Here is a 45,980-nt window from a genome sequence, read left to right on the forward strand (position 1 = left end):
TCCAACCATCACCACCGCGGGGTGGAGCAGCCCGGTAGCTCGTCAGGCTCATAACCTGAAGGTCACAGGTTCAAATCCTGTCCCCGCATCCCAATGATAGCTGCCTCATTAGTAGAAGATCCGCCGCTCTCCTTTCTGCGAAAGGGAGCGGCTATTCTGCGTTCATCTTTCAACGCACCCGGCACCATGAAATAGCGCGACAACGCACCTCTCGCGGGTGCAGCATTGCATCATGGAAGCCTTTCGGGACCATCAGCTTCAGGCCATCACCGCCAGTGCGCGAGACGCCGCGCGGGGTGATCCATTCGCCAATCCAGCCCTGTCCGTAGCACTGGCGCTTAGCCGCCGGCTCGATGAGGGAAGCGTCAGCCATGCGGATCTGGCGGCCATTCTTCAATCGATGGGGGAAGCGGCCTTCCGGGATCGGGCGCAACGCCTGAGCCGTTCTGTGGGGCACACAGATCGTTCCGAGCCCGACGACGCCATGGCACTGCTGGCGGCCCGTATCGCCCGACCGGATCCTGACGATAGCCCGGTTCGATTCGCCATCTTCCAGGCGGCCTGTGAGCGGCCCAGGATGGCCGCCGTCTTCACAGCTCATCCCACCTTCAGCCTGCCTCGCGAGACAGCCGAAGCCCTCGCCAGGGCAGCCGGCGGAGCAGCCGTGCCCGACCCACTGGTGCTTCGTCCTGCGGGACCCACGTTGATGGAGGAGTTTGAGCAGGCGGCGACGGCCATCAGCCACGGCCGAGATGCTCTTGACCGTCTCTCCCTGGCGTTGCTCCGGACGGCCCGGGTGAACTGGCCGGACCGTTGGACGCAGCTCAGGCCGCGGCCCGTCGTGTTGGCCTCGTGGGTCGGCTACGACACCGATGGACGTACCGACATCGGTTGGCACGACACGCTTCGGCTCCGTTTGCAGATGAAGCGGTTGCAACTGGCCCGACTTGCGCGGCAACTGGCGGTGCTGCCGCAGGACTGCACCGCTGCTTTGCGGGGCCGTGTCAACACGGCATTGGAAGCCGTGCAGGCCCAGATTGGGGCCTGTCCATCTTTCCTGCCAGCCGGGGCCGTTCCGCGGCCCGAGGCGGCCCAGGCCTTCGCCCGTATTTTGATCGGCCGGCGAGAGGATGCGCTGGTCACGCCGGCACCGTTGCTGGAGCTGTTCTCGGAGGCAATAGCCGCCGCCCCCGATGACGAAGCCAGGCTCGGTCTTTGCGTGGCGCAGGCGGGACTGGCCGGCCATGGTCTGTCCCTGGCCCACACCCACGTGCGGCTAAACAGTGCCCAGCTGCACAATGCCGCCAGGCTGCGCTTTCCTGTGCTGGGGTCAGGACCGGAGGATCCCTCTCGCCGGCGCGCCCTGTTTTCCGCCATCAATACGGCACTCGATGAGGCACAGGCCGAACCCGTGGATATTGGCGGGCTGATGGCCGAACCCGCCTCCGCGGCACGGCTGATGATGACCGTGGCGCAGATCGCCAAGCACATCGATGCCAGCCAGCCTGTCCGTTTCCTCGTTGCGGAAACCGAGAGCGGCTACACCCTCTTGGCTGCCTTGCTGTTGGCAAGGCTGTCCGGGGTAGAGAACCATGTCGAAATCTCACCACTCTTCGAAACGGCGGAGGCGCTGGAACGTCGTGCGGAAAGGGTGGTCGAGGAGGCGCTGCGTAGTCCGCATTGGTGCGCGCATCTGCGACGCATCGGACGTCTCTGCCTGCAGTTCGGCTATTCCGATTCGGGACGCTACATCGGTCAGGTGGCAGCGACGCATTTGATCGAGCGACTGAAGCTGCGCATTGCCGATCTGCTCGCGCGACACGGGCTCGATGACCTGGAGGTGGTGCTATTCGACACCCATGGCGAGGGGCTGGGCCGTGGGGGCCACCCGGACGGGCTTGCTGCACGCTTTGACTACCTGAACCCTCCAGCCATCCGCGCGGCCTTTGCTGCGCGCAACATCCCGGTACGGGTTGAGACGTCCTTTCAAGGTGGCGACGGCTACCTCCTGTTCGGCACGCCTGCGCTGGCGCAGGCAACGGTCGCCCGCATCGCCGAGCACGCCTTCGCGCCGCTGCCCGGCGGTACGCCGGACCCGGTCTATGCCGAAGGTGGCTTTGCCACGGATCTGTTCACCGGGGCCCGAGCGTCCTTTCACCAACTGGTCGAGGATCCGGGCTACGCCGCTCTGCTCGGGGCTTTCGGTCAGTCGCTGCTGGATCGCACAGGGTCGCGCCCTGCCGCGCGACAAAGCGAAAGTGGCGGCCCCCCGACGATCCGCCACCCGCGGGAACTGCGCGCCATTCCCAATAATGCGGTGTTGCAGCAGCTGGGCTTCCTGGCCAACCTGATGCACGGTCTGGGACACGGGGCCTGGCAGGAGGCGGAAGCCTTCGCCGATCTGCTGCGGCGCAGCCCTCGTTTCGCCAATGCCATGGCCTTTGCCCGAGCTGGGCTGAGCCTGTCCGATGCCGACGTGCTGCGTGGCTATGTTGCCAGCCTCGATCCTGTCACCTGGCTGGACAGGGCCGCGCAGACCCGGCGCGCAGGACGGTCGCAGTCCCTGCTGGCAGTGGCTGGCGCACTGGGAGAACTTGGCTTGGCCGACCCGGCGCGCACCGTGTTCCGCCGCCTGAAGGCCGATGACCTTGCCCTGCGCAACGCGTGGCCTTCCGCGGGCACCATGGGCGATCCCCCCCGCATGAGTGACCGCCTCTTCTCCCTGCATGCGCTGCGTCTATGCCTGATCCATCGGATCTGGCTGCTGGCCGTAGAGGTTCCGGACTTTTCCCCCCGTCATGGCGTGACGCGGCACGGGCTGGTGCAGCGCCTGCTGCGGCTCGACGTGCCAGGAGCGGTGGACCTGCTGGAACAGGTTTTCCCCGCCGAAGATCCACCTGGCGCCATGCTCGACTTCGCTGAGCCGCCGGCGACACGGCATGGCGGCTATGGCGAGGAGCAGGCCAGGATTTTGCGCCCGCTGCGCGAGATGTTCAGTCTGATCCGCGAGATCAGCGCGATCATCTCGCTGGAATGCGGCGCTTTCGGCTAGAACACGCCGGCAGGCTTGCCGCTCCGCGTCGTCCGCTTTTCCATGGCCCTCGCTCTCACCCTCGGGCCTGGTTGCGCCAACGCCGGGAACGGCATGCCGGCATCCTCCGCCATGGGCGGCCAGATCCGTGCAGCGGCAAATCCCCTTGAGGCCCCGTCACGATTGGCTCGGTTTCCGGGGATGAGTGGAGCCTAAGGAGCGGCGGGAATTGCCGTCAATTTCCATTTCAACCATCATCTATGCCGAAATGTTATGGGGCGTGCAATGCGGCGAAGGCTGACCTGGCGCCAGATCGAGGCATTCCGCGCCGTGATGCTGCGGGGAACGGTGTCCGGCGCGGCGCAGATGATGAACATGACCCAGCCGGCGGTGAGCCGTCTGGTGCGCGACATGGAAGACTCGCTCGGCTACGCACTGTTCTCCCGCGTCGGGGGGCAGGTGACACCAACCCCGGAGGCGGCGCTGCTGCATCAGGAAGTGGCAATGAGCTTTGTCAGCCTGGCGCGGATTGAACGGACAGCACTCGACATCCGCAGGGGGCAGCGCGGCGCGTTGCGCATCTCCGCCATGGCCGGTCCGGCCCTCTCACTGTTGCCGCGGCTGGTGGCGGGCTTCATGCGGGCACATCCCGACACCTACGTCTCGATCCACAACAACACAACGCCGGTGACGCTGGAACGCGTGTCGCTGCGGCAATACGACGTCGGCCTCTGCTATGTTGCCAGCCCCTATCCAGGGCTGGAGATCGAGCCGCTGGACGGCTTGGAAGCGCTGTGCGTGCTGCCGACTGGCCATCCACTGGCGCGACGGCGTGTGGTCCGTCTGACGGATCTGCAGGGCGAGCGGCTATTGTCGCTCGGTCTGGGCAGCCAAGTAGGGCTGAGGCTGGACACATTGCTGCGCATGGAGGGGATCGGTGCCACCGTGGCGGCTGAGGCCAGCGCATCGGAGGTGTTGTGCAGCCTGGTGGCCGAGGGTGCCGGCCTGGCCTTGATTGATCCCTTCACGGCTGCAAACCTTCGCGACCCCGCCCTGCGGGTCCGCCGCTTTGAACCCGCGATTGCCTATGGCGTCGCTATGGTTTTCCCCGAGGCGGTACCGCGCTCGGTCGCGACGGCACGGCTATCGGAGATGATCCGCGAGGCCGCCACCATGCCCGCGCTGCTGCGCGGCCGGCGCGACCGCTGAGAAAAATGCAGTGAAAGCTTGCAACCGCGCAAAGGCTTGTGCAAGCTGAGTGCTCTCACCCTCCGGCGGTCATGATCCGCCGTCGCGCTTCCGCGGCCCATCCCGGCGTCGCGCGATGGAGGTGTGAGGCATGCGGAACCCGATCGGACAGCCAGGATGAGCCGGCGCAGGATGATGCGCCTCGGCATGTCGATGCGCGGCCTCGGCTATCATCCGGCAGCGTGGCGGCATCCTTCCGTGCCCGCCGACGGCACCCTGCGCTTCGAGCATTATGTGCGCAGTGCCCAGGCCGCGGAGCGTGGGCTGTTCGACATGATCTTCTTCGCTGACGGCATCGGCATCCGCGAACGCGATGAACCGAAGGGTTCGCTTGCCCGTTCGGGCTATGAGTTGGTCGAGATGGAGCCGATGACCCTGTTGCCGGCATTGGCGCCGCTGACAAAGCATATCGGCCTCGTGACCACCGCCTCCACCACCTACAACGAGCCGTATCATGTGGCGCGCAAGTTCGCGACGCTGGACCTGATCAGCGGCGGCCGCGCAGGCTGGAACATCGTCACCTCCTGGTCCCAGGCAGAGGCACAGAACTTCAACCGCGCGGAGCATCTGGACTACGACACACGCTACGAGCGCGCTGCCGAGTTCGTCGAGGTGGTGAAGGGGCTGTGGGATAGCTGGGAGCCCGATGCGCTGATCTATGACCGCGCATCGGGCGTCTTCTACGATGAATCGAAGATGCATCTGCTGAACCACAAGGGGAAGCATTTCCAGGTCATGGGGCCGCTCAACGTCGCGGGCATGCCGCAGGGGCGTCCCATTCTGGTCCAGGCCGGGGCCTCGGACCCTGGGCGCGAGATTGCGGCGGCCTCGGCCGACGTCGTGTATGCCGCGCAGGACAACGTTGCATCCGCCAAGGCCTATTACGACGACGTCAAAGGCCGGATGGCGAAGTACGGCCGCGAGCCTGGCGCGCTGAAGATCATGCCTGGCGTCCGCACGGTGGTTGGCCGGACGCGCGAAGAAGCGCAGGCCAAGTTTGATCAGTTGCAGGATTTGCTGGATCCCCTGGTCGGGCTGGCCAGGGTCTACGCGTCGCTGGGGGATCTCACCGGCTTCGATCTTGATGGACCGGTGCCGGAGCCGCAGCGTCCACCCCAGGTGCGCAGTTCGACGGAACGGCTGCTGGCGCGTGCGCGTGCGCAGAACCTGACCATCCGTCAGCTCTATCAACAGAGCGTCGCCGGGGGCTTCTGCCTTATCGGCACGGCCCAGGACATTGTGGATGGGCTGCAGGAGTGGTTCGAGGCCGGCGCCTGCGATGGCTTCAACGTGCTGCCCACGCACCTGCCGGAATCCTGCGAGGATTTCGTGGATCATGTCACGCCCGAACTTCAGCGCCGTGGCCTGTTCCGCACCGCCTATGAGGGCGCGACGCTGCGCGAGAACCTCGGGCTCAAGCCGCATCTCAACCGATACAGCGCGGCCGGGGCGGTTTCCGCCTCCGCCGCCGAATAAGCGCGATGGAGAACACAGTGAGCGACAAGCCGCGCAAGATGGCCTTGGGCCTCAACCTCGTGGGAGCCGGTGCGCATGGCGGAGGCTGGCGCATGCCGGAAGCCTATCCTGCCGGCGGCAGCGACATCCGCTTCTGGAAGGACATGGCTCGCAAGGCCGAGGCCGCCAAGTTCCACTTCATGTTCTGGGCGGACGGGATCGCCGTCCGCTCCGATGCCAAGAATGAGGAAGAGCTCAGCTACGACAGCCGCATCGACGTGTTCGAGCCGCTGACGCTGCTGGCCGCCCTTTCCGCCGTGACCGAGAGGATGGGCTTCATTGCCACGGCCTCCACCACCTATAACGAGCCTTACAACATGGCGAGGAAGCTGGCCTCGCTCGACTACGTGACGGAAGGCCGCGTCGGGTGGAACGTCGTCACCTCATGGAGCGAACAGGAAGCGCTGAACTTTGGCCGGGATACGCATATGGAGCACGGCTCCCGCTATCGCCGGGCCGAGGAGTACATGGATGTCGTCTTCGGGCTGTGGGACAGCTGGGAAGATGACGCCTTCATCCGCAACAAGCAGACAGGTCAATATTTCGATCCCGCCAAGCTGCACATCCTGCACCATAAGGGCGAGCACTTCAAAGTGCGTGGCCCGCTCAACGTGGCGCGGCCGATCCAGGGCTATCCCGTTATCGCACAGGCCGGCTCTTCGGGCCCTGGCCAGGATCTCGCGGCGCGCACCGCAGAGGTGATCTACACCATGCAGAAGAGCCGCGATGATGCCGTGGCCTTCTACAGCAGCGTCAAGGAGCGCTTCGCGAAGTTCGGCCGCTCTCCCGCCTCGGCGCTGGTCATGCCTGGCATGATGCCGATCCTGGGCCGCACCATGCAGGAAGCCCGCGACCGGCACGAGATGCTGCTGGACCTCATCCCGCCGCAGCTTGGTCTGGCAGCCCTGGCCAACTCCTTCGGCGATCTCACGAAATACTCGCTGGATGCACCGCTGCCACCGATGCTGGCTGACAGCAACGCCGTGAAGAGCGGACATGTGAAGCTCGCCAAGTTCCTGGAAGGCAAGACCATGACGATCCGCGAATTGCTACGGGCGCGCTCGGCCGCCTCCGGCCATCATGTCATCGTCGGCACGCCGGAGCGTGTGGCAGATGAAATGGAAGACTGGTTCTCCAATTTCGGCTGTGATGGCTTCAACATCCTGCCTCCCTTCTACCCCCAGCCGGTGGAGGAGGTGTTTCACGGCTTGATCCCCGAACTGCAGCGCCGGGGCCTGTTCCATACGGAGTATGCCGGACGCACGTTGCGCGAGAATCTGGGCCTTGCTCGCCCGGCTCACCGGAGCATGCGCGGCCTCCAGGCCGCTGCAGGGGACTGACAAGCGACCGCCGGACCAGGCTGGCCCGGCGGACTTCAAGATCCGGCACAAGACCGGGCTCAATCGACGGCGGGAATAGCGAGACACGCGTCGAACGGCCTCAACGGGAAAGAGGGACTGGACGATGAGCCTTTGGAATCTGGCGGCCCGCTACGGAGCGTTGCCCGGCACCATCTTCGCGGCAGGGATGGGCCTTGCCGCCGCCCAGCCGGCACCGAAGCCAGGTGGCCACCTGATCTACGCGCAGAGCTCCTTTCCGCCCTGCCTTGACCTCGCGCAGAGTGCGCGGGCGCAGAATGCGTCGCGTCAGATCCTCGATAACCTGACCGATCAGGACAAGAAGAGCGGTGAGATCAGGCCATGGCTTGCCATTTCCTGGGAGTTCCAGGACGAGAACAAGACCCTGGTGCTGAAGATCCGCGACGGCGTCCGCTTCAGCAATGGCGAGAAGCTCGACGCCGCCGCGGTCAAGGCAAACTTCGACGCCATCATGAAGCTGGTGAAGGAAGGCCGCGCACCCCAGGCCGCCGGCTACCTGTCGGGCTTTGTGGAAGCCAAGGCCGTCGACCCGATGACCGTGTCCCTCAGCTTCGAATTGCCGAAGGCTGGGCTGCTGCAATCGCTCGCCGAGAAGCCACTGTCTATGCTGGCACCCGAGACGCTAGCGAAGAGCGCTGACGAGCGATGCGCCGGGCAGCTCATCGGCAGCGGCCCCTTCATCATCACGGAGGTAGTCACCAACGACCGCATCGTCTTCAGGCGCAATCCAGACTACAACTGGGCTTCTCCGAACGCCGAGCACCAGGGGCCGGCCTATCTGGAGAAGCTGACCTTCCAGACCGTGCCGGAAGGCGGCGTGCGTACCGGTATCATGATCAGCGGCCAGGCCGGGGCGGTGGATGACATCCCGGTGCAATCCTACGCGCAGGTGCGCGCGGCGGGGATCAAGCTGGTAGCGCGCACCGCGGGCGGCGTGGGCATCAACCTCATTCCGAACTTCTCCCGGCCCGTCATGGCCGATCTCGCCGTGCGCCGCGCGATGCAGCACGCGATCAACCGCGACGAGATCGTGAAGGCCCTGTATTCCGATCTCGACACGGCGGCGACCAGTCCGCTCTCGCACACCGTGCCCTTCTACGCCGACATGACGCCGCTGATGAAGTATGATCCGGAGCGGGCGAAGCAGATCCTGGACGAGGGAGGCTGGAAGCCGGGAGCGGACGGTGTCCGTGAAAAGGAAGGCCGGAAGCTGCGCATGCAGGTGATCTGGAGCTTTCCCGGCTTCCGTCCGGACATGGAGCTGATCAAGGCGCAGCTGGCCCAGGTCGGCATGGATCTCGTGCTGAGCCTGCGCACCGATACGGAGATCGGATCGGTGATTCGTTCTGGCCGCTACGATCTGCGCATGAGCGATTTCACCCGGCCCGACCCGGATGTGATGCTTGGCCTGTTCAGCAGCAAGTACAACAGCACCATCAAGGCGCCACAGCCGGAGCTGGACGCTCTGCTCGACAAGCAGAGCAGTGCCATGGACAACGCCGAGCGTGCCAAGCTGGTGCGCGAGGTTCAGGAGATGATGGTGGGGCAGGGCTACGCCATCCCCATCAAGGAGTCGATCTCCGTGGTCGGCACGGCGCCCAACGTGCACGGGCTTTGGATGTCGACGCCGCGCTGGCCGGTCTTCCACGACACCTACATCGCGGCGGAATGAGCCGCCATGCCGCAGTACCTGCTGGGCCGGCTGGGCCAGGCGTTGTTCGTGCTCTGGGCAGCCTTCACCGTCACCTTCGTCATTCTCTACATTCTTCCGGGTGATCCGATCCTCATCATGCTCGACGCCCGCGGCGAAGGGCTGATGATGGACGCATCCGAGATCGCAGAGCTGCGGGCGCAGTACGGCTTCGACAAGCCGGTGATCGTGCAGTACCTCGTGCGCCTCTGGCACGCCATGCAGGGTGATTTTGGCATGTCGATCCAGCTCAACGAGGCGGTGACAGGCGTGATCGCTCGCGCCGTTCCGGAAACGCTGAAGCTGGCTTCCCTGGCGATGCTGATCGCCTTGGTGGCCGGCTTCCTGCTGGCCTGCATCGCCACCTATACGCGGCGGCCCTGGCTGCGCGATGCCCTGCTCTCCATGCCGGCGCTCGGCGTCAGCGTTCCGGTCTTCTGGGTTGGATTGCTGTTGCTGCAGTTCTTCTCGTTTCGCTTTGCGCTGTTCCCGGCGATGGGCAATAGCGGCTTCGTATCCCTGGTGCTGCCGGCGGTAACGCTGGCGATCCCCACCGCTGCCGGCTTTGCGCAGCTTTTGGCGAAGAGCCTGCTGGCGAGCTGGAACCAACCCTATGTGACCACGGCGCTGGGCAAGGGGGCACGGCCGTTGCGCGTGCACCTGCGCCATGCGCTGCCGAATGCGTTGATCCCGGCGCTGACCATGATCGGCATGAGCGTGGGCAACCTTCTGGCCGGATCGGTGGTCACGGAGACGGTGTTCTCGCGCGTCGGCATCGGCCGGCTGACCGAGCAGGCGGTCAAGGCGCAGGATGTGCCGATGGTGCAGGGGCTGGTTGTTCTGTCCACGCTGATCTTCGTGCTGGCCAATTTGGCCGTGGACCTTCTTTATCCCCTGGTCGACCCGCGCATCGCGCGCAGTGGCCGGCGGGCTAGCCGATAGGAGGGGAGCGGCATGTCCACAACCACAGCCACCAGCGCGGCCATGCGGGCGCCACGCCGGACCAGCCGGACTGGCCTGCTCTTGGCCCAGGCCTGGCGGCAGACGAGCGTCGGTCTCGCTGCGCTGGTGATCGTGCTGGCTCTCGGCTTCGCCTTCTTCCCGACCGTGTTCACCAGCATCGATCCCTACGTCACCAACACCGCACACCGCCTGCGCCCGCCCTCGGTGCAGTACTGGTTCGGCACGGATTATCTCGGGCGGGATCTCTATACGCGCGTGGTGCACGGGGCGGCGCTGTCGCTGAAGGCGACGGTGATCGCCGTGTCCATCGGGCTGTTCGCTGGTTCACTGCTCGGGCTTGTTGCCGGCTTTGCCGGCGGCCGCACCGAGGACGTTCTGATGCGCGTCATCGACGTGCTGCTGTCCGTGCCCGGATTGCTGCTGTCGCTCACCATCATGACGGTGCTGGGCTTCGGCACCGTGAACGTCGCCATTGCCGTTGGCATATCGACCATCGCGACCTTCGCGCGCGTCATGCGGGCCGAGGTGCTGCGGGTGAAGTCCAACTTGTACGTGGAGGCGGCGATGGCCAGCGGCGTGCGATGGGGCACCAACCTTTGGCGGCACATCCTGCCCAACGCCGCGGGGCCCGTGCTGGCGCTGGCGGGGCTGGAGTTCGGCTCTGCCATCCTGTCCGTTTCCTCACTGTCGTTTCTGGGCTTCGGCGCACCGCCGCCCGCTCCAGAATGGGGCTCCCTGGTGGCCGAAGGACGCGATTACCTCGCGACGGCCTGGTGGCTGACGGCGATGCCCGGTCTGGTGGTCGTCGCCGTGGTGCTGTCGGTCAATCGGCTGGGTCATGCGCTGCACCGCGACGAAGCGCCGTCACATTGAAAGGGGCGAGCATGAGCATCGAGACCCAGATCGCCCCGCCACCGGCCATGTCCTCGGCTAGCCCAGCGCCGCTGTTGCTGGAGATCGAGGATCTGCATGTGGAATACGGCACGGAACTCAGCCCGGTGCCAGCCGTCAAGGGCGTCCACCTGACACTGCGGCAGGGCGAGGTTGTGGCGATTGTTGGCGAGTCCGGATCGGGCAAGTCCACCACCGCTCATGCGGTGATGCATCTGCTGCCAGGCAATGGACGCGTCTCGGGCGGTACCATCCGCTTCGATGGCGAGGACATTACCCATGCCCGGCGCGGCCGCATCGTGCAGCTGCGCGGTGCCGCTATCGGGCTGGTGCCGCAGGACCCGGGCGTCGCGCTGAACCCGGTGCTGCGCATCGGCGAGCAGGTTGCGGAGGTGCTGCGGCTGCACCGTGCCATCAGCCGTCGCGACGCCGCCACCCGAGCGGTGGAGATCCTGCGCGAGGTGGGACTCAGCGACCCCGAGCTCCGCGCGCGGCAGTATCCGCATGAGTTGTCGGGCGGCATGCGGCAGCGCGTGCTGATCGGCATCGCCATGGCCAATGAGCCGCGGCTGGTGATCGCCGACGAGGCCACCAGCGCGCTCGATGTCACCGTTCAGCGGCGGGTGCTCGACCTGCTGGCGGCGATGACGGCGCGAACCGGCACCGCGGTTCTGATGATCACCCATGACCTTGGCGTGGCGGCGGATCGTGCCGACCGCGTCGTCGTCATGCAGAATGGCGCGGTGGTGGAGCAGGGGCCGGCGCGGGAAATCCTGACCAGCCCGAAGCACCCCTACACCCAGGCCCTGCTGGCCGCTGCACCAGGCATTGCAGCGCGCCGGGCCGTTGCCGTGCAATCCGCCAGGTCGGGCGGCGAGGCCAGCAAGGCTTCCGTGCCGCTTGTCACCGTGGAGGCCCTGCGCAAGGAGTTCCGCCTCGGGCCGGACCGCGTGCTCAAGGCCGTGCAGGATGTGTCCTTCAGCATCCCACGCGGTCAGACCTTCTCCATCGTAGGGGAGTCCGGATCAGGAAAATCCACCACGGCCCGCATGATCTCGCGGCTGGAAACCGCCAGCGCCGGGCGCGTGCTGTTCGATGGCGTGGATATCACCGCCTTGTCCGGAGAGCCCCTGCGGCGCCTGCGCCGCCGCTTCCAGCTTGTTTATCAGAATCCGTATTCCTCGCTTGATCCCCGCATGAGCATCGAGGACATCCTGTGCGAGCCGCTGCGCGCCTTCCGCCTGGGGAGCCGAGCCGAGCAGAAGGCGCAGGCGGCAACGCTGCTCGACCAGGTGGCGCTGCCGCGCGACTACCTGCAGCGCAAGCCCGGCGCGTTGTCAGGCGGGCAGCGCCAACGCATCGCCATCGCCCGTGCCTTGGCCCTGAAGCCCGATCTTTTGGTGCTGGACGAGCCGGTTTCAGCGCTGGATGTCTCGGTGCAGGACCAGATCCTGCGTCTGCTGGGCGAGCTGCAGCGCGATGCCGGACTGACCTATCTGATGATCTCCCACGACCTCGCGGTGGTGCGGCAGATCAGCCACCGCGTCGGTGTCATGCAGGGCGGTGTCATGGTGGAGCAAGGCAGCCGCGATGAGGTCTTCGATCATCCGCGCCATGCTTACACGCGGGAATTGCTGGCCGCGATCCCGGGCGGGGAGCATTGACGCCCGCCAGGAAAGTGCTGCCCGCCTGCGCTCTGTCGGGGTGACGGTGTCCCCCGGACCCTGCTGCCATTGGTGCTGCGGAGCCGGCGTGCAACATCGTTCAGGGCCGTGAATGTCGGTCCGGGGGTGGTTCAACCAAGGCGTCAGGGCTTCGAAGGGGGAGCTGTGCCACTGGCCAAGCTCCCCGCAACGCGCCACCCTCCGCCGCAAAGCCCCAGGAGGACAGTTACGGTGAAGAAGTTGCTCAACGACCCCCGCCATGTGGTGCGCGAGATGCTGGAGGGTCTGGCGGATCTGAACCCTGGCCAGGCGCTGCTGGAGGCTGAGGATGTTATCGTCCGTGCCGGTGGTGGCGGGGCGGGCGTCGCGGTGCTGTCCGGCGGCGGCGCAGGGCATGAGCCGGCGCATGCGGGCTATGTGGGGGAAGGGATGCTGCACGCAGCGATCTCTGGCGACGTTTTCACTTCGCCCTCCACCGATGCGGTGCTGGCAGCCATCCGCGCCGTGGGCGGGCCGGATGGCGCGGTACTGGTGGTGAAAAACTACACGGGCGACCGGCTGAACTTTGGTCTCGCCGCCGAGCTGGCGCGAGCCGAGGGCATCCCGGCCGAGATTGTCGTGGTGGCCGATGACGTGGCGCTGCGCGACACGGTGGAGCCCGGGCGGCGGCGCGGCATCGCCGGCACGGTGCTGGTGCACAAGGTGGCGGGCGCGGCGGCGGCGGCGGGCCTGCCCTTGGAGCAGGTTGCGGCGGAGGCCCGCGCGGCGGCAGAGGCGATGGGAACGATGGGCGTCGCGCTGGGCGCGTGCACCGTGCCAGGGGCGGGGCGGCCCGGCTTCACCCTGGGCGAGGATGAGGCGGAGCTCGGCCTCGGCATTCATGGGGAGCAGGGGGTGAAGCGCGTGGCGTTGCAAACGGCCGATGCGCTGGTGGAGGAAATCCTGGGCACCATCATCGAGGATCGCGGCCTGAAGCGTGGCGACCGTGTGGTGCTGCTGGTCAACGGCCTGGGCGGCACGCCGCCGATGGAACTGGCGGTGGTGGCGCGGCAGGCCATGGCCGTGCTGCGCAGGGCGGGGCTTATGGTGGAGCGGGCCTGGACCGGCAATCTGCTGACCGCATTGGAAATGCCCGGAATGTCGCTGACCGTGCTGCCGGTGGATGATGCGCGGCTGGCGCGGCTGGATGCACCGAGCGCAGCGCCGGCCTGGCCGGGGAATGGCCGCATCGCCGGACGGCAGGTGGTCGCGGCCCCGGCTGCTCCGGCCGAGGGCACCGCCCGGCCGCAGCAGGCTTCGGGACGGTTGGTGAAGCGCGCCGTGTTGGCGGCCGCGGCAGCGCTGGAGGGTGCGGAAACGCGGCTGACGGAGCTGGACAGTGCCACCGGGGACGGCGATCTCGGCATCTCCATGGCGCGTGGTGCGGCGGCGATCCGTGCCCTGCCGGAGAGTGCCTGGGCCGATGCGCCAATGGCGCTGCACCGGGTGGGGGAGGCGCTGCGTCGGGCCATTGGCGGGAGTTCCGGCCCGTTCTATGCAACGGCCCTTCTTCGCGCTGCCCGTGTTCTGCCCGAAGGCGAACCGAAGCCCGGGGAATGGGCGGCTGCCTTTCAGGCGGCGGTTGCTGCGGTGTCGGAGCTGGGCGGTGCCAGGCCAGGGGATCGCACCATGCTGGATGCGCTGCATCCGGCGGCGGAAGTTTTCGCGTCGGCGCTGGCGGCAGGCACCCAGCCCAAGGCCGCCTGGGAAGAGGCCGTGCGGGCAGGCGAGGAAGGCGCCAGGACGACCGGATCGATGAAGCCCCGACTGGGTCGTGCCGCCTATCTGGGTGACCGCGCGATCGGTCATCCGGATGCTGGCGCAGCGGCCGTGGCGATCTGGCTGGCCGCCCTGAAAGAGTAGGACGGCGGACGATCCGGGCCCATCATGCAACATGACCAAGAATTGAAATGAAAGGACCAAAAACGCGCTCAAGGTGATATGCTGCCGCTGCGTTCGGTTCGGAGTTGCTCAGTGTCGTCTTCTGGTCGCCTCGGTTGCCGCCTGGTGGGAGCCATGCTCCTTGGAGCGGTTTTCCTGCCGTCCCACGGTTTTGCGCAGACTGACCCGGGGGAAAACAAGGACTTCTTCGTCCGAGCGGGCTATGGCATGGCATCCTATCGCACAACAGGCCGGGCATCCGTTGCCGGCCAGCCTGTGCCAGGTGCGCGCGTGGCTCTCGGCGATGTTTCCTTCGCGGCGCTGGAGCTGGGCTGGAGAATTGCACCCGATTGGAGCGTGTCTTTCGCCGGAGGCCTGCCACCGACCGTGGCACTGCATGGGCGCGGCGACTTCGCGCCCCAGGGCGTGCTGCGCAAGGTCACCTACGGCTCGGTGATGCTGGGGGCGCAATACCATCCCTTGTCCTTCGGCCGGTTCGAGCCATTCGTCGGCGGCGGCCTCAGCTACACCTTCTTTCTCAGGACCCGGGGGGGCTCGATGTCGGAGCTCGACATCGCCGATAATTTCGGCCCCTTCCTGCAGGCTGGCGGCCAGTTCCGCATCACCGATGACCTTTCGGCCTTCGTGGATGCGCGCAAAACCTGGCTTTCCTTCGATGCCAAGGGGATGGCAGGGCCAGTGCCTGTGAGGGTCACCGTTGATCCTGACCCGGTCTCGGTCATGCTCGGCCTGTCCTACCGCTTCTGACGCAGCTCTTCAGGCGAGGTATTCGACCCGGCTGGTTGGCGGGGACGGCATAGGCCGTCCCAGCAGATAGCCCTGGGCGAAGCGGATGCCGTTCCGGTTCAGCCATTCCACCTGGCTCGCATCCTCGACACCCTCAGCGACTACGTAGATGTTCAGATCCATGGCAAGGCGCGCGATCATGCGGTAGATCGCGGCCACCTTCCGCTCCGGCAACTGCCGTGTGAAGGACGCGTCGATCTTGATGCCGCGGACCTCCACCTTGTGGAGATAGGTCAGCGATGAATAGCCCGTACCGAAATCATCCAGGATGAGGCCCACGCCCATTCCGCGGATGGTGTCGAGCTGCTGCAGCGTTTTGTCATCCTGATCGAGCAGCACATTCTCCGTGATCTCGATGGCCAGCCGCTCCGCAGACAGGCCACTTGCCGCGAGCGTATCCGCCAGGATCTGTGGAAACTGACCGGATCGCAGCTGGCGCGGCGACAGGTTGACGTTGACCTGGATCGGATCCGGCCAGAGAGCGGCATCCCTGCAGGCGATCTGCAGCACCAGCTTGCCGAGTTCCTCCATCAGGTTGGCACGTTCGGCCGTCTCGATGAACTCTCCGGGCTCCACGCACCCGCGAACCGGATGGTTCCAGCGGACCAGGGCCTCGGCCGAGACGATCTGGCTGGACATCAGATCAACAATCGGCTGATACACGAGGCTGATCTGGCCCTTGTCGATGGCCTCACGCAGTTCGGCCTCGCGGCTGATCTGCTGATGATGCTCCTCCTCGATCCACCGGTCGAAGACAAAGGCCTTGCCCTTGCCCTGATCCTTGGCCTTGTAGAGGGCTAGGTCGGCCAGCAGCAGGAGCCGCTGCGGGTCCTGGGCATCCTGCGGGCAGGCGCTCACACCGATGCTCGCGCCCGAGACGATGGTCATGCCGTCGATCTCGACCCGGTCGTTCAAGCGTTCGGCCAGCCGGTCGGCTACGGCGCGGCCTTCCTCGTTATCGGCACCCACGATGATGGTCGCGAATTCATCCCCCCCAAGCCGTGCGGCAAAGTCCTGAGGCCGCATGGATTGCTGGATGCGGCCGGCCACGACCTGCAGCAGCCGGTCGCCGATGTGATGGCCAAAGGTGTCGTTGGTCTTCTTGAAGCTGTCGAGGTCAATCAGGGCAATGGCAAAGGATCGCTTCTCCTCGCAGAGTGTTTCGATCGCCTCGACAAAGGAGCGGCGGTTCAGCAGGCCGGTCAAGGTATCGTGCCGGGCGAGGAAATTGACCTTCTCGCTGGCTTCGTAGCCTGAGGTCACGTCGCGGCCGATGCCACGGAAGCCGGCGAGGCTTCCGCCTGCGCTGAACACGGGATGGCCTGTGAGCCGGAACCAGCGTGTTCCCTTGGAACCATCATGGCGCACCAGCAATTCGCGGAATGCCTGTCGTTCCTGGAAGCACATCGCCAGATCGTACTGGAAGCGGTCGTCGGGCTGGTTCCCCCTGCGCACGGTGGAGAGGAGTTGCGCCATCGGCATGCCCTCCATCTCGGCAGGCGTCAGCCCGGCCGCCTCCCCCATCCGCGCCGAGGCCTTGCTGACGCGGCCGTGCTGGTCCGTTTGCCAGAGCCAGTCGGGCGAGCCTTCCTCGTACTCGCGCAGGAAGACGTTGACCGTCGCAATCTCCCGCTGCAGCGCCGCACGCGCCTCGGAGCGGCCACTGAACGTGAAGTTGGTGAAGATGATGCCGGTGGCAGCGTAGGCCGTGAAGGAGATGAAGGCCATCGCCGAATAAAGGTTCGCGTTCGGCATGGCCACGCTGACGGCGTAGATCGACAGGATCGCATCCGGAATAAAGAAGGCGAAGGCAATGCCGAGGGGAACGCTGATGATCGGTGTCGACACCACACCCGATGCCAGGCCCAGCAGCAGCACGGCCTGGTCAGGCCGTCCATTCAGGGCAAACAGGATGATGGTCGTTCCCCAGCACAAGCCCAGCCCGCCATAGAGCCACTGGGCCTGCCTGAGAAACTGGAAGTCGTTCTTGTCCCGTTTCCAGCGCACGGCAATACGAATGATGGCGGCGTAGTGCAGCACCACCGCCCCCACCATGACCATCATGAACGGCTCGCCGGTGACCCCGAAGGCGAAAGAATTCACCACCACATTGAGGCCGCCGGTGGCCGAGAACAGCAGGCAAAGCAGAAAAAGGAGGTTGCACTGGTCACGCTGAACCGCCGCCTCCAGCTCATTGGCCGCTGGACGGATGCTCAGGGCATGGCGGATTCTTGCCGCTGCCTTCCGGACCAGCGCAACGATCCGGCGCATGGTCAGGAATTCCGCTGCGGCAGCCGTGGCAGGATCAAACCGGTTCTGGATCGGTACCGCGCATAGTCCTCCGCCACCGCCGACGTTGCGAAATGGGCCTCTTCCTCCCGTGCGGTCACGTAGTACCAGCCGATAATCACGGCGGCCGGTATCCACAGGATGGGACCGCCGGCGACGGCGGTGCCGAGCCAGCCCAGCGTATAAGCCAGATAGAAGGGATGGCGGACATAGGCGTACGGCCCGTCGGCATGGATCATCGTCGGGATGTTATCGGTATGCGCCACCGCGGGCGGGCGGCTTCTGGTGGTGCGCACAGCCCACCAGAACAGGGCGATGCCGCCCAGGAACAGGGCAAGGGCGGCTAGGCCGCTTCCCGGAGGTACGCCTCTGATGAAGGCCAGAACGATGAAGAGCAGAAAGGCCGCGGTGCTGGCGGTCGTCAGGCGGCGCATCCGCCCTGGCATGTCACCCTCGACGCGGAAATGGCGCTTCAACCCCCACGCGAATGAACCAAAGGCCGCAAAGGCCGCCGCAATGACAAGGGTTGTCCACATGGAAGGCGTGATCCTGTTGCGGTATGCTCGCGAGGAAGCATACCATTCCGCGAGATTGCCATGGTAGTGCTTCCTGTTGCTGTGTTGGTGAACGAGGCACAATTCCGAGTAGCGAAGCGTTGCCTATTGTTGCCGGTCCTGGATTTTGCCCAGGAATCTGGCAGGTCGGAAAACCAGTAACTCCCGGCCTGACGCGGCTGATGGCGGTAGATGTTCCGCTCCGTGTTCTGGAGCCGTCAGGGCATCCGGACGGCTCCTGTTCAGGCTTCAACGGGTCAGCTGCAGCTGCACCGCCTCGCCTGCATAAAAGCCCTCGAGATTGTGCGTGGTGCCGGCCAAGGGGTCCATCATGGGGACGGTTGTACGGATATGGTCATACCGTTCGCGGCTGCTGGCCATGAGGAGCATGTTGCAACTAAGGCCGGGATAAGGCCGGGGCTCGGACGCGGCGGAATAGCCGAGCCGTTTGTAGAAAGGCGCATGATTCGATCTGACGCAGGCGAGGAAGATCTGCGTGTGGTGGCTGAGGGCAATATAGCCGGCGATCCGGTACAGCAGGAACACGAGGCCCTGGTTGTTCTCCACATGCGGGCTTCTCACCAGGCGGGTGACCTCGATCGCACGGCCTGAAAAGGCATCGTTCGGCCGTGCGGACAGAAGAGAGTTCACCTCGGTGGGAAAGGTGTCCATGGCCGGCGAAGTATAGTTGGTGCCTCGGGCCAAAAGGCAGACCCGGACTGAGGCAACCGGCGTAGCATCGTCATACAAGACTACAGTATTGGCATTGGCCATTTCATCATAATGATCGCGGAAAAGGCCCAAGGCGTTTTCCTCGATAAAGCCGCCCGCCAGGTAGCTGCGATACCGCAGGCGGAATGCATCCTCCTGAACCTGCTCCGAGACAGCCAGGCGTGCGCTGTAGGACGCGCCCCGTGCCGAGACACCCGGAACGGCGCGGCGTTGCCGCAACGTTGCAGGTTGCGCCGATTCTGCCGCCAGGTGGGCAGGCGCGGAGAAATTCGTTGCTTGATCGTTACTAATCATGATTTTTTCCTTAACGGAGGACGAACGGAGGAAGATTGCTCCGACGTCACGCTACAGGTCACGCATCGCCGAAGCACCAATTCGCTTGTACTCACTGGAGAATTGTGCGTGACCTTATTTAAGGTTTACGACGCATCGGCCGTGCGCGCCTGTTCCGGCAAATCCTGAACGCTGCGCTGGATGTTAAGCTGAGGCTGGTGTCTTTCGAGCCTCTGAAAAAAACCCAGCCGGCTTACCCGCATCTTTGATGATCCGCGCAGAATTTGAATAAATCGACGCAATTACTTCTGACGTATTCAAAGATCTATTTTTTGAGAATTGTTGCTGCATTGTTTATGCGTGAATGCTGCCGGTGCCGATCATGAACGGCGTGCTAAGAAGAAGGCGCACCATGCGCTGCCCGGGCGCTGGCCACCGCCTACCGGCAGCGTGGCCATTCCCGGTGCGATCTTGATCTTGCGTTGAATCGGTGCAGCATTGCGGCTTCCAGAGGCGCCGCGGCACGCGTGCAAAGCCGGTGTAAATCCGGCTCAGACCATCATCTTCTGGATCGACGAGGCCACGGCATAGGATGATGGCCAGTCTATTAGGTAGTATGAGGGGGCGATGGTGCTCGAAGCGGTCAGAAGCGTGGCGGATTATCGCACCCTCGACGAGGCGGAAATCCTGATCGGCTACATGGATGGAATCGCTGGGCTAACGGGTGCTCCGAACATGACCCGGTCCTACTGGCACGGCTGGCGCAACGGTGTGGTGGATGCTGGCTTCATCGATCCGGACGAAGCGCAGCTCGAGCTGGAGCACGAGTTCGCCACCTTGTCCGAACCCTGATCGCTTGGGAGTATCCTCAGCTTCAACTTTTACCCGTGCGGCCACGGCGGCTCGTCCGGGATCTGGTGCCTCTGGATCCGGTCCTTACGGAGGCATTGCACAGAACACCGCCAGCAAGGGCCGGCCCACCTGAGCCGCGTCGGCTTCCGGCGCAACACAGCGCTGATCCTTGCAGGTCAGGCGTCTGCGAGGCCTGTAAGGCAGATGCGTTCCGGGAATGATCAGGCCAGAAAGCCTGGCTCCTCCAGGGTCAGGACCCGCTTAACGCTTTCCAGATGCAGCCGCGCGCTCTCGCTCCGCCCGGCGGCTTCCTGCGCCGCGACGCGGCGGGCAATCTCCTCTGAAACGGGTAGCAGCTTCCGGCCAGTGCTCATGGCCAGCACCTGTGCCTGGGCGGCCCGCTCTAGGTAGTAGAGGTCATCCCAGGCCTCGGCGATCGTTCCGGCCAGCACCATGACGCCGTGATTCTTCATGAACACCACATCGGCCTCGCCAAGGCTGGCAGCGATGCGGCTGCCTTCGCGCTCATCCAGCGCCAGCCCCTGGTAATCCTCGTCCACCGCCAAACGCCCGAAGAAGCGGAGCGCCGTCTGTCCGGCCCAGACCAGGGGAGGTCCCTCCAACATGGCCAGCGCTGTGGCGTAGGGCATGTGCGTGTGGAAGGCGACCTTGGCGCGCGGCTTTTCCACGTGGAGGCGCGCATGGATGTGGAAGGCGGTGGCCTCGGGCTGGCCATCTCCTTCGACCACATTGCCATGGAAGTCGCAGACCAGCAGGGACGAGGCGGTGATCTCCCGAAAGGCGAGGCCGTAGGGGTTCACCAGGAAAAGGTCAGGCCGCCCTGGCACCACGGCGGAGAAGTGGTTGCAGATGCCCTCCTCCATGCCGCGCCGCGCCGCCATGCGAAAGCAGGCAGCGAGGTCGATGCGGGCCTGGCGCAATGCCTGCGCCTCGGGCAGTGCGTTGGAGAGGGCGGAGATGGCGGTTGCCGCGCCGATCGGATGGGCCATGGGATGCTCCTTGCTGGCCGGAGCATGGCAAGCGTCGGTCACCGCCTCAAGCCTGAGGAGCCGCGCCATGGCTCGGCACCCTTGAAGCGGCTTCGGCAGGGCACATTGCTTTCACAGACGCCCGCGTGGGTTGCGATGTGCCGGTGCAATGCTGTCCATGCGTGCGTCCGCCAGCCTGCTGTCCTATGATGGAGCTGCCAAGCTCGAAGGGACCCTGGAAAACCCATGGCCGAAACGCTGCAAGACGCCGACCGCGACCGGCTGACCGCCTATCTGGAACGGCACCTTCTGCGGGCCGTACCGCTCGACGGGCTGGAGATCCCGGCGCTGCGCGAAACCCATGCTCCCTTTGCCACTGCGCAATGGTGCTGGACGGCGGACGCGGCCGGAGCGGTTGAGCTGCTGTCGCAGCCGGGGCTTGCCGCCACCCACGGGCCGATGCGCGACGGGCTGACCGATTTCCTGCTGGCTATGGGCACCGGCAACCTGTTGCTGCGCCGCGTGGCCGAGGCCGGGCTGGTGGTGGACAATGCCGATCCGCGCAACTTCGCCATCACCACCGCCACGCATGAGTTCCGTGGCGACTTGTCGCGCGGCGTGGTGCGACAGGCGGTGCGCTCGGCCCCTGCGCGGCGCGAGTTCCATCACACCGGCCATCTGGCCGAGTTCCGGCTGAGCCGTACCCGTCATTGCATCGATGTTGAGGACAACATCGACAGCTTCGGGCTGGAGCAGCGGCCGGATGGCGTGATGCTGTTCCATGAAAGCGTGCTGCGCGGCAGCACCGGACTCCTGCGGAAAACCGAGCAGGTGGTCGGCCGCGTCCGCTACGAATACTGGATCGAGCCCAGCGATCCACGTCTGTTGGTGCAGGTGACGCTGCGGGCGGAGCCGGGCATCACCCTCTCGGATGTTCGCCTGACCACGGCGGCGGACGAGTTGTCGGGCGAGGCTCTGCGCCCGGTGTCCCGCGTCGCGCTGGGCGAGGGGCGGGAATTCCGTCACCGGGCCCTGTCCGGCTCCGCCGTTTCCGCTGTGCTGGAGGGCAAAACGGCCGACATCATCAGCCTGATCGAGGATGCGCCGCCGGGAGCGGCCAACGGATTGCACCTCCGGCCGCTCTCCGGCGAACGGCTGTTGAACGTCAAGGCGCAGTCGGTGGATGGCCGCCTCCACTGGCTGATCCTGCGCTACGCGCTGCCGGAACTGGCCGGCGGCGCCAGCTTCCAGGTGAACGAGGCGCGGCTGCTGACCGCGGGCACGCTGGCCGCGGCGATGCCGAGCTATGCCGGCATCCTCTACGATCCATCGATCCTGTCGGGCCGCGATGCCGGCGTCACCGCCGATCACGGCGTGGCCCTCAACGCCGTGGCGACGCAGCTGCTGTTCCATGCCCGAGGGGCCTATCCCCTGCCGGAGGAGCGGGTGGCCATGCTCCGGGACTGGTATGACCGGCACCTGGACGGCCTCTTCGCCGGCATGGCGGAGGGTGACTCGCTGCCGGCGCGGCGGTCCTATCTGCGTTCGCTTTCTTTCGCGCTGCTGTCGCTCGATGCCATGCAGCGCCATGCGCCGGAACCGCGCTACGAGGCGGCGCTTCGGCACGGGCTGGACCTGCTGCTGTCGCTGCAGCGGCCGGACGAGCAGGGCGGCGCCTTTGCCGACCAGGACCAGGCCGCCTATCTCGACTGCCACGCCGCCGCCATGCTGGCTTTGTCGCGCATCGCCATGAGCCGTCAGGATGCCCGGTTGCTGCCGGCGCTGAAGCAGGCCCTCGGAGCGATCCGTGTTGGCTCGGTCAAGGTGCCGCTGGAGGAAGGTCTGCATAGCCTCGACACCCCCTTCGTGCGCAGCCGGCGCAGCGATGGCCGGTGGGAGGATGATGGCGGTTTCTGGAGCTTCAAGCTCGGCCTGCTGCTGCGGGCGCTGGCGACCATGAAGCTGGCGCGGCAATCCGGCGCGCTGGCACTGGAAGGCAGCCAGTTGCAGCGCCTTCAGACGCTGAACGACCTTGCGACGCGGCAGCTTCGCGCGCGCATCCGCCCGCTGGGCGGCACGCTGGAGGTGCTGACCAGCCCGGTGGCTCAGGAAGGGAACGCCGCAACGCAGCCCGCGGCGGTGCTGGGGCTGCTGACCCCGGATGCAGCGGTTGCCGCGCCAGCCTCCGCCGAACAAGCTGCCTGACCGCCGCTCCCCATGTTCCGGACCCTGCATCACCGCCCAGCGGCGGTGGCGGCAGCGCTGCTGCTCGCCCTGGCCGGCTGCGCCGCGCCCGTCACAACGCCCCGGCCGGCAGAGCCGCCCTTGTCCTATCCACCCACGGTGCGGGAACGCATGCTGCGCATTGCCCTGGGCGAATGGGAAGAGTGGGGTCGGCTCGTGTTGACCCTCGCTCCCGGCTTGGCCCCCCATCAGGCGCTGGAGGATGCAACAGCGCCGGGCCCTGAATCCCTGCTGGCCAATTTCCCTCGCGTTCTCGCTTACTGGCGTGCGGTGGAGGACGGGGAGGCGCAGGGCGCCGTGGCCCGCAACCGTGCTCGCTACGCCACCGCCGCGGCGCATCCCGACGCACCGGGTGGCGCCTGGCGGGAGCCCGCCTGGTCCGCCGCCTTTATCAGCTATGTCATGCTTCGCGCCGGGGTTGATCGGCGGGAATTTCCTTCCTCTGCGGCGCACAGCTTCTACATCGACGGAATGCTGGCGGATGCTGCGGCCTTTCCGGCCGTGGCGCCCTTTGTGCCGCAGGACTGGGCGGCCTACACACCGCAGCCGGGTGATCTGGTCTGCGCCGACCGATCCAGGCACCCGATCGCCGATTGGCGGCAGCGCCTGGCCGAAACGGGGCAGTTCCGCCCCATGCATTGCGATATCGTCGTTTCCCTGACTCCCGGCTTCGTGGAGGCAGTGGGCGGTAATGTCGCGGACGCGGTCACGCTGTCGCGCTTTCCGGCCGATGCGGCGGGGCGGCTGTTGCCACGTCCGGGCAATGGCGCCATCTGGTTCGCCGTCTTTGAGAACCGGCTGGGCCGCCTGCCGCCCTGGAACCTGGCCGCAATGCAGTGGAGCGCCCGATGACCGATCTGTTTTCCCCGCTGACGCTGCGCGGCGTCACGCTGCGCAACCGCATCGGCGTTTCGCCCATGTGCCAGTATTCCTGTGCGCCGGATGGCAAGCTGACGGAATGGCACCTGACGCATCTGCTGTCCCGCGCCCACGGCGGCGCCGGGCTGGTGATCGTTGAGGCGACGGCGGTGCTGCCGGAGGGGCGGATCACGCCGCAGGATGTGGGGCTGTGGGAGGAAGCGCAACTTCCGGGACACAAGCGCCTGGCCGCAGCGCTGGAATCGACGGGTGCCGTTCCGGGCATCCAGATTGCCCATGCGGGCCGCAAGGCCAGCACGGCCCAGCCCTGGGTCGGCGGTCTGGCACCCGAGCATGGCTGGCAGCCGGTGGGGCCGACCGCGCTGGCCTTTCCGGGCCTGCACGAGCCAGTTGCGCTGGACGAGGCTGGCATCCAGCGCATCATCGCCGCTTTCGCCACCACGGCGCAGCGTGCGGTGGAGGCGGGCTATCGCTTTATCGAGCTGCATGGCGCGCATGGCTATCTGCTGCATGAGTTCCTGTCGCCGCTGTCGAACCAGCGCAACGATGGCTGGGGCGGGGATTTCGCGGGGCGCACGCGCTTGACGCGTGAGGTGGTGTCGGCCGTGCGCGCCGTGATCCCGGAGGATGTGGCGCTGGCGCTCCGGGTTTCGCACACCGATTGGACCGAGGGCGGCTGGACCACGGAGGAAACGGTGGAGCTGGCGCGGCAGGTCAAGGCTCTGGGCGTCGACCTGATCGACGTGTCTTCGGGGGGCAATGTCCAGGCCCGCATTCCGGTGGGGCCGGGGTATCAGGTGCCGGGCGCCGCGGCGGTGCGGGAAGGGGCTGCCGTGCCGGTAGCCGCAGTGGGCATGATCAGCGAACCGGAGCAGGCGCAGGCCATTCTGTCCGAGGGCAAGGCCGACCTGATCCTGATGGCGCGCGAGCTGCTGCGTGATCCTTACTGGCCTTTGCGGGCTGCCGTCGCGCTGGGCCGCACCGCGGCGCTGGCGACGCCGCCGCAATACGACCGTGCCTGGAGCACACTGGGTGAAACCCGCATCTTGCGGCAGGTGGCGGAGCCGCTGCCGCCGCTCTGATGCCGCGCATCCTTGTCACCGCACGGCTTTCGATCGACGCTGCGGAGCTTGTGGAAAGCTTTGCCCGCGCTTCGGGAGCTGGCGGCCAGAACATCCAGAAGGTGGAGACGATGGTGCAGCTGCGCTTCGATGCGCGGAATTCGCCATCCCTTCCTCAAGCGGTGCGGGAGCGGGCCCTTGCGCTGGCCGGGCATCGTGCCACGGCAGCAGGGGAGATCGTGATCACCGCGCAGGAGCATCGGTCACAGGCGCGCAATCGGGAAGAAGCGTTGGCGCGGCTGCTGGAATTGCTGCGGGAAGCGGCGCGGCCGCCGCCGCCCAAGCGACGGGCGACGCGGCCTACCCTCGGTTCCAAGAAGCGCCGGCTGGAAGGCAAGACCCAGCGCGGCGCCACGAAGAAGCTGCGCGGCAAGCCCGCGCTGGATTAGCGTTAGCTGCGCGGGCCTTGATAGGCGGGCACATTGTAGTTCGGGGGAGTGCCGTAGCCATAGGGCGCGTTGACGCCGGTGGCAGGCGCGGCCGGTGGCGGCGCATAGGCGCCCGGGGGCGGGCCCCCGGCGGCGCGGCTGATGCGCACCCGGTCGCCCCGCGTGATCACCACGCGGTCATTGACCTGGAGATTTTCCTCCCCGGTCTGCACCACCGAAATGTCGCCGCCATGATCCTCGCGGATGAAGTACTCGACGGCGTTGCCACCGCTTACGCCGCCACCGATGGCATTGCCGGCGAGGCCACCCAGAGCCGCGCCACCCAGCCCGGCCAGCAGATTGGAACGCCAGTCTCCGCCGATGAAGCTACCGGCCACGCCACCCGCCACGGCGCCCGCCGCAGTGCCGACGCCCGAGCCGCCGCCCTGCACATGCACCGGGCGCAGGCCGACAATGGTGCCGTAGGAGACGGAAGACGCCCGCCCAATGGTGCCGCTGCCATAGGTGCCGCCAGTGTCGCGGGGTGCGCAGGCGGCCAGGCCGCCCACCAGGGCAAGGGCGCAGGCGGCGATTCGAAAGGAACGGCGGGCAATAGAGCCCGGGGCGTTGCGCGGCGTCATGTCAGCTCTTCTCCCGACGGCTGGGTATGGCGGGCCCGGCTTCCTCCCGGCGGCCCGGTCCCTGGGAGAGGATAAGGCAAGCCGCGTGGAACAGGTTGCAGCCCGCCCCGCCGCCTCACCTAGGACGTGACGCCGCGGCTTTCCAGGGGCAACGGCAGCAACCGCGAGAGGCGGGGCGGCCCATCGTGCCGCCGGCACCGGCCTCGCGAGGTTGGCAAATGCCAAGCCCCTTGGCTTCAGCTAAGCTGCTGTCCCAGCAAGGGGCGTTGCCAAGACACTCCTTGCTTGCGCCCGTGCTCATGCTCCTGTAGGCGGAAAATGGTTGACGTTTCGCTCAGCGCGGCGCGTCGGCGAGTCCGGTCTTTGCCGCGTGGGGGCGCGGCGGGACCGCCAGGCCCGGGCGAGGGGGTTTTCGTCCGATTCCCAGGAGCAGCTCTCCGGCATGCCGTCTTCTTCAGACGGAGAACAGGGGATGACTCCGTTCCGACTTTGCCCAAGCCGGCGCCAGGCGCGCACGGTGATGGCAGTGGGGGCTTTGGCACTACTCGCGGCCTGCGGCAGCAGCCAGCAGGCACGCGCACCGGCATCTTCATCGGCGGCGGCGCAGGCAGCGGCCTATCCGCAGCCCGCCAGCTACAACCCGCCCGGGCCGTCCAGCGACCCGTGGGGACCCTATATCCGAGAGGCGTCGAAGCGGTTCGACATCCCGGATCGGTGGATCCGCGAGGTGATGCGGCAGGAAAGCGCCGGCAAGGTCAATGCCCGGAGCCCGGTGGGCGCGATGGGGCTGATGCAGGTCATGCCCGGCACCTATGCCGAGCTGCGCTCGCGCTATGGGCTGGGGGACGATCCCTACCACCCCTGGAACAGCGTGATGGCCGGCACGGCCTATCTGCGCGAGATGTATGAGCTGTATGGAAGCCCCGGCTTCCTGGCCGCCTACAATGCCGGGCCGCGCCGACTGGAGGACTACCTCTGGAACGGCCGTGGCCTGCCGGCGGAAACGCGCAACTACGTCGGCCGGATTGGACCCCGCATCGTGGGCAGTCATCCCGATCGCCGCGCGGCGCCAGAGATCTACGCGGCGGCGGAACTGCCGCTGATCATTCCGGCAGGTCCGCGACGGGGCGATTCCGCCACCATGCTGGCGCTGCGGGACCAGCGCAACGCGACCGATCCCGGCATCAGGGTAGCCACTCTGCCGGCCGGTCCGGTGGTGCGGATGGAACCCATTCCCGACGGCTCCACCTACGCTTCCCAGGCAGTCCAACTTGCCAGCCTGGACGGCGCGGCTGCGGGCGGCGTCGTGCGGATGGAGCCGATCCCGGACGGATCGACCTACCAGACGCAGGCCGAAACCGCTCCGCCTGTGCAAATGGCCGCGGCCGTGCCCGTGCCGGCTGCACCGGTTATTGTTTCGCCGGCACCATCCTCATCGTCGCTGGCCGCCACCGCGGCAGCGCGTCCCGCGGCACTACCGGCCGCCGCTTCGCCGACCCGCAGCCGCATCGCGACCGCCTTTGCCGAGGCTCCGCGGGCCCAGCCCGTGGCAGCGGCGCCCACCCAGATCGCGGCCGCGGCGCCGCGGAGCCCGGGCGGGTTCAGCCTGATCGGCAGCGCCAATGCAGCGCCGGTTGCAGCCCAGAACGTGCTGCGCCTGCCGTCGCAGCGCAGCGCCACGCCTGCCGTGGTGACGGGCGACTGGGGTGTGCAGGTGGGTGCCTTCGCCAGCGCCAATCTCGCCCGCAATGCGGCCGACCAGGCCCGCTCACGGCTCGGCCTGAGCGGTTCCAGGACAACTGTGGAGACTGTGGGCCAGGGCAATGCCCGCCTCTTCCGCGCGCGGGTGACCGGCCTGTCGCGGGAGAACGCTTCGGCAGCCTGCGACCGGCTGCGCGGGAACGGCGCCTGCATCATCGTCTCGCCCGGCGCCTGAAGCCGAAGCGCAACGGATCGGGGGGGGCGGTGCCGCAAGGCACCGCCCCTTCTTCATGCAGCGGCGTCAGACAATGGCTGTGCCGTCCGCCTTGAGGACCTCGCCTGCGAGATAGAGGCTGCCGCAGATCAAGACACGGCCGGGCAAGGAATTCGCGGCCGCGACGGCGCGCAGGGCTTCCGCCACCGTGGGGCCAGGACGGGCCTTTCCGCCGCTGGCACCGATGATCTCCTTCACCGGCTTGGCGAGGTGCTGGCCTGGCTCCGCCACGGCCCACACCGTATCCGCCAACGGCAGCAACGGCGCCAGGAAGCGATCGGACTCCTTGCCTTGCTTCATGCCGACGACGATGTGGCAGGGGCGGTCGCGCCAGAGGGGCAATTGCGCCGCCAAGGCCTCTCCTGCCCCGGCGTTGTGGCCGCCATCCAGCCACAGCTCCCAGCCCGGCGGCAGCAGGGCGGCAAGGTCGCCATGCAGCCTTTGCAGCCGCGCGGGCCAGGTGGCCGTGGCAAGGCCGGCGGCAATGGCCGGCTCGGTCAGCCATGGCGGATCCCAGGAGCGCAGGGCGGCGATGGCGATGCCCGCATTGTCCGCCTGATGCGGCCCGGGAAGAGAGGGGTGCGGCAACTCCATGCTCCCACCCGGATCGGTGTAGCGCAGCCCGATGTCGGTTGAATGGATGGTCCAGTCCTGTCCGCGCACCGCCAGTGTCAGGTTCAGGCGCTCCGCGGCCTCTTCCAGCACCATCTGCGCCTCGGGCCGCTGGTTGCCCGTGGCGGCGGGGACGCCGGGCTTGAGGATGCCCGCCTTCTCGCCGGCGATGGCGGCGATGTCCTTCCCCAGGAACTCCATGTGGTCCATGGAGATGGAGGTGATGGCACAGGCCACGGGATGGTCCACCACGTTGGTGGCGTCGAACCTGCCGCCCAGCCCGGTTTCCAGCACCAGGAGGTCCGCGGGTACGCGGCTGAACAGCAGAAAGGCGGCGCCGGTGATCACCTCGAACACGGTGATGGGCTGGCCGGCATTGCGCCGCTCCACCTCCTCCAACGCCGTCTCCAGCTCGGCGTCGGTCACCAGGGCGCCGGCCAGGCGGATGCGCTCGTTGAAGCGCACTAGGTGCGGCGAGGAATAAACATGCACCCGCTGCCCCGCGGCTTCGGCGATCGCGCGCAGAAAGGCACAGGTCGAGCCTTTGCCGTTGGTGCCGGCGACATGGATCACGGGGGGCAGATGGCGCTCGGGATTGCCCAGATCGGCCAACAGCCTTTGCAGCCGCTCCAGCTTGAGGTCGATGACGCGCGGGTATAGTCCGTGCAGGCGCTCGATAATGGCGTCGGCGCGGCCCATGCCGCTGGGTTCGGTGCGGCTCACGCCATTCTCCGTTTGTGCGCCCAGCCGCGCTGCGGGGCCAGGCCGTGCATCCCGGCATATCGCCCCGCCGGGCCTGGGCAATTCATCGCCGGGCGAGACCGGCCCGCTGGCCGGGTCAGGCCTCGGGCCGTGCTGCCGCAGCAGGAGCGGGCACCACCGGCGCTTCCGCCACCGGCGAGGGGGCTTCGAGCACGGGCCTGGGTTCGGCCTCCGGCAGCACCAGAACCGGCTCGCGCAGCAGGGCGATGAGGTGTGCCAGCCTTTCCCGCATCTCGCCGCGCTTCACCACCATGTCGAGGATGCCATGCTCCAGCAGGTATTCGGCGCGCTGGAAGCCTTCAGGCAGGGTTTCGCGCACTGTCTGCTCGATCACGCGGGCGCCGGCAAAGCCGATCAGGGCCTTGGGCTCGGCGATGTGGATGTCGCCCAGCATGGCAAAGGACGCCGTGACGCCACCGGTGGTCGGGTCGGCCATGACGATGATCACCGGCAGACCGGCTTCCTTGACCATCTGAGTCGCGATCACGGTGCGCGGCATCTGCATCAGGCTGACAGCGCCTTCCTGCATGCGGGCGCCGCCGGAGGCGGTGAAGACGATCAGCGGCGCATCCTGCAGCACGGCCAGCTTGGCGGCGGTGACCAGCGCCTCGCCCACGCCGGGGCTCATGGAGCCGCCCATAAAACCGAATTCGAAGGCGGCGACCACGGCGCGCCGGCCCTCGATCGTGCCATGCGCCACCATCACGGCGTCATCCATGCCGGACTTGGCCTGCGCTTCCTTCAGCCGTTCGGCGTATTTGCGCTGGTCGCGGAAGCGAAGCGGGTCGGCGGGAGATTTCGGCAGCTCGATGCGCTGGAAGCCGGGATCCAGCGTGTATTCCATACGCTTGGCGGCGGGAATGCGCATGTGGTGGCCGCAATGGGTGCAGACATGCAGCGCCCGCTCCAGGTCACGGTGAAAGATCATCTGCTCGCAGGCAGGGCACTTGTGCCAGAGATTGTCCGGGACTTCCTTGCGCCCCAGCCATGTCTGGATCTTCGGCAGCGCCCACTCGCTGATCCAGTTCATGCGCGATCCCCCTGATGTGCCGTGCCGGATGAAGCCAGGGGTGGTAGGCCCTGTGATGGCGGCATGGCAAGGGGCGAAGCAGCGCGACACCGCCTGCCCCTGGAAACCAGTTCCCGACGCAGCCGTTTCCGCTCCCGCCCTCTGGTTCCGGAGCCCCAATGAACACGTCGCTGATCGCCCCGCCGCTGCTGCTGCTCGCTTCCAACGTCATGATGACCTGGGCCTGGTACGGGCATCTGAAGCACCCTGCGTGGCCGCTCTGGCTGGCCGTGCTGACGAGCTGGGGCATCGCCTTCTTCGAGTACTGCCTGGCGGTCCCGGCCAACCGCATCGGCTACGGCACCTATAGCGGCCAGCAGCTCAAGGTGATGCAGGAGGTGATCACCCTGATCGTCTTTGCCGGCTTTTCCGTGTGGGTGCTGGGCGAGCCGCTGCGCTGGAACTACCTGGCCGCCATGCTGTGCCTGGTGGCGGCCGTGGCCTTCATCTTCCTGCCTTCGCGCTAGCTCAGCCACGCATCGCCGGCACCATCAGCCCCAGATTGTGCCGGAACATCGCCTCGTAATCCGGAGCGGTGCCGGACGGTCCTGAAAGGGCGTCGGCATAGAGCTTGCCGCGCACCTTCACGCCGGCTTCCGTGGCCAAGCGGTTCAGGGTCCCCGGATTGGCCATGTTTTCCACAAAGACGGCCGTGATCCCTTCACGCTTCAGCAGGCGGATCAGCCGGGCCACCTGGGCCGCGGAAGGCTCGCTTTCCGTGCTGAGACCTTGTGGCGCCAGGAAGCTCACACCGTAGGCAGCGCCGAAATAACCAAAGGCATCATGACTGGTGACAACCTTGCGCCGCGCCTCCGGCACCGTCGCGATCTGGCCCCGCACCCAGTCATCGAGTGCATCGAGGCGGGCCAGGTAGGCCTTGGCGCGTTCATGGTAGAACGTCGTTCCATCCGGGTCGGCCTGTTCCAGGGCAGCGGCGATGCCGCGGACATAGTGCTGACCGTTGCGCAGATCCTGCCAGGCATGCGGGTCCTGCCCGCCATGATCGTGGCTGTGGCCGTGGCTATGTCCATGCCCGTGTCCATGGCTGTCTTCCGGCATGGGGCGAGGAGTGAGCCCATCCGTTACGGTGATGCGGCGTGGCCCGGAGCCGGCTGCATTGGCCAGCCTGTCCATCCAGCCATCGAAGCCCAGCCCGTTCTGTACCACCAGGGCGGCGCCACGAAGCGCCTGGGCGTCGGACGGGCGCGGCCGGAAGCTATGCGCGTCCACATCCGGCCCGGCGATCACATGCACTGCCACACGCTCGCCACCGACCTGGCGCACCATGTCGCCCAGAACGGAGAATGAGGCGACAACGGGGACCGGCCCGGCGGCCATGGCGCTGCGGCGTGCGAGAAACGGAGCAGCCAGGGCAAACCCCAGGACGAGGCGGCGATGCAGCATGGGAAGCCAACCGTGCAATGTTATAAAGTACCGTATGAAGCCACGCGCCGGCTCCGGCAAGAGAAGGGATCAGCGCTTCCGGAACATCTTCATCACACGGGCCCAGAACCCATCGCTCTGCCGCGCGACCAGATGCTGCGCCACATGCGGGCGGGGGGCGGGCGGGGCAGCGCTGGCCAAGGTGTGCCGGCCGGCATCCTGTGCAGCGATCAGCCTTCGCTCCAGTCGCAGCACCTGCGCCACTGTTTCGGACGGGCCGGAGGCGCCCAGGGCTTCCGTGGTCGCGGCCGCATCTCCCCAGGCCTCGCTACGGCGCAAGGCATCGATCACCCGCACCGTTTGCTCCGCATCCAGCCGCGGGCCGCTGCGCCAAAGGGCCACGGCCTCCTGCCGCCACTGGGCGGCAAGTTCCGGGCGATCCAGGTCATCGGCCACCCAGGCCGCGTGGAGCGTGGCCTCGGCCGCGGCATGCAACGCGCCGGTTTCCTCCAGCACATGCGCCCAGGCCAGGAAGCGCCTGGCCAGGGGCGGATGGGTGCTTTCCGCGATCAGCGCGCGGAAGGGCGCGGCCGCTACAGCCTCGGCCGCTGCCGGATGGGCACGGCCGATATCCGGAGCGGAATAGCCGCAATGCGGGCATTGCTGCAGCCAGCGCGCCATGCTGCCCCGCAGCGGCTCCCCAGGGCGCAGATCGAGGTCGGGCGCCTGTTCGGGCGGTGAAGGGCGGAAACTGGCCTGCCGGCTTTCCGTGCCGCAGACGGCGCAGCGCAGCGCGCCCGAGGCGCCAGTCATGCGCGATCCGGCGGAAGGCGAGCCCGCGGAGGAGGAGGAGGAAGCCATCCTGCGTAAATTAGTCATGAAGCGACGCCGCGCGAAGAGGGCGGGTGACGCAAAGCGAATGGAAATGCCGTGCCGATGTTGCGCGGCCGGGTCGGTCGGGCCAAACATCCACCATGCCCCGCGGCGACCTCTTCCCCGACATAGCGCCCTACGAGACCGGATTGCTGCCCCTTCAGGGCGGCCATGTCATGTACTGGGAGCAGGTCGGCAATCCGCGCGGCCGGCCGGTGTTGTTTCTGCATGGCGGACCCGGCGCAGGGGCCGGGGCGGTGCACCGCCGCTTTTTCGATCCCGGGCACTGGCGCGTGGTGATCTTCGACCAGCGTGGGGCGGGGCGCTCCCGGCCGTTGGGCGAGTTGTCGCAGAACACCACTCCGCATCTTGTGGAGGATATCGAGGCGCTGCGCCGTTTCCTTCGGATCGAGGACTGGGTGCTGTTTGGCGGCTCCTGGGGCTCCACCCTGGCGCTGGCCTATGCCCAGGCCTATCCGGAGCGGGTGGCGGGCTGCGTCCTGCGGGGCATTTTCCTGGGGCGGCGGCGCGAGGTCGAGTGGTTCCTGGATGGCATGCGACGTTTCTTCCCCGATGCATGGGGGCAGTTCGCCGGCCATCTTCCGGCCGATGAACGGGATGATCTGCTGGGCAGCTTCCTGCGGCGGCTGACCGATCCTGACCCGCAGGTGCATTTCGCGGCGGCGCGGGTCTGGAGCCAGTATGAGGGTCTGTGCAGCACCCTGCTGCCGAGCCCCGAGACGGTGGCCAGCTTCGCGCAGGACCGCAGCGCCCTGGGATTGGCGCGCATCGAGGCGCACTACTTCGCGAACGACCTTTTCCTGCCACCCGAAGGGCTGCTGGGCCACATGGACCGGATCGCGCATCTTCCGGCGGAGATCGTCCAGGGACGCTATGACATGGTTTGCCCGCCTGAAAGCGCTTTCGACCTTGCCGCCGCCTGGCCGCGCGCCAGGCTGACGGTGGTGCCGGACGCCGGTCATTCGGCGCTGGAGCCAGGTGTCCGGCTGGCGCTGGTGGCGGCGCTGGAGCGCTTTCGCGGCCACTGAGGTGGCGGTAAGCGACTCAGCTGGGCCGCATCCCTCCGGGCCAGCCTGCGCTACGTCGGACTGTTCTTCGAAGCTTGTTCAGATCCCGGGCTCTGGCCCCGGTGCCGTTCAGCCCCTACCTCCTCAAAGGGAAGGCCGCGGCCAACGATCCGGGTCCTTCGCTTCAAAACGTGAGGGAGATGGCGGATGGACATCAAGCGCTCGGGTGCACAGCCTTCGGGCCAGGGACCGGAGGAGTATTTCACCGGCACGGTCCGCATCGACCCGCTGTTCAGTCCACCTGCTCCGGCGCAAGTCGCGGGCGCCCTGGTCACGTTCGAGCCTGGCGCTCGCACCGCGTGGCACACGCACCCTCTGGGGCAGACGCTGATTGTCACCATGGGCTGCGGCTGGGCGCAACGCGCGGGTGGCCCGATCGAGGAGATCCGTCCCGGCGACGTTGTCTGGTTCCCGCCTGGCGAGAAGCACTGGCATGGTGCGACGGCGACCACCGCCATGAGCCACATCGCCATCCAGGAGAAGCTGGACGGCTCCCCGGTGGAGTGGATGGAGCATGTCACCGACGAACAATATCAGCGCTGAAGACGAAGAGGGTCCGGCACCGCCGGTGAAGGCGGGGGCGCGGCGCAACGCGCCGTGCGGCTCGCCACGCCGCTCCTATTCGCAGCCGGCGAAGCACCGAACAGGCGACGAGGCCCATGATGGCCGCCCCCGGGTGGAGAACTGCCGGCTCGCGCGCACATCGAGACTGTGCGGCAGGATCGGCATCGTGCTTCCGGAGCATGTTGACAGACAGGTCGCGAACAGGATGGAAAACGTCCTCGGATGAGCGGTTCCGTCGCTGATGCCGGGTTCCCCGCGGCATTCCGAAGGATCCGTCATCCGCTTCAGATCGGCGCCTGCCGCAGCATGCGGCGGCGTGGCGCCTGCGTGTCCGCCGAGGTGCCCTGGGGCAGGGTCACGGCCACGCAGAGCCCGGCCCGTTGTCCCTCCTGCAGGGACAGGCTGCCGCCGTAGAGGCCCGCCAGGTCCCGGGTGATGGCGAGGCCGAGTCCGCTGCCAGGCTTGGCCTCGTCGAGCCTCACGCCGCGCGCCAGCACCGCATCGTAATCCTTGGAGGAAAGGCCAGGCCCATCATCCGTCACGGTGATGAGCAGGGCGCGGCGGCTCTGCGACACGGCAACGGTGACCTGATGCTGTGCCCACTGACAGGCGTTCTCCAGTAGGTTGCCCAGCATCTCCATCAGGTCCTGGCGGTCCACCTTGGCCCGCAGGGCGTCATCGCCCTGGATCTCGATCTCGAGGTCCTTGTTGGCAAAGATCCGGCGGAGGGCCATGGCAATTTCCTGCGCCACTTCCACCGGCGAGGCATCGGTGGCGGCCGCGCCGGCAAGGGCGGCGCCGCGGGCGCGGGACAGGTGGTGCTGCACCAGCAGCTCCATCGCGCGGGTCTGCTCCCGCGCCAGGCGCGTATCGACCGAGCTCGGCTCCAGGGCGGTGCGTTGCACGGCGAGCGGCGTCTTCAACGCATGCGCCAGATTGCCCACATGCGCACGGGCCCGCTCCACGGTATCGTGGTTCTGCTGCACCAGGGCATCAATCTCTTCCAGCAGAGGCGCGATCTCGCTAGGCGCCGCGGTGTGCGCCAGGGGAGCCTGCTGGCCCGCACGGAGCAGCGCGAGCGACCGTTGCGCCTCCCGCAGCGGCCGCATGCCCCAGACGAGCTGAAGTGTTCCGCCTGCGACCAGCCCGAGGCCGAGCACGGCAAAGGTGCTCAGGATCAGCAGGTTGAACGAGGCAATCTGTTCGTCGAGGACCTCGCGGTTCATGGCAACACGGACGCGGACCGGATCCGGCGCACCGGACAGCAGGACGAAGCGCTCAGCGACGCGCACCGGCTCTCCCCGCGGACCGACGCCGTTCTGGATGGAGGGGGTGGTGCTGCCGGAGGCGGCACCGAGCGGCGCCAGACGACCGTCCCAGAGCGAGCGCGAGGTGGCACGCAGATCGCCCGACTCGACCTGCCAGTAATAGCCGGAGAAGGGCTGCTGCAGTTCCGGCACCGGCACGTTGCTGTTCACGCCCGGGCGGCCATCGGCGCCAATCTCGGCCGCGCCGACCACCTTGTGCAGCAGGGAGGACAGCCGGACGTCGAAACCATTGGTTGCTTCCGTACTGACCAGGCGCAGCACGGTGCAACTCGCGATGCCGAGGCCGCCCGTCACCCAGATAGCCGACAACAGGGCCAGGCGGGCGGTGAGGGAGCGGAAGATCCGTGGAAACCTAGCCATGGCCAACCCGGTATCCCTGCCCGCGCACGGTTTCAATGAAATGGGCGTCCAGCTTGCGTCGAAGGCGGCCGATGACAACTTCGAGCGTGTTCGAATCCCGGTCGAAATCCTGTGCGTATAGGTGCTCGGTCAGTTCCGCCTTGCTCACGGGCCGGCCGGCATGCTGCGCCAGATAGGTGAGCATGCGGAACTCAAGCGCGGTGAGCCTGACGGTTAGTCCCTTCCAGCTGGCCACGCCGGCAACAACATCGAGCGAGAGCGGTCCCACCACGATGTCGGATCGCGCCCGCCCCGCGGCCCTCCGGATCAAGGCGTGCAACCGGGCCACCAACTCGTCCATGGCGAATGGCTTGGCAAGGTAGTCGTCTGCTCCGGCGTTCAACCCGGTTACCTTCTCCGACCAGGAGTCACGGGCGGTGAGGATCAGGACCGGCATGTCGCGGCCGGCCTGGCGCCAGTGTCGCAGTACCGACAGGCCATCGATCATCGGCAGGCCAAGATCCAGCACGATGGCATCGTAGGGCTCGGTCTCGCCCAGGAACATGGCTTCCTCGCCGTCCGGTGCATGGTCCACGGCAAAGCGCGCCCCCGTCAGCGCAGCCATGAGCTGACCCGCCAGATCCGTGTTGTCCTCAACCACGAGCAGGCGCATCACGATGTCCCCGGATGGAGGCGACAGAAGCAAAGTACCGCAACGTGGCGATGCGGGTTCGCCCCGGAAGCACCTCGCCGGTGCAGCAAACACAGCGTGGCCTCCACGGCCCGAGCATGAAGAACCCCATCTGTGCTGTCGATGAGGCCGCTCTCCGTCCGGGCATGGGTTCGGCCGCGGCGCCGGCCGCACGGGTGACCGCTGGCAGCACGGCTGGCGCAACGTCGCTGGGACACATGATGGTCGACATGGAAGCAAGCTGCCAGCGCGAAGCTGAACAGAAGCTGAATGTCAGCCGGAAGCATGGCTCTGACGGCCAGCCCTCAGCCAGGAGAGGGTGCCTGGGACCTTGCCGCCAGGCTGGTCGGGGCGCTCGGGGCGACATAGACGATGTCGCCATTGGAGCCGCCCACCGCAACGGGGATGCCCGGCGCCCGCTCGGTGTAGGCCGGATCGCGATGATGGATGCGGGCGTTCTCGCCCCGTCCCAGCACGTCCACAGAGCCACCGCCGACAATGTTGCCGGTGTCTATGGCGTCGCGGTGAACGGAGAAGTTCTCCCCTTGAGACAGCACGGTGATCTGCGCGCTGGCGGGTGCCGCGCCGAAGGCAAGGAGGGTGGCGACCGAAGCGGCCAAAGAGAAGCTGCGGATCATGGGTTCACTCCTGAAGAGTTGTTTGCGGTCACCGGGATGTTCTAGCGGTGTACGCATGAACCCAGCCTGAACCCTTTGTTCAGCCACCGTTCAGGAACGCTCATTCCTCAACAACAGGCTGGGGAACGGCGCGACGATTCAGCGGGCCCGATCGCGATCCGGAGTTGGTGCCGAGTTCACGGGCCAGCCCGATGAAGGCCTTGAGAGCTGCCGACGGATTGCGCCGGCCGGGATAGTAGAGGCAGAGCCCCGGAAGAGCAGGAGTCCAGTCTTCCAGCACGCGAAGAAGGCGCCCGGCCACGATGTCGGCCCTCACATCCGGTTCCATGAAGAAGCCGAGCCCGATGCCTTCCAGCGCAGCGCTCCGTGCAAGGCTGGCTTCGTCCAAGGTGATCGGCCCGCTCACGTCAACCTGCGCGATCCGGCCGCGCTTCTCGAACTGCCATCGAAGGAGTGCGCCATTCGGCAGGCGGACGCGAATGCACCGATGGTTGACAAGATCGGATGGCGCGAGCGGCGGTTTGCAAACGCTGAAATAAGCCGGCGACCCGACAACGGCGTATCGTTGCGGACGGCCCAGTGAAACGGCGATCATGTCGCTGGGCACAAGATCCGCCACGCGCACGCCCAGGTCGAAACCTTCGGCAACGATGTCGACCATCCGACCCTCGGTGACAAGGTCCACATGCACCAGCGGATGGCGGCCAAGAAACTCCAGCACCAGGGGCGAAAGGATTTCCCGTGCCGCAGTGGCGAAGGCGTTGATCCGCAGCGTGCCGGACGGTGTCGCCTGCTGCGAACGCACCGCGTCCATGGCGTCGTGGATGCCCTGCAAGTTCGGGCCAAGCTGTTCAACAAAGACGCGTCCGGCATCCGTCAGCGAGACGCTGCGCGTTGTCCGGTTGAACAGGCGGACGCCAAGGCTTGCCTCGAGCTTGCCGATCGCGCTGCTGAGGGCTGTTGTTGACAGCTCCAGGTCGAGGGCCGCCGCACGGAACGACCCTCTGCGCGCGATCGCCACCACGGCTTCGAGATCGTTCAGGCCGACACGATACATTGTCCTGCTTTCCAGGATTTCTCATCCCGGATCATCCCGATTATCCGCGAACGCGTCCAGGGCTAGGTATGAGGACGAACGCCACACCAGAACAAGGAACAGCACCATGAACCTGCATCCTGCCATCCGAACCTATTTCGAGGCCGAGAAGAGAAACGACGGCCGCAGCGTCATCCGCACCTTCGCCTCCGGCGCGATTGTCACGGATGAGGGCCTGACCCATGCGGGACGCCGCGCCATCGATGCGTGGCGGCACAGGACGAAGAGCCGGTATCAGCACACCATGGAACCGGTCGACATGGTCGCGGATGGTGATGTCGTTCAGGTTCGCACCCGGGTGGCCGGCCAGTTCCCAGGCAGTCCTGCCAAGTTCACCTACGCATTCCGGCTGAGGAAAGGTCGGATCGTGGACCTTGAGATCCGTGGGTGAATGCGATGTTTACGCTCCAAGGAAAGCGCGCGCTGATCACCTCCGGCACACGCGGCGCCGGCGCCGCCACTGTGGACCTGTTCCGACATCTCGGCGCGCAGGTTCTGACAGCCGCGCGCTCGCGGCCGGACCTGATGCCGGAGGACATGTTCGTCCCAGTGGACCTGACGACGCCTGAGGGCTGCGCCGCACTTGCCGCCGCGGCACGGGACCGGCTGGGGAGGATCGATATCATTGTGCACATGCTCGGCGGTTCCTCCGCTCCGGCGGGCGGCTACACGGCGCTGGGTGACGCCGAGTGGCTTCGGGAACTCGATCTGAACCTGATGCCCGCCATCAGGCTTGATCGGGAACTCGTGCCGGCGATGGTGGCGCGGGGGCAGGGTGTCGTCGTCCACGTGACTTCAATTCAGCGAACGCTGCCCTTGCCGGAAGCGACAACCGCGTATGCAGCTGCCAAAGCCGCGCTTTCGACCTACAGCAAGAGCCTGTCGAAGGAAGTTTCGCCAAAGGGGGTGCGCGTGTTGCGTGTCTCGCCCGGCTGGATCGAAACGGAGGCCTCGTTGCAACTGGCCGATCGGCTTGCACGGGAAGCCGGCACCGATCTCGACCAAGGCAAGCGGATGATCATGGCTTCCCTCGGCGGCATTCCGATCGGCCGACCGTCGAAGCCAGAGGAGGTCGCCAGCCTGATCGCGTTCCTGGCCTCGGATCGTGCTGCTTCCATAACAGGCGCCGAGTACGTCATCGATGGCGGCACCATTCCCACAGCCTGATGGGAGGCGGGATGGTGGCCGAGGCGATCAAGAGGGCTGCGAGAACACCTTCGCCCACGATCTCCGATTGCTTTTCCTCTGCCCAAAGGGGCTTCAGGCCGTTGGCGTGTGCGGCATGTCGATACATCGACTGGCTCTTCACGGGATCGATGGAACGCTTCCGATTGCTGCCTAGTGCATGCAAGGGTGAAGGGCACGGGCACTGCGGAAAAGTTATTCTGCGTGCCAACGGTTGAGGGCACGCCGCATGCTGGCCTCGCTTCCGAAGCCGCAGCGGAGTGCGACTTCACCGACCCGCCCTGCGGCGGAGCGGAGAAGGGCGTAGGCCATCTCCGCTCTCAGCCTTTCCACTGCCCGCGCCGGTGTTGTTCCGACGCGGCGGGTGAAGTGCCGATGGAAGGACCGCGGGCTCTGGCCTGCCATGGTCGCCATCTCCTCCACCGACCATGATCGGGCGGGCTCGGCGGCGATGGCCTCCAGCAGCGGCTCAAACGGCGCCGCGCCCCGGACCTGAAGCGCCAGCACGTCGCTGAGCTGCTTCTGGCCGCCGGCGCGGCGGAGCGGCACCACGAGGCGGCGCGCGACCCGGGCCGCCAGGGCGGCACCATGATCGCGTTCAATGAGCGCGAGGGTCAGGTCGATCCCGGCAGTCACGCCTGCCGTGGTCCAGACCGGCCCATCCTCGATAAAGAGCGGCCGGTCATCGACGGACACCGAAGGGTAGTCTGCCGCCAGGCGGCCGCAGGAACGCCAATGGGTCACCGCCCGCCGGTTATCCAGCAAACCCGCCGCGGCCAGCAGGAAGGCGCCGGTGCAGACCGAGCAGATGCGGTCCGCCCGTTCCGCTGCCTCAATCAGGAAGGCCAGCCAACCGCCGTCCTCCCGCAGCGCATGCACGCCCGGCCCGCCCGGAATGACAAGGGTGCCGATGCGCCCGGCCGGGCATTCGCCGGTCGCGATGCCGAAGCCCGAGGTCGTCAACACCGTGATGGCAGGACGTCCGACCACCTGCACGGAGTAGGGCGGATCGGCGCCTTCCTCGTTGGCCGTGACGAAGGCCTGGGCAGGGCCGGACAGATCGATGGGCTGCACGCCATTGAAGGCCACAATGGCGACGAGGTGGATTGGCGGGATTTGTCCTGTGTCTGTCATCGACGCGGCCGGGTCGGGATGGCTTTCTGGGCCCGCGCCACCTCGGCAATGGTGTGCGGAAGGGAGCATAATCATGACGGAACACCAGAACACAACCGCGACTTCGGCTTCCTCGGCCACAATCCCCCCGGTGGCCAGCGCGTCAGCTTCGGGCAGGGCCAGCGGGGGAAGGCCGCGGCAGGTCAATGTTGTGCTTGCACCGGACATGGTTCAATTGGACATGACCGGACCCTTCGAGGTTCTGGCGCGCGTGCCGGGCTGGTCCGTGTCGTTGGTCGCGGCCACGCTGGACCCCGTGCGCACGGATCGCGGCCTTCGCATCGTTCCCGACACAACGCGGGAAAGCGCCGCGGTTGCGGACCTCCTCGTTGTCCCTGGCGGGGCGGGTGTCGACTCCGCCATGTTGGACACGGCCTGGATTGATTTTGTGCGCCGGCAAGCCGACTCGGCTGAGCATGTCTTTGGAATCTGCACAGGATCGCTGCTCCTTGGCGCGGCCGGCCTCCTGCAAGGGCGGCGCGCGGGGGGGCATTGGCAGGCCCGCGATCTCCTGACCCGCTTCGGGGCCATCCCGTCCGATGCTCGGGTGACGGTGGACGGGAAGTACTACACCTCTGGTGGCGTCACCTCCGGCATTGACGTGGCTCTCCGCGTTGTCGCGGATCTGGAAGGGGAGGTGGCGGCACGCAAGATCCAGCTGGCCATTGAGTACGATCCGCACCCGCCCTTTCCTGGCGGAACGCCCTCCACGTCGCCCGCCGAGGTGGTCCGGGCGGTGCAGGCAGACGCTCGTGCACGCCGTGCCCAGCGCGAAGACATGGTGGCTCAAGCGGCTGAGCGGTTGCGCCAGCCCTGAGGCCGGCGCGAGGCGACGGCACTGAAGGGCCTTGAGCAACCCGGCAACCTGCGGTTCGCATCTGCTGTTAACCATTGCGCCCGTTTGTCCACGTGGCCGGTCTGAGCTTGAGAGGCACGATGATGCAGCAACGCTGGCCTGAGCGTCTTTGGATCGTTCGACATGGCGAGAGCTCCGGCAATGTCGCGCGCGCCGCCGCACTGGCGGCGCGGCAGGCACGGATCGATGTGGCGGAGCGCGATGTCGATGTGCCGCTTAGCAGTCTCGGCGGACAGCAATCGAGGACCCTCGGACGCTGGTTTGCCGCCATGCCGGAGCATGAACGGCCGGAGGTTTTGTTGACCTCTCCCTACCGCCGCGCACGGCAAACGGCGGAGTGGATGCACAAGCAGGGTGCCCTAGGCAGTGAGCCCGGCAGGATGGTCGTCGATGAACGCCTTCGTGAGAAGGAGTTTGGAGTGCTCGATCGCCTGACCAGCCACGGCATCGCAGAGCAATATCCCGATCAGGTGGAATTCCGCCGCTTTCTCGGCAAGTTCTACCATCGGCCGCCGGGGGGTGAGAGCTGGTGCGACGTGATCCTGCGGTTGCGCAGCGCGCTGGACACGATCAGCCTGCATCATTCGGGGCGCCGGGTGCTGATCGTCGGGCACCAGGTTGTCGTGCTGTGCCTGCGCTACCTGCTGGAAGGCCTGACGGAGGAGGAGATCCTCGCCATCGATCGGGAAGGCGACGTCGCCAATTGCGGCGTGACGGAGTACAGCTTCGATCCCGATCCCGCGCCTGGGGGAGCGCTTGTGCTTCGGCGCTATAACTTCATCGCACCGCTGGAAGATGAGGGCACGGAAACCACGGCCGAACCCGCCGGGGGTGGTGCACGGTGACAGCGGAGACGCCCATCGACGAGGCCTTGCTCCGAGCCAATCCCCTGCCGCGGCACAGCCAGGGCGATGACAAGAATGCACGGGGCACCGTACTGGTGGCGGGAGGATGCCGAGAAGTTCCTGGCGCCATCTTGCTGGCGGGGCTCGCCGCGCTGCGTGCGGGAGCCGGGCGGCTGCAGATGGGCATCGGCAGCTCATTGGGCCCGTCGCTTGGTCTCGCCATGCCCGAGAGCAGGGTCGTCGGGCTGCCGGAAACGGAAGAGGGAATGATCCATCCGTCCGCGGCGCCAAGCCTTGCCCGCTTTGCCGCCCGCGCCGACGCGATGGTTCTGGGCCCGGGCATGCCGGCTTCGCCCGAGGCGTCGCAGCTGACCGAAGCCTTGCTGGACGCCCTTCCCGCCGGCAGCGAGGGGCCGGCCCTGGTACTGGATGCCGCCACGTTGGGAGATTTGCGGCAGCAGCGCGAGGCACTGCGACGCCATGCCGGACGCATCGTCATCACACCGCACGACGGAGAGATGGCGCGTCTGCTGGATACGGAGCGGCAAGCCGTCCTGGCCGACCCGTTATCCGCCGCGCGGGAAGCCGCTTCACTGCTGCATTTGGTGGTTGTGATGAAAGGCGGCTGCACGCACGTCGTTACTCCGGATGGGGCGGCCTGGTCGTGCGATCGCGGCGATGTGGGCCTGGCGACTTCGGGTTCGGGGGATGTGCTGGCCGGGCTGGTCGGCGCTTTGCTGGCGCGTGGGGCAACACCGCTGCAAGCCGCCCTGTGGGGCGTTTACGCACACGCCGAAGCGGGCCGCAAGCTGGCGCGCTTGCAGGGTCCGATCGGCTTTCTGGCGCGCGAATTGCCACCGGAGTTCCCGGCGATCCTGGCAAGTCTGGCGGCGCCGCAGCCCTAGCTGCGAAGCTTGCCGGAAATGTCAGGAAAGACTTCAGTACGCTAGGCTACGCCCGCCGCCCCGGCGCCGCACCGCCTTGCACCTCCTATCGCGCACCCTGGCATTCATCGGGGTGCGAGCCAGCGGCACCAGGTTGAACATCGTCGGTGGTCCGGCTCATGGCTGCCCCCGGCTGCAGCCGGGGGCAGGAGCGGTGCGATCCTGCACCCGGCCGAACGGAGCGCGGCTAGGATGAGGGTCTTTGATCCTGATCGAGCCGACCCAGGCTGGTCTTGGACTGATCGGCTACATCATGGGCAGCGCTCTTGGCCGTTTCTGCAAGACGGCCTGCAACACCTGTGACCACATCGCGGCCACTGGCAGCGGAGACGCCATCCTCGTCCATCTTCTGCTGCGCGGCCTGTGGCGCCCCCTTGATCGCCTCTCGCGCTTCCTGAACGTGAGGGGCGACGGTTTCCTTCACCGTGGCATATTGCTCACTGGCGATCTCGCCGACCTGTCCCTTCAGGGCGTCGCTTGCCTCTCCCATCAACCGGTCTTCGGTCTCAGTCCGCGGCAGCAGCGCTGCCAGGGCGGCACCGGCCGCGAGGCCCAGAGCGCCCAGCAACAGCGGCTGCTCCGCGCTCATGCGGGCCCAGCCATCATGAGCCTGGGAGCCGGCCCGATTGACGCGATGGCGTGCCGCGTCCATCGCCGCGGCCGCAGCGTCACTCGCATCGTGATGATAGGCGCGTGCCGTACCGGCCGCGGAGGACATCCGGCCCCTCGCCGCGGAGGCAGTGTCGGAGGCAGAACCAGCCAATGAAGCTGCCGCATCCTTGATGCTGGTCGCGGCGCTGCGCGCCGTATCACCGACGCTGCTCGCGGCGTCGCTGGCGACAGCCCCGATCCCCTGCGCCGCACTGGAGGCACGGTCCGCCAAGCCCGGGCCACCAGGAGCCGGCCGTGGCGGCGGCAGAGCCGCATAGCCTCCCCTGGGGTGTACGGCATACTCTTTGTTCTTCTGGCCGGCCATCAACAGCCACCCGATGCCCGACCCTATCATCAGCACCGGAAGCGGATTGTCGCGCACGGAACTGCCGAGATTGCGCATGAAATCAGCGCCCCCGGAACCGCGGGCGTAATCCAGCACCTGGTCCATGACCTGGCCAGGCGACATGCTTCCGCGCAGTGCTTCGATCGTCTCCGTTACGCGGGCCCGTGTGCGCTCCACATCGGCTTCGATCTCTGCAGCCGAGCGGCCTTGGGGATCCGTCGTCTCGCTCATTGCACAGCCTCCTTCGCGGCAGTCGCGTCTCGCGACACCTGGTTGATGGTCCGCTCTGGCGTGAGGCTCGCAGCCTTCATCTTGGTTATGCCGGCACGCAGAAGGATGTAGGCGATGACCGCGACGATCACGCCGACAATGGCCCCCGCAGCGGCTGTGCTGAGGCCAAAGGTGACCAGGAATGCAACCACAGCCTGCAGAAGGATCACCAGGCCCGCCATCATCAGCGCAGCCGCCACGCCGATCGAGGCGGCCGCCGCGCCCACTTGGCTCACCTTCTCACCGACCTCGGCGCGCACAAGCTGAACTTCCTTTCGCACCAGCGACGAGGATTGTTGCAGCAGGTCGCCCAAGAGGTCGGGCACGGATCTGTTGGCGTCGGATGGCATCACGAAGTGCTCCCCTCGATGGTGGGCATGCTACCCGGCTTCGCCTTGTCGCCTTGATGTGCCACGGCCCCGCCCAATGTCGCGGCCGGCATTGTTGCGGGCCTGATCGGGGCGGAAGCAGATGTGTTGCCATCCGTGCCGTCCGGCACCCATCCCGGCGCCCGTCCATGTGGCCCGACGCCCGTGGAGGCTCCCTGCATCATGCCGGACCCGGCGCCGCCGGACTCGGACGAACTCTTCGCAAACCGCGTGATGGCGAAGCCGGCCAGAACAGCGGCGCCAAAGAACGCCGCCGGCTGACGGCGGGCAAAGCCATTGACCTCGTTGAGCAGGTCGCCGACGCTGCGGTCGCGCAGGGAAGCGGAAACGCTGGAAATCGAATCCGCTGCGCTCCGCACATGCCGGGCGATCTCGGGCGAAGTTTCCTCGAGATCGTCGGCAACGCGCCGTGCTGCACCGGCGAGCCCCTCTCCGCGGTCTGCCCCGACCTGCTTGCCGCGCTCGGCCAAGTCCTCCGCCTTGCTCTTGGCTGCGGCGGCGACATCGGCCCCCGCATCCTTGATGTCGGCCAGTGCCTCCTGGCCTTGCGCCTTGACATCGCCAGCCGTGGCGCGTGCTTCGGCGGCAACGCTTCCGGTCTGGCCTTCGGCGCCGGCCGTCCCGGAAAACGGCTTCGTTCCCGAGCTAACGGGCGTCAGGCTGGGGTTCGTCTGCTCTGGTTGATTTGGGTTCATATCATGCCTCCCTGATGACAGGCTGCTTTGCTCATCGCGCCGGACCAGGAGGGGATCAACGGGAAGCCTTGTAGAGCTTCTGCGCGATCTCGAACATTTCCTCGGGCGCGTAGTCGGGGGTGAAGGCGGAGGGCACGCCGGTCAGCTGGTGGATCTTG

General features: G+C 66.9%; 41 protein-coding genes and 1 tRNA gene. 25 read left to right on the forward strand and 17 right to left on the reverse strand.

Translation table 11 applies throughout. The features are described 5' to 3' along the window. Positions 1 to 15: 15 nt before the first annotated feature. From ACFOD4_RS13440 to ACFOD4_RS13490, 11 genes are all read left to right on the forward strand, one after another. Positions 16 to 89 (forward strand) — tRNA-Met (locus ACFOD4_RS13440). A 143-nt stretch (positions 90 to 232) separates the two neighbouring features. Next, on the forward strand, positions 233 to 3,052 hold the full coding sequence (locus tag ACFOD4_RS13445; RefSeq protein WP_379597174.1) for a phosphoenolpyruvate carboxylase: 2,820 nt from the start codon (positions 233 to 235) through the stop codon (positions 3,050 to 3,052). 264 nt (positions 3,053 to 3,316) lie between these two features. Further along, a complete protein-coding gene (locus ACFOD4_RS13450; RefSeq protein WP_379597175.1) occupies positions 3,317 to 4,240 on the forward strand; it encodes a LysR substrate-binding domain-containing protein in 924 nt (307 codons plus the stop codon). Positions 4,241 to 4,396: 156 nt separating this feature from the next. Further along, positions 4,397 to 5,755, forward strand: a complete 1,359-nt coding sequence (locus ACFOD4_RS13455; protein ID WP_379597177.1) for an LLM class flavin-dependent oxidoreductase — start codon at positions 4,397 to 4,399, stop codon at positions 5,753 to 5,755. A gap of 17 nt (positions 5,756 to 5,772) precedes the next feature. Next, complete coding sequence (locus ACFOD4_RS13460) at positions 5,773 to 7,134, forward strand: LLM class flavin-dependent oxidoreductase (protein ID WP_379597179.1); 1,362 nt, start codon at positions 5,773 to 5,775, stop codon at positions 7,132 to 7,134. A 124-nt stretch (positions 7,135 to 7,258) separates the two neighbouring features. Beyond that, positions 7,259 to 8,845, forward strand: a complete 1,587-nt coding sequence (locus tag ACFOD4_RS13465) for an ABC transporter substrate-binding protein (RefSeq protein ID WP_379597181.1) — start codon at positions 7,259 to 7,261, stop codon at positions 8,843 to 8,845. 6 nt (positions 8,846 to 8,851) lie between these two features. Then, positions 8,852 to 9,805: an ABC transporter permease gene (locus ACFOD4_RS13470; protein ID WP_379597182.1), complete on the forward strand. Its 954-nt coding sequence runs from the start codon at positions 8,852 to 8,854 to the stop codon at positions 9,803 to 9,805. Positions 9,806 to 9,817: 12 nt separating this feature from the next. Beyond that, positions 9,818 to 10,699 (forward strand): ABC transporter permease, encoded by an 882-nt coding sequence (locus tag ACFOD4_RS13475; RefSeq protein ID WP_379597184.1) that lies wholly within the window; start codon positions 9,818 to 9,820, stop codon positions 10,697 to 10,699. An 11-nt stretch (positions 10,700 to 10,710) separates the two neighbouring features. Next, positions 10,711 to 12,381 (forward strand): dipeptide ABC transporter ATP-binding protein, encoded by a 1,671-nt coding sequence (locus ACFOD4_RS13480; protein WP_379597185.1) that lies wholly within the window; start codon positions 10,711 to 10,713, stop codon positions 12,379 to 12,381. A 231-nt stretch (positions 12,382 to 12,612) separates the two neighbouring features. Next, positions 12,613 to 14,283, forward strand: a complete 1,671-nt coding sequence (locus tag ACFOD4_RS13485) for a dihydroxyacetone kinase family protein (RefSeq protein ID WP_379597186.1) — start codon at positions 12,613 to 12,615, stop codon at positions 14,281 to 14,283. Between the two features lie 246 nt (positions 14,284 to 14,529). Continuing rightward, positions 14,530 to 15,069 carry an OmpW/AlkL family protein gene (locus tag ACFOD4_RS13490; protein ID WP_379597187.1) on the forward strand — a complete coding sequence of 180 codons (540 nt, stop codon included), beginning with the start codon at positions 14,530 to 14,532 and terminating at the stop codon, positions 15,067 to 15,069. 9 nt (positions 15,070 to 15,078) lie between these two features. On the opposite strand, the gene ACFOD4_RS13495 is transcribed toward ACFOD4_RS13490, so the two are convergent. The 3 genes from ACFOD4_RS13495 to ACFOD4_RS13505 form a co-directional block, all read right to left on the reverse strand. Continuing rightward, positions 15,079 to 17,379, reverse strand: coding sequence for a putative bifunctional diguanylate cyclase/phosphodiesterase (locus ACFOD4_RS13495; protein WP_379597188.1), 2,301 nt, complete (start codon positions 17,377 to 17,379; stop codon positions 15,079 to 15,081). Positions 17,380 to 17,381: 2 nt separating this feature from the next. Beyond that, positions 17,382 to 17,933 (reverse strand): methyltransferase family protein, encoded by a 552-nt coding sequence (locus ACFOD4_RS13500; protein WP_379597190.1) that lies wholly within the window; start codon positions 17,931 to 17,933, stop codon positions 17,382 to 17,384. A 267-nt stretch (positions 17,934 to 18,200) separates the two neighbouring features. Continuing rightward, entirely contained in the window at positions 18,201 to 18,977 is a 777-nt protein-coding gene (locus tag ACFOD4_RS13505) for an N-acyl amino acid synthase FeeM domain-containing protein (RefSeq protein ID WP_379597192.1), read from the reverse strand. Positions 18,978 to 19,583: 606 nt separating this feature from the next. On the opposite strand from ACFOD4_RS13505, the gene ACFOD4_RS13510 reads away from it, so the two are divergent. Further along, entirely contained in the window at positions 19,584 to 19,808 is a 225-nt protein-coding gene (locus tag ACFOD4_RS13510; RefSeq protein ID WP_379597194.1) for a hypothetical protein, read from the forward strand. A gap of 221 nt (positions 19,809 to 20,029) precedes the next feature. Here ACFOD4_RS13510 and ACFOD4_RS13515 read toward each other — a convergent pair whose 3' ends face one another. Beyond that, entirely contained in the window at positions 20,030 to 20,818 is a 789-nt protein-coding gene (locus ACFOD4_RS13515) for an aldolase (RefSeq protein ID WP_379597196.1), read from the reverse strand. A 225-nt stretch (positions 20,819 to 21,043) separates the two neighbouring features. Between ACFOD4_RS13515 and ACFOD4_RS13520 the strand changes: the two genes are divergently transcribed. From ACFOD4_RS13520 to arfB, 4 genes are read left to right on the forward strand one after another with little or no spacing between them, the layout of a single operon-like run. Continuing rightward, positions 21,044 to 23,002 carry a hypothetical protein gene (locus ACFOD4_RS13520; protein ID WP_379597198.1) on the forward strand — a complete coding sequence of 653 codons (1,959 nt, stop codon included), beginning with the start codon at positions 21,044 to 21,046 and terminating at the stop codon, positions 23,000 to 23,002. A 12-nt stretch (positions 23,003 to 23,014) separates the two neighbouring features. Next, positions 23,015 to 23,893, forward strand: a complete 879-nt coding sequence (locus tag ACFOD4_RS13525; RefSeq protein WP_379597199.1) for a DUF2272 domain-containing protein — start codon at positions 23,015 to 23,017, stop codon at positions 23,891 to 23,893. Continuing rightward, positions 23,890 to 25,002: an NADH:flavin oxidoreductase/NADH oxidase gene (locus ACFOD4_RS13530; RefSeq protein ID WP_379597200.1), complete on the forward strand. Its 1,113-nt coding sequence runs from the start codon at positions 23,890 to 23,892 to the stop codon at positions 25,000 to 25,002. The genes ACFOD4_RS13525 and ACFOD4_RS13530 overlap by 4 nt, the downstream gene beginning before the upstream one ends. After that, positions 25,002 to 25,430: an alternative ribosome rescue aminoacyl-tRNA hydrolase ArfB gene (gene arfB, locus ACFOD4_RS13535; RefSeq protein ID WP_379597201.1), complete on the forward strand. Its 429-nt coding sequence runs from the start codon at positions 25,002 to 25,004 to the stop codon at positions 25,428 to 25,430. Before ACFOD4_RS13530 ends, arfB begins: the two co-directional genes overlap by 1 nt. A 2-nt stretch (positions 25,431 to 25,432) precedes the next feature. Here arfB and ACFOD4_RS13540 read toward each other — a convergent pair whose 3' ends face one another. After that, on the reverse strand, positions 25,433 to 26,050 hold the full coding sequence (locus ACFOD4_RS13540) for a glycine zipper 2TM domain-containing protein (RefSeq protein ID WP_379597203.1): 618 nt from the start codon (positions 26,048 to 26,050) through the stop codon (positions 25,433 to 25,435). A gap of 472 nt (positions 26,051 to 26,522) precedes the next feature. Here ACFOD4_RS13540 and ACFOD4_RS13545 point away from each other — a divergent pair, with 472 nt between their 5' ends. Next, positions 26,523 to 27,986: a transglycosylase SLT domain-containing protein gene (locus ACFOD4_RS13545; RefSeq protein WP_379597204.1), complete on the forward strand. Its 1,464-nt coding sequence runs from the start codon at positions 26,523 to 26,525 to the stop codon at positions 27,984 to 27,986. 66 nt (positions 27,987 to 28,052) lie between these two features. Here ACFOD4_RS13545 and ACFOD4_RS13550 read toward each other — a convergent pair whose 3' ends face one another. Both ACFOD4_RS13550 and accD read right to left on the reverse strand, forming a co-directional pair. Beyond that, positions 28,053 to 29,336, reverse strand: a complete 1,284-nt coding sequence (locus ACFOD4_RS13550) for a bifunctional folylpolyglutamate synthase/dihydrofolate synthase (protein WP_379597234.1) — start codon at positions 29,334 to 29,336, stop codon at positions 28,053 to 28,055. 139 nt (positions 29,337 to 29,475) lie between these two features. Further along, positions 29,476 to 30,429, reverse strand: coding sequence for an acetyl-CoA carboxylase, carboxyltransferase subunit beta (accD, locus tag ACFOD4_RS13555; RefSeq protein ID WP_379597206.1), 954 nt, complete (start codon positions 30,427 to 30,429; stop codon positions 29,476 to 29,478). Between the two features lie 158 nt (positions 30,430 to 30,587). Between accD and ACFOD4_RS13560 the strand changes: the two genes are divergently transcribed. Continuing rightward, on the forward strand, positions 30,588 to 30,935 hold the full coding sequence (locus ACFOD4_RS13560) for a DMT family protein (protein ID WP_379597209.1): 348 nt from the start codon (positions 30,588 to 30,590) through the stop codon (positions 30,933 to 30,935). A gap of 1 nt (position 30,936) precedes the next feature. Here the strand turns inward: ACFOD4_RS13560 and ACFOD4_RS13565 are convergent, their stop codons facing one another. Together ACFOD4_RS13565 and ACFOD4_RS13570 are read right to left on the reverse strand one after the other, a co-directional pair. Next, complete coding sequence (locus tag ACFOD4_RS13565) at positions 30,937 to 31,872, reverse strand: metal ABC transporter solute-binding protein, Zn/Mn family (RefSeq protein ID WP_379597210.1); 936 nt, start codon at positions 31,870 to 31,872, stop codon at positions 30,937 to 30,939. 69 nt (positions 31,873 to 31,941) lie between these two features. Continuing rightward, on the reverse strand, positions 31,942 to 32,664 hold the full coding sequence (locus ACFOD4_RS13570; RefSeq protein WP_379597211.1) for a hypothetical protein: 723 nt from the start codon (positions 32,662 to 32,664) through the stop codon (positions 31,942 to 31,944). A 161-nt stretch (positions 32,665 to 32,825) separates the two neighbouring features. On the opposite strand from ACFOD4_RS13570, the gene pip reads away from it, so the two are divergent. Together pip and ACFOD4_RS13580 are read left to right on the forward strand one after the other, a co-directional pair. Beyond that, positions 32,826 to 33,773: a prolyl aminopeptidase gene (pip, locus tag ACFOD4_RS13575; RefSeq protein ID WP_379597212.1), complete on the forward strand. Its 948-nt coding sequence runs from the start codon at positions 32,826 to 32,828 to the stop codon at positions 33,771 to 33,773. Positions 33,774 to 33,959: 186 nt separating this feature from the next. Continuing rightward, positions 33,960 to 34,355, forward strand: coding sequence for a (R)-mandelonitrile lyase (locus ACFOD4_RS13580; protein ID WP_379597214.1), 396 nt, complete (start codon positions 33,960 to 33,962; stop codon positions 34,353 to 34,355). A gap of 305 nt (positions 34,356 to 34,660) precedes the next feature. Here the strand turns inward: ACFOD4_RS13580 and ACFOD4_RS13585 are convergent, their stop codons facing one another. The 4 genes from ACFOD4_RS13585 to ACFOD4_RS13600 all read right to left on the reverse strand — a co-directional run bounded on the left by ACFOD4_RS13585 (position 34,661) and on the right by ACFOD4_RS13600 (position 38,429). Further along, positions 34,661 to 36,064, reverse strand: a complete 1,404-nt coding sequence (locus ACFOD4_RS13585) for a sensor histidine kinase (RefSeq protein WP_379597216.1) — start codon at positions 36,062 to 36,064, stop codon at positions 34,661 to 34,663. Then, entirely contained in the window at positions 36,057 to 36,716 is a 660-nt protein-coding gene (locus tag ACFOD4_RS13590) for a response regulator transcription factor (protein ID WP_379597217.1), read from the reverse strand. Before ACFOD4_RS13590 ends, ACFOD4_RS13585 begins: the two co-directional genes overlap by 8 nt. 323 nt (positions 36,717 to 37,039) lie before the next feature. Further along, entirely contained in the window at positions 37,040 to 37,372 is a 333-nt protein-coding gene (locus ACFOD4_RS13595; RefSeq protein ID WP_379597219.1) for a hypothetical protein, read from the reverse strand. Positions 37,373 to 37,472: 100 nt separating this feature from the next. Further along, positions 37,473 to 38,429, reverse strand: a complete 957-nt coding sequence (locus tag ACFOD4_RS13600; RefSeq protein ID WP_379597220.1) for a LysR family transcriptional regulator — start codon at positions 38,427 to 38,429, stop codon at positions 37,473 to 37,475. A gap of 106 nt (positions 38,430 to 38,535) precedes the next feature. Between ACFOD4_RS13600 and ACFOD4_RS13605 the strand changes: the two genes are divergently transcribed. Together ACFOD4_RS13605 and ACFOD4_RS13610 are read left to right on the forward strand one after the other, a co-directional pair. Beyond that, positions 38,536 to 38,859 carry a nuclear transport factor 2 family protein gene (locus ACFOD4_RS13605; protein ID WP_379597222.1) on the forward strand — a complete coding sequence of 108 codons (324 nt, stop codon included), beginning with the start codon at positions 38,536 to 38,538 and terminating at the stop codon, positions 38,857 to 38,859. A gap of 5 nt (positions 38,860 to 38,864) precedes the next feature. Next, complete coding sequence (locus ACFOD4_RS13610; protein WP_379597223.1) at positions 38,865 to 39,635, forward strand: SDR family oxidoreductase; 771 nt, start codon at positions 38,865 to 38,867, stop codon at positions 39,633 to 39,635. A 213-nt stretch (positions 39,636 to 39,848) separates the two neighbouring features. Here ACFOD4_RS13610 and ACFOD4_RS13615 read toward each other — a convergent pair whose 3' ends face one another. After that, positions 39,849 to 40,787: a GlxA family transcriptional regulator gene (locus ACFOD4_RS13615; RefSeq protein ID WP_379597225.1), complete on the reverse strand. Its 939-nt coding sequence runs from the start codon at positions 40,785 to 40,787 to the stop codon at positions 39,849 to 39,851. 73 nt (positions 40,788 to 40,860) lie between these two features. On the opposite strand from ACFOD4_RS13615, the gene ACFOD4_RS13620 reads away from it, so the two are divergent. The 3 genes from ACFOD4_RS13620 (at position 40,861) to ACFOD4_RS13630 (ending at position 43,432) form a co-directional block, all read left to right on the forward strand. Further along, positions 40,861 to 41,643: a DJ-1/PfpI family protein gene (locus tag ACFOD4_RS13620; protein WP_456316894.1), complete on the forward strand. Its 783-nt coding sequence runs from the start codon at positions 40,861 to 40,863 to the stop codon at positions 41,641 to 41,643. A 119-nt stretch (positions 41,644 to 41,762) separates the two neighbouring features. Continuing rightward, positions 41,763 to 42,527: a histidine phosphatase family protein gene (locus ACFOD4_RS13625; protein WP_379597226.1), complete on the forward strand. Its 765-nt coding sequence runs from the start codon at positions 41,763 to 41,765 to the stop codon at positions 42,525 to 42,527. Beyond that, positions 42,524 to 43,432, forward strand: a complete 909-nt coding sequence (locus ACFOD4_RS13630) for an NAD(P)H-hydrate dehydratase (protein WP_379597228.1) — start codon at positions 42,524 to 42,526, stop codon at positions 43,430 to 43,432. Before ACFOD4_RS13625 ends, ACFOD4_RS13630 begins: the two co-directional genes overlap by 4 nt. 226 nt (positions 43,433 to 43,658) lie before the next feature. Here the strand turns inward: ACFOD4_RS13630 and ACFOD4_RS13635 are convergent, their stop codons facing one another. Genes ACFOD4_RS13635 through ACFOD4_RS13645 form a run of 3 tightly spaced genes read right to left on the reverse strand, consistent with a single transcriptional unit; the run spans position 43,659 to position 45,822 of the window. After that, the gene (locus ACFOD4_RS13635) at positions 43,659 to 44,699 is read right to left on the reverse strand and encodes a DUF3618 domain-containing protein (RefSeq protein ID WP_379597230.1); all 1,041 of its coding nucleotides are present in this window, start codon (positions 44,697 to 44,699) and stop codon (positions 43,659 to 43,661) included. Further along, a complete protein-coding gene (locus ACFOD4_RS13640; RefSeq protein WP_379597238.1) occupies positions 44,696 to 45,088 on the reverse strand; it encodes a phage holin family protein in 393 nt (130 codons plus the stop codon). Before ACFOD4_RS13640 ends, ACFOD4_RS13635 begins: the two co-directional genes overlap by 4 nt. Next, positions 45,088 to 45,822 (reverse strand): hypothetical protein, encoded by a 735-nt coding sequence (locus ACFOD4_RS13645; protein ID WP_379597232.1) that lies wholly within the window; start codon positions 45,820 to 45,822, stop codon positions 45,088 to 45,090. Before ACFOD4_RS13645 ends, ACFOD4_RS13640 begins: the two co-directional genes overlap by 1 nt. Positions 45,823 to 45,980 lie beyond the last annotated feature (158 nt).

It is taken from the genome of Teichococcus globiformis, from assembly GCF_042646265.1.
GTDB lineage: Bacteria > Pseudomonadota > Alphaproteobacteria > Acetobacterales > Acetobacteraceae > Pseudoroseomonas > Pseudoroseomonas globiformis.

Bases quoted from the DNA above. Each gene is read 5' to 3' on its own strand.
- ACFOD4_RS13470 (WP_379597182.1), top strand. From the start codon at position 8,852: ATGCCGCAGTACCTGCTGGGCCGGCTGGGCCAGGCGTTGTTCGTGCTC.
- ACFOD4_RS13640 (WP_379597238.1), bottom strand. From the start codon at position 45,088: ATGCCATCCGACGCCAACAGATCCGTGCCCGACCTCTTGGGCGACCTG.
- ACFOD4_RS13635 (WP_379597230.1), bottom strand. From the start codon at position 44,699: ATGAGCGAGACGACGGATCCCCAAGGCCGCTCGGCTGCAGAGATCGAA.
- ACFOD4_RS13570 (WP_379597211.1), bottom strand. From the start codon at position 32,664: ATGACTGGCGCCTCGGGCGCGCTGCGCTGCGCCGTCTGCGGCACGGAA.
- ACFOD4_RS13580 (WP_379597214.1), top strand. From the start codon at position 33,960: ATGGACATCAAGCGCTCGGGTGCACAGCCTTCGGGCCAGGGACCGGAG.
- ACFOD4_RS13505 (WP_379597192.1), bottom strand. From the start codon at position 18,977: ATGATTAGTAACGATCAAGCAACGAATTTCTCCGCGCCTGCCCACCTG.
- ACFOD4_RS13560 (WP_379597209.1), top strand. From the start codon at position 30,588: ATGAACACGTCGCTGATCGCCCCGCCGCTGCTGCTGCTCGCTTCCAAC.
- ACFOD4_RS13515 (WP_379597196.1), bottom strand. From the start codon at position 20,818: ATGGCCCATCCGATCGGCGCGGCAACCGCCATCTCCGCCCTCTCCAAC.
- ACFOD4_RS13540 (WP_379597203.1), bottom strand. From the start codon at position 26,050: ATGACGCCGCGCAACGCCCCGGGCTCTATTGCCCGCCGTTCCTTTCGA.
- ACFOD4_RS13550 (WP_379597234.1), bottom strand. From the start codon at position 29,336: ATGGGCCGCGCCGACGCCATTATCGAGCGCCTGCACGGACTATACCCG.
- ACFOD4_RS13590 (WP_379597217.1), bottom strand. From the start codon at position 36,716: ATGCGCCTGCTCGTGGTTGAGGACAACACGGATCTGGCGGGTCAGCTC.
- ACFOD4_RS13465 (WP_379597181.1), top strand. From the start codon at position 7,259: ATGAGCCTTTGGAATCTGGCGGCCCGCTACGGAGCGTTGCCCGGCACC.
- ACFOD4_RS13605 (WP_379597222.1), top strand. From the start codon at position 38,536: ATGAACCTGCATCCTGCCATCCGAACCTATTTCGAGGCCGAGAAGAGA.
- accD (WP_379597206.1), bottom strand. From the start codon at position 30,429: ATGAACTGGATCAGCGAGTGGGCGCTGCCGAAGATCCAGACATGGCTG.
- ACFOD4_RS13500 (WP_379597190.1), bottom strand. From the start codon at position 17,933: ATGTGGACAACCCTTGTCATTGCGGCGGCCTTTGCGGCCTTTGGTTCA.
- ACFOD4_RS13600 (WP_379597220.1), bottom strand. From the start codon at position 38,429: ATGTATCGTGTCGGCCTGAACGATCTCGAAGCCGTGGTGGCGATCGCG.
- ACFOD4_RS13565 (WP_379597210.1), bottom strand. From the start codon at position 31,872: ATGCTGCATCGCCGCCTCGTCCTGGGGTTTGCCCTGGCTGCTCCGTTT.
- ACFOD4_RS13615 (WP_379597225.1), bottom strand. From the start codon at position 40,787: ATGACAGACACAGGACAAATCCCGCCAATCCACCTCGTCGCCATTGTG.
- ACFOD4_RS13595 (WP_379597219.1), bottom strand. From the start codon at position 37,372: ATGATCCGCAGCTTCTCTTTGGCCGCTTCGGTCGCCACCCTCCTTGCC.
- ACFOD4_RS13510 (WP_379597194.1), top strand. From the start codon at position 19,584: ATGGTGCTCGAAGCGGTCAGAAGCGTGGCGGATTATCGCACCCTCGAC.
- ACFOD4_RS13625 (WP_379597226.1), top strand. From the start codon at position 41,763: ATGATGCAGCAACGCTGGCCTGAGCGTCTTTGGATCGTTCGACATGGC.
- ACFOD4_RS13475 (WP_379597184.1), top strand. From the start codon at position 9,818: ATGTCCACAACCACAGCCACCAGCGCGGCCATGCGGGCGCCACGCCGG.
- ACFOD4_RS13520 (WP_379597198.1), top strand. From the start codon at position 21,044: ATGGCCGAAACGCTGCAAGACGCCGACCGCGACCGGCTGACCGCCTAT.
- ACFOD4_RS13480 (WP_379597185.1), top strand. From the start codon at position 10,711: ATGAGCATCGAGACCCAGATCGCCCCGCCACCGGCCATGTCCTCGGCT.
- ACFOD4_RS13545 (WP_379597204.1), top strand. From the start codon at position 26,523: ATGACTCCGTTCCGACTTTGCCCAAGCCGGCGCCAGGCGCGCACGGTG.
- ACFOD4_RS13455 (WP_379597177.1), top strand. From the start codon at position 4,397: ATGAGCCGGCGCAGGATGATGCGCCTCGGCATGTCGATGCGCGGCCTC.
- ACFOD4_RS13645 (WP_379597232.1), bottom strand. From the start codon at position 45,822: ATGAACCCAAATCAACCAGAGCAGACGAACCCCAGCCTGACGCCCGTT.
- pip (WP_379597212.1), top strand. From the start codon at position 32,826: ATGCCCCGCGGCGACCTCTTCCCCGACATAGCGCCCTACGAGACCGGA.
- ACFOD4_RS13450 (WP_379597175.1), top strand. From the start codon at position 3,317: ATGCGGCGAAGGCTGACCTGGCGCCAGATCGAGGCATTCCGCGCCGTG.
- ACFOD4_RS13445 (WP_379597174.1), top strand. From the start codon at position 233: ATGGAAGCCTTTCGGGACCATCAGCTTCAGGCCATCACCGCCAGTGCG.
- arfB (WP_379597201.1), top strand. From the start codon at position 25,002: ATGCCGCGCATCCTTGTCACCGCACGGCTTTCGATCGACGCTGCGGAG.
- ACFOD4_RS13530 (WP_379597200.1), top strand. From the start codon at position 23,890: ATGACCGATCTGTTTTCCCCGCTGACGCTGCGCGGCGTCACGCTGCGC.
- ACFOD4_RS13525 (WP_379597199.1), top strand. From the start codon at position 23,015: ATGTTCCGGACCCTGCATCACCGCCCAGCGGCGGTGGCGGCAGCGCTG.
- ACFOD4_RS13495 (WP_379597188.1), bottom strand. From the start codon at position 17,379: ATGCGCCGGATCGTTGCGCTGGTCCGGAAGGCAGCGGCAAGAATCCGC.
- ACFOD4_RS13490 (WP_379597187.1), top strand. From the start codon at position 14,530: ATGGCATCCTATCGCACAACAGGCCGGGCATCCGTTGCCGGCCAGCCT.
- ACFOD4_RS13585 (WP_379597216.1), bottom strand. From the start codon at position 36,064: ATGGCTAGGTTTCCACGGATCTTCCGCTCCCTCACCGCCCGCCTGGCC.
- ACFOD4_RS13610 (WP_379597223.1), top strand. From the start codon at position 38,865: ATGTTTACGCTCCAAGGAAAGCGCGCGCTGATCACCTCCGGCACACGC.
- ACFOD4_RS13620 (WP_456316894.1), top strand. From the start codon at position 40,861: ATGACGGAACACCAGAACACAACCGCGACTTCGGCTTCCTCGGCCACA.